Below are 57,671 nucleotides of genomic sequence, written 5' to 3'. Positions count from 1 at the left end.
CCTTGCGGGGCAGGTGAATGGCGCGCACGTTCGGCAGCTCGGCGGCGAGCGCGGCGGCGATGTCCCGCGTGCCGTCGGTGCTCGCGTTGTCGGCGATCGTGACGCGGAACGGGTGCGGGAACGAGTCGGTCAGGTACCCGTGCAGCCGCCGCACGCAGGGCCCGAGGTCGACCTCCTCGTTGTGCACCGGAACCACGACATCGAGCGCCACCGTGCGCTGATCGGTCCACTGTGGACTGTCAGCGCGGGTGTCCGGAGGGTGTGTCCCAGTCATGTGACCAGGTTTGTGATCTCCGCTTTGTGCTCCGTGTGTCCGACCTGTGCCCCGCCTGTGAGCGCGAGTCCCGCGCCCTGCATCAGCGAGTCCCGCGCTCAGACTGCACGAGCGCGGGACTCACCGTGTCTGAACGCGGGACTCGCGGAAGGTGGACGGTGAACTCCGTGCGGCCGGGCGCGCTGGACACCGCGACCCGCCCCCGGTGCGCCGCGACCACGGCGGAGACGATGGCCAGCCCCAGACCGGTGCCACCGGCCGCGCGTGATCGCGAGGAGTCGCCGCGCGCGAACCGCACGAACACCTCGGGCAGCAGCGCACCGGGGATGCCCGGACCGTCGTCGCACACCGACAGCGCCACCCTTCCGTCCACAGTGGACAGTCGGGTGCGCACGGTGGTGCCGGCCGGCGTGTGCGCGCGGGCGTTGCCGAGCAGATTCGCCAGCACCTGGTGCAGCCGTGCCTCGTCGCCGGGCACGGTCACCGGCTCGGCGGGCAGCTCGATCCGCCACTCGTGGTCCGACCCGGCCACCCGCGCGTCGCTGACCACGTCCACCACCAGCCGCGACAGGTCCACCGGCCGCGACTCCAGCGGCCGCCCGGCGTCCAGCCGGGCCAGCAGCAGCAGGTCCTCCACCATCGTCGTCATCCGCCGCGCCTCGGACTCCACCCGCTCCAGCGCGTGCCGCGTGTCCGGCGACACCTGATCGCCGCGCCGCCGCATCAGCTCGGTGTACCCGCGGATCGCGGCCAGCGGCGTGCGCAGCTCGTGGCTCGCGTCCGCGACGAACTGGCGCACCCGTGTCTCGCTGGCGTGCCTGGCCGACAGCGCGCTCTCCACGTGCCCGAGCAGCCGGTTCAGCGCGAGCCCGACCTTGCCGACCTCGGTGCGCGGATCGGTGTCCTGCTCCGGCACCCGCTCGACCAGCGCCACGTCACCCTGGTGCAGCGGCCGCTCGGTGACCCGCGTGGCGGTGGCCGCGACCCGGTCCAGCGGACGCAACGTCCGCCGCACCACCGTCGCGCCGACCACGCCCGCGGCGATCAGCCCGGCCAGTGACACGCCGCCCAGGATCAGCCCGACCGTCCACAACGTACTGTCCACATCGGACAGTGGCAGCCCGGTGACGACCACGGCGCCGCTCGGTGTGCGCACCGCCATCATCCGGTGCTCGCCGAGCGCGTCGAGCGACCGCTCGTAGGGCTTGCCGTCGACCGGAACGCTCAGCAGCACATCACGCAGGCTCGGCAGCTCCTGGACATCACCGGAGTTGGCCAGCCGGGTGACCATGATCCGACCGCCGTCGATCATCGCGCTGATCGTGCCCGCACCCTGACCGGGTGGAGCGATCGGCTCCGCCGGGCGCACGTCCTGCGGAAACGGTGGTGGTGGTTGGCGATCGACGAACGCGATGGCCCGGTTGCTCGCGTCGGTGAGTTGCCGGTCGAGCTGGTCGACCAGGAACGCGTTCAGCGCGATCTCGGTGACCACCACGATCGCCACACACACCAGCGCCAGCAGTGCGACCTGCTCGGTGATCAGCCGGGTGCGTAGGGCGGCCGGGCGCCGTTCACGCCGCCGGTCGGAGGACATAGCCGGCGCCCCGCATCGTGTGGATCATCGGCGCGCGGCCCGCGTCGATCTTCTTGCGCAGGTAGGAGATGTACAGCTCGACGATGTTCGCGGCACCGCCGAAGTCGTAGTTCCACACCCGGTCCAGGATCTGTGCCTTGCTCAGTACCCGCCTCGGGTTGCGCATCAGGAACCGCAGCAGTTCGAACTCCGTGGCGGTCAGCTCGATCAGCGTGCCGGCGCGGTGCACCTCGCGGGACTCCTCGTCCATGGTCAGATCGCCGACCGCCAGCGTGGCCCCGGCGTTCGCGTCGGTGACACCGGTGCGCCGCATCAGGGCGCGCAGCCGCAACACGACCTCCTCCAGAGAGAACGGCTTGGTCACGTAGTCGTCGCCGCCCGCGGTGAGCCCGGCGATCCGGTCCTCCACCGCGTCCTTCGCGGTCAGGAACACCACCGGCAGCCTCGGCGTGTCGGCACGCATCCGCCGCAGCACCTCGAGGCCGTCCAGGTCGGGCAGCATCACGTCGAGCACCACCGCGTCCGGGCGGAACTCGCGCGCCGTGCGGACCGCGTCGGTGCCGTCCAGCGCGCTGCGCACCTCCCACCCCTCCAGACGCAGCGCCATCGACACCAGCTCGGCGAGCGTCGGCTCGTCGTCGACGACGAGCACGCGCACCGCCGAGCCGTCCGCGCGCCGCAGTTCGGCCGTCTTCCCTGCCATGGCGGCGATTCTGAGCCGTACACGTGTGGTGAACCTGTGGCCTTGCTGTGTGGGACCTGTGGATTTGACTTCGACCTATGTCGAGGTTGCACAGTCGTGATCAGTACCTTTCAGCGATCAAACGGGAGTATCGATGACCGTCCTTGTCACAGGAGCGACCGGCAACGTCGGCAGCCAGCTCGTGCGCGAACTGCTCGACCGCGACACACCCGTGCGCGCGCTCACCCGCGACCCGGCGAAGGCCGATCTGCCCGAGGGTGTCGAGGTGGTGGCCGGCGACCTCACCGACCCGACCACGCTGACCGGCGCGTTGCGCGGAGCCGAGGCGCTGCACCTGATCAACGCCGCCGGCGCCGACTACGCGCCGCTCGCGCACGGCCCCGAGATCGTGCGGCTAGCAACCGAGGCCGGGGTGCGCAGGGTGACGTTCGTGGCCGGCGGCGACGACGAACCGGCCGAGTTGGCCGTGCGCGCCAGCGATCTCGAATGGACGGTGCTGCGGCCGACCGAGTTCATGTCCAACAGCCTGGAGTGGACCGACACGATCCGCGCCGAGGGCGTGGTGCGGGCCGGATTCGCCGGCGAGAAGACCACCGTGATCGACCCGGCGGACATCGCCGCCGTCGCCGCGGTCGTGCTCACCGGCGGCGGGCACGCCAGCGAGACGCTCGCACTCACCGGACGGGAGGCGCTCACCCCACCGGACCGGGCGCGGATCATCGGCGAGGTCATCGGCCGGCCGATCGAGTTCGTCGCGCTGTCCAACGCCGAGGTGCGCCAGCAGATGCGGGATCAGGGCATCGACGACGACGTGGCCGACTTCGTGATCGCCTGGCACAGCGACCCGCCGGCCGAGGGCTCGGCGATCGACCCGACCGTCGAGCGGATCACCGGCCGGGCGCCGAGCACGTTCGCCGAATGGGTCACCGCGAACAAGGAGGTGTTCGGCGGGTAGCCCGACCTGGCAGCGAACGGGTCGAGCCCGCTGAACCCGTTAGCCAGCCGAACGGGTCGAGCCCGCTGAACCCGTTAGCGCGGCGAAACGACATCACGGGGCGGATCTGTGCGCTAGCTCGACGAGAGCCACCAGGCGACCGCACCGCCGCCGGCCAGCAGGGCGCCGAGCGCCAGCAGCGTGGCGAGGAACTTCGCGCTCTTGTACGTGGTGTACACGCCACCGATCAGGAATCCCGCGACCGCGAGCAGGATGATGATCGTGGCTTCCCTCGACAAACCGAGCACAGCGAGCCCTTCTCCCGACGACCCGGGCACCCTACTGGGTAGGTCGTGTCTGACGAATCAATGGTCGCGGTCTCCGAGATCCATCAGACACGACCTACAGCACACCCTTGGTCGAGGGGATGCCGCCGATGCGGGAGTCGGGCTCGACGGCGGCGCGCAGCGCACGGGCCACCGCCTTGTACTGCGCCTCGGTGATGTGGTGCGGGTCGCGGCCGTACAGCACGCGCACGTGCAGCGCGATCCTGGCGTGGAAGGCCAGCGACTCGAACACGTGCCGGTTGAGCACGGTCGGGTAGTTGCCGCCGACCGTGAACCCGACGAGCGTGTCCGGCTCGCCCGTCTGCACGCAGTACGGGCGGCCGGACACGTCGATCGCCGCGTGCGCCAGCGTCTCGTCCATCGGGATCCACGCGTCGCCGAAGCGGCGGATGCCCGCCTTGTCCCCCAGCGCCTTCCCGATCGCCTCGCCCAGCACGATCGCCACGTCCTCGACGGTGTGGTGCGCGTCCACCTCGATGTCGCCGGTCGCGCTGACCGTGAGGTCGAACGCGCCGTGCACGCCGAACGAGGTCAGCATGTGGTCGTAGAACGGCACGCCGGTGGACACGTCGGTCCGGCCGGTGCCGTCCAGGTCGATCTCCACGGAGACCTTGGACTCCTTGGTCGCACGTTCGACCTTGGCGATCCTGCTCACGGGGCAAGCTCCTTCGATGCGGCGAGAAACGCGTCGTTCTCCTCCGGCGTGCCGACGGTGACACGGAGGTGGTGCGCGATCCCGACGTCCCTGATCAGCACACCATTGTCCACATAGGACTGCCAGGCGGCGTGCGCGTCGGTGAAGTGTCCGAACAGGACGAAGTTCGCATCACTCGGCACGACCCGGAAACCCATGCCGGACAACGCGTCCACGACCCGGTCGCGCTCCTTGGCGAGCGTGGCCACCGACGCGAGCGTCTGATCGGCGTGCGCCAGCGCAGCCCGCGCGGCGGCCTGGGTGAGCGAGGACAGGTGGTACGGCAGCCGCACGAGCTGCAGTGCGTCCACGATCGCGGGTGCCGCGGCCAGGTAGCCGAGCCGCCCGCCGGCGAACGCGAACGCCTTGCTCATGGTCCGGCTGACCACCAGCGTGGACGGGAACTCCTCCAGCAGACACAGTGCACTCTGCCGGGAGGAGAACTCCGCGTACGCCTCGTCGACCACCACGATCCCTTGTGCCGCACGGAGAATCTCGCGCACGTCGTCCAGTGGCACGGACTGGCCGGTCGGGTTGTTCGGACTGGTCACGAACACCACGTCCGGCTGCCGATCCGCGACAATCTCCGCGGCCGCCCGGGTGTCCAGCGAGAAGTCGTCCCGCCTCGGCGCGGGCAGCCACTCGGTGCGGGTGCCGGCCGCGATGATCGGGTGCATCGAGTAGCTGGGCTCGAACCCGATCGCGGTGCGGCCCGGCCCGCCGAACGCCTGCAGGAGCTGCTGCAGGATCTCGTTGGAACCGTTAGCCGCCCACACGTTCCCGAGCTCGACCCGCACGCCGGTCGAGGTCGTCAGGTACGCGGCGAGATCGGTGCGCAGCGCCACGGCGTCCCGGTCCGGGTACCGGTGCAGGCCCTTCGCGATCTCGGCCGCCGCGGTGGTCACGTCGTCGGCCAGCTCACGCGGCGGCGGATACGGGTTCTCGTTGGTGTTGAGCCGAACCGGCACGTCCAGTTGCGGCGCGCCGTACGGCGAGCGCCCGCGCAGGTCCTCGCGCAGCGGCAGGTCGTCCAGCCGCACCTCGCCGCCGATCATCGGTCGCCCCGGAAGCGCGCGGTGACCGCCTGCCCGTGCGCCGGCAGGTCCTCGGCGTCGGCGAGCGCCACCACGTGGCCGGCCACCTCGCGCAGCGCCTCCTCGGTGTAGTCCACGACGTGGATGCCGCGCAGGAACGTCTGCACCGACAGGCCGGACGAGTGCCGCGCGCACCCGCCGGTGGGCAGCACGTGGTTGGACCCGGCGCAGTAGTCGCCGAGCGACACCGGCGCGTACGGCCCGACGAAGATCGCCCCGGCACTGCGCACCCGGGCGGCGACCTCGCGCGCGTTCGCGGTCTGGATCTCCAGGTGCTCAGCGGCGTAGGCGTCCACAACGGACAGTCCATCGTCCACAGAGGACACCAGCACGCAGCCGGACTGCTTGCCGCGCAAGGCTTCGGTGATCCGGTCGGTGTGCTTGGTGGCCGTGACCTGGCGGGCCAGCTCGGCGTCCACCGCGTCGGCCAGCTCGGGCGAGTCGGTCACCAGCACGCTCGCGGCGAGCGTGTCGTGCTCGGCCTGGCTGATCAGGTCGGCGGCCACGTGCACCGGATCGGCGCCCGCGTCGGCCAGGATCGCGATCTCCGTCGGGCCGGCCTCGGAGTCGATCCCGATCAGCCCGCGCAGCATGCGCTTGGCCGCGGTCAGGTAGATGTTGCCCGGACCGGTGACCATGTCCACCGCCTCGAGCGGCTCGCCGGTGGTGTCCGTACCGCCGTAGGCGAGCAGCGCCACGGCCTGCGCACCGCCGACCGCCCACACCTCGGTCACGCCCAGCAGCGCTGCGGCGGCCAGCACGGTCGGGTGCGGCAGCCCGTCGAACTCGGCTTGCGGCGGCGAGCACACCACCAGCGACTCGACGCCCGCGACCTGTGCCGGCACCACGTTCATCACCACGCTGGACGGGTAGACCGCGAGCCCGCCCGGCGCGTACAGGCCCACCCGGCGAACCGGCACCCAGCGCTCGGTGACCGTCCCGCCCGGCACCACCTGCGTGGTCACGTCGGTGCGGCGCTGATCGGTGTGCACCCGCCGAGCCCGCGCGATCGACTCCCGCAGCGCGTCGCGCACCACCGGGTCCAGTTCGTCCAGCGCGCGTTTCAGCTCCTCGGCCGGCACCCGGACGCCGGCCGGGCGCACCTTGTCGAACCGCTCGGTGAACTCGAGCACCGCGTCCACACCACGGTCGCGCACCGCCTCCACCACCGGCCGCACCTGATGCAGCACGGCGTCCACGTCGACCCCGGCGCGCGGCAGAGTCGCGCGAAGCTCGGTGGGTGCCGGCACGGAAGTGCGCAGGTCGATGCGGGTGAGCATGGTGTCCTTTCAGCAAGGCGTCGCTACTACAAAGGGTAAGCCGCGAGCGATTCTTGCCGACGATCGGAGGGTTGTGCCCCGTCACACATGTTCACGAGCCTCTTCATGAGTGCTACAGCCAGTGAACGACTGGAGGCAAGATGTCGAGGAAACGTCGAGCATTCGGCGTCGTCGCGGCGGCAGCGGCCGGCGCCGCGCTGCTGATCGCACAGCCAGCCCTGAGTGCCAGCGCGCAGCCGAACCCGGACTCCGGGCAGGCCGCGCCGGCTCGCGGTCTGTACAAGGTCCTCGGTGCGACCAACACCGAGCAGTACCGGCAGGTCGGCCAGTCCGGTGTCGACGTGCTCAATCACAGCCATCTCGGGCGCAAGGCCAGCGGCCCCGGCGTGGAGTTCGACATCGTGGCCACGCCGGAGCAGGCGGCGACGCTGCGGTCCCAGGGGTACACGGTCAACCTGACCGGTGACTGGGCCGCGATGCTCAAGGAGCGCAGCAAGGGCGACGGCGGGCAGCGCTTGGCCGGCGACTTCCCACCCGGCGACGAGAAGTACCACACGTACCAGGAGATGGTCGACGAGATCAACAAGGCGCAGAGCGACCACCCGGACATCGCCAAGGTGTCCAGCATCGGCAAGTCGCACGAGGGCCGCGACATCCCGGTCATCAAGATCAGCGACAACGTCGCGCAGGACGAGAACGAGCCGGAAGTCCTGTTCACCTGCAACATGCACGCCCGGGAACACCTGACCGGGGAGATGTGCATCCGCATCTTCAACCGGTTCACCGACGGCTACGCGAATGACCCGGCGATCAAGGACATGGTCGACAATCGCGAGATCTACATCGTGCCGATGCAGAACCCGGACGGCATCGAATTCGATGTGGCCAGCGGCGAATATCAGGGCTGGCGCAAGAACCGTCAGGACCAGGGCACGGACACGAACCGCAACTTCGACTTCAAGTGGGGCTGCTGCGGCGGTTCCAGCGGTAATCCGGGCGCAGAGGACTACCGCGGACCGTCAGCGGCATCGGCACCGGAAGTGCAGGCGATTCAGAAGTTCGCGGAATCGCGGGTGGTCGACGGAAAGCAGCAGATCAAGGCGCACGTCGACTTCCACACGTTCTCCGAATTGGTGATGTGGCCGTTCGGCTGGACCGATAACGACGTCGCCGAGGGCATGACCCAGGAGGAGGCCACGCGCTTCCAGACCATCGGCAAGCAGATGGCCGACACCAACGGGTACACGCCGCAGCAACTCAGCGACCTCTACCCCACCGACGGGACGATCTGCGACTACCTGTGGGGCAAGCAGAGGATCTGGAGCTTCGCGTTCGAGATGTACCCGTCCGGCGGAGGCATCGACGGCTTCTACCCGCCCGACGAGAAGATCGAGCCGGAAACCGCACGAAATGACAAAGCCGTCGACATTCTGGTGAAGGCGGCGGGCGAGGTGCCCTGAGCGAATCGTCCGAATGAACCAGCGTGAACGGGCCGGGAGCAGGTGTTTTCCGGCCCGTTCACATCACCCTGCGTTGTTGTGATGCGCCCCCGACGATCGGCGGGTTGTGGCTCACGACACACGCTGGCCACCCTCATGACATCACGGCCTGTGAATACACGGAGGCGAGATGTCAACGAAACGTCGGGCTGTCGGGGTGGTGGCAGCGGTCGCGATCGGCGCCGCTGTCCTCATCGTGCAGCCCACGCTGAACGCGAGTGCCCAATCCACCGCGAACGGCGAGCAGGCAGCGCCGGCGCGAGGTGTCTACAAGATCCTCGGTGCCACGACGAAGCAGCAGTACCAGCAGATCAACGACACGGTCGACGACGTGCTGAGCCACCACGGCAGGCGGACGACCTCGGCGCCCGGCGTCGAGTTCGACGTCGTCGCCACACCGCAGCAGGCGAGCGCGCTGCGCTCGCAGGGTCTCACCCTCAACCTGACCGGTGACTGGGACGCGATGCTCGCCGAGCGCAGCAAGGGCAAGAAGGCCGGCGACTTCCCGCCCGACGACGCCAAGTACCACAACTACAAGGAGATGACCGACGAGATCAACAAGGCCCAGAGCGACCACGCCGACATCGCCAAGGTGTCCAGCATCGGCAAGTCGCACGAGGGCCGCGACATCCCGGTCATCAAGATCAGCGACAACGTGGCGCAGGACGAGGACGAGCCAGAGGTCGTCTTCGGCTGCAACATCCACGCCCGCGAGCACCTGACCGCGGAGATGTGCCTGCGTATCGCCGCCCGCTACACCGACGGCTACGCCAGCGACGCCACGATCAAAGACATGGTCGACAACCGGGAGATCTACATCATTCCGATGCAGAACCCGGACGGCATCGAGTACGACATCGCCAGCGGCCAGTACCGCGGTTGGCGGAAGAACCGCGAGGGCCAGGGCACCGACTTGAACCGCAACTTCAACTTCAAGTGGGGTTGCTGCGGCGGTTCCAGTGGCAGCCCGAGCTCGGAGACCTACCGGGGCCCGTCCGCCGCGTCGGCGCCGGAGACCAAGGCCATCCAGGGCTTCGTCGACTCCCGTGTGGTCAACGGCAAGCAGCAGATCAAGACGCACATCGATTTCCACACGTACTCGGAACTGGTGCTGTGGCCGTTCGGCTGGACCTACGACGACGTCACCGAGGGCATGACCGCGGAAGAGGCCAAGCGCTTCCAGGACTTCGGTCGGCAGATGGCCCAGACCAACGGATACACCCCTGAGCAGTCGAGCGACCTGTACATCACCGATGGCACGACCGACGACTACTACTGGGGCGTGCACAAGGTCTTCAGCTTCACGTTCGAGATGTATCCGTCCGGCGGCGGAGGCATCGACGGGTTCTACCCGCCCGACGAGAGGATCGAGCCGGAGACCGCGCGCAACGACAAGGCGGTCGACATGATCGTCGCGGAGGCCGGCAAGTAGTCGCCGACCGAGATCAGTCACCGACGGGGCCGCGGGACATCGTCCTGCGGCCCCGTCGCTTCCATGGCAACGTTTCCCGACGATCGATGGTTGTGATGGTCATTCGCCGTTGACGAGGCTCGACAGGTCACAGCTTGTGGAACTACCGGAGGCGAAATGTCAACCACACGACGGGCCGTCGGGGTGATCGCCGCGGCTGTCACCGGTGCCGCCCTGCTGATCGCTCAGCCGGCCCTGAGCGCCAGCGCGCAGCCAAACCCGGACTCGGACTCGGGGGCAGCGCCGGCTCGCGGTCTGTACAAGGTCCTCGGCGCCACCACCAAGCAGCAGTACACACAGATCACCGACTCCGGCGTCGACGTGCTCACGCACCACGGCAAGCGCAAGGCGTCCGCGCCGGGCGTCGAGTTCGAGGTCGTCGCCAACCCGGAGCAGGCGCAGAAGCTGCGCTCGCAGGGCTACAAGGTCGACCTGAACGGCGACTGGGACGCGATGCTCAAGGAGCGCAGCAGGGGCAAGAAGGCGGGCGACTTCCCGCCGGACGACGAGAAGTACCACAACTACAAGGAGATGACCGACGAGATCAACAAGGCCCAGAGCGACCACGCGGACATCGCGAAGGTGTCCAGCGTCGGCAAGTCGCACGAGGGCCGCGACATTCCGGTCATCAAGATCAGCGACAACGTCGGGCAGGACGAGGACGAGCCCGAGGTGCTGTTCACCTGCAACATGCACGCTCGCGAGCACATCACCGCGGAGATGTGCCTGCGCATCGTGAGCCGGTTCACCGACGGCTATGCCGGTGACGCGGCGATCAAGGACATGGTCGACAACCGCGAGATCTACATCGTGCCGATGCAGAACCCGGACGGCATCGAGTACGACATCTCCGGCGGCGACTACAAGGGCTGGCGCAAGAACCGCGAGGGCCAGGGCACCGACCTGAACCGCAACTACTCGTTCAAGTGGGGCTGCTGCGACGGCTCCAGCACCGACCCGGGCGCCGAGGACTACCGCGGACCGTCCGCCGCGTCGGCACCCGAGACGCAGGCCATGGAGAAGTTCGCGGCATCACGCGTGGTCAACGGCAAGCAGCAGATCAAGTCGCACATCGACTTCCACAGCTTCTCCGAGCTGGTGCTCTGGCCGTTCGGCTGGACCCAGGACGACGTCGCCGAGGGCATGACCGAGGCGGAGGCCAAGCGCTTCCAGGACCTCGGCAAGCAGATGGCGCAGACCAATGGGTACACCCCGGAGCAGTCCAGCGACCTCTACGTCACCGACGGCGCCATCGACGATCACATGTGGGGCACCCACAAGATCCTCAGCTACACCTTCGAGATGTACCCGTCCGGCGGCGGCATCGACGGCTTCTACCCGCCCGACGAGAAGATCGAGCCGGAGACCGCCCGCAACGACAAGGCGGTCGACATGATCATCAAGGCGGCCGGCGAACAGCCGTAGTCCGTTGTCCGAGGTCCGAGAACGCCGGAGGGGCAGCCCCTCCGGCGTTCTCGCGTTTCAGGCCAACCGCATCCGGACGATCAGGTCGTGCAGATCCGCCTTCGGTGAGCGCTCGGTGGGCTCGGTGGGCGGAGCCACCGGCAGGTGCGATCCGTCCCGGGCCTGCTCCAGCTCCGCGCGCAGCCGTTCGACGTCCGCTTCGAGTCCACTGTGGACAGGCGCGTCGGGCACCGAGCCGAGCGTGCGGTGCTCCCCGGTGCGCTTGGCGTCGATCAGCCCGGCGAGGTAGGCCGGTGCGCCGAGGTTCTCCGCGAGTGTCGGCAGGTGTGCCACCGTCTCCCCCGTGCGCATCAGGTGGATACCGGTCAGCAGGGCGCGGAAGGTGTACAGCAGCGGCTTGAGCTCGCCGTTGCCGACGAACAGCCGCCACTGCGTGCCGGCGAAGCCAAGGTAGTGGTGCGCGTGTGAGCTGGTGACGCAGCGCGGTGCGATGTCGATCATCGCCCGGTGCTCCTCGCTGGTGTGCACGACGAGCGGGGACAGCAGCTGTTCGAGTACATAACCGTTGCGCCGCAACAGAAGCGTGGCGAACTTCGCGATGTCGTGGGTGACCAGGTCGATCTCGGTGCCGGCGCGGTCCCAGGTGCGGTCGACGGTGTCCGGACCGTGCACGAGACCGACCACCTCCTCCGCCGGCAGCACGTGCGCACCGCGCAGGTCGACGTCGGAGTCCTGCGACGGGAACCCGTACAGGTGCGCGCCGGACACCGTGGCGAACGCCAGCCGGCGCGGCTCGGCGGCGATCACGTCGGACAGGTCGGGCACGGTCATCGTCATGGGAACTCCCCTGGTGACTCAGGACTGCAGGTCGCGCCGCCGCACCGAAGCCAGCCAGTATTCGACCGCGGCGGTGTCCGGCTCCTCGGGCAGCGGGCTGGTGGAGGCGACGGTATCGATCTCCACACGCAGCCGGTCGACCCAGGCCATCGCGTCCGGCCAGTCGGTGCCACCGGAACGCACCGCGAGCAGAGCCTCCCGGTGGCCGGCCATGTCGACCTCGAGCTTTCCGTCGCGCAGCAGTGACTCCGCCATGATCAGCATACGGATCGAGTGCATCAGCTGTTTGCGCCGCCGCTCGCCGCGTGACTCCGACGTGGCCCGGCCCAACTGTCGAGCCGTCGCGCGTTCGAAGGTCACCGCCGCCCGCCGGGACAGGAACGCCGGCGCGAGGGTGCGCAGTTCCGCACCCACGTCCGTGCACACCTCGATCAGCGGTGAGACGAGGACCTCGAGCACGGTCGGGTTCGCCTTCAGCGCGAGCCCACAGAAGTGCTCCACCTCCCAGCTGAGCCGCTCCGGCTCCGGTCCCTCCACACTGGACGGTGGTTTCTCGAAGCGCCAGAACGACTCGGTCGGCGCGACGTACACCCCTCGTCTGTCCACATCGGACTCAGAGGTGGCGAGTCCGTATGCCCGCGAGCCGACCACCACGGACAGCACGGTCCGGTGGGCCACCAGGTCGTTCAATTCAGCGTGTCGCCGTGATCGCGAGCTTGGCGAAGTTGTCCGCCGGGTTCTCCGTGGGATCGCGGTAGAACCCGTTCATCCGGAACTCCAGTTCGGCGGTCAGCGCCTTGTTCGCCGTCACCGTCACCTCCACCGGCATGGACACCGCGCCCGGCACGAGCACCGACTCCGTGTTGCAGATCAGCGCCGGGAAGTCGTCGATGTGGCACTTCCAGTCGGGTGCCGGCTTCGGCGTGAGTGTGACGCCGTCGGGGATCTCCACGCTCAGCGAGTCGCCGATCTTCGGCACGGTCCCCGGGTTGGTGTAGACGATCTTGGTAACGGCGGAGCCGCCCTGCGCGGGGAAGTTCACCGACGTGGGGTCCGCGGCGATCGCGATGTCCGCCCGCCGCTCGGTCAGGCCCGCGTCCGACTCGCCGTCGCAGGCGGTCTCCGTGCAATGCCGGATCGGGCTCAGCCCGGTCACCCAGTCGATGTCGGAGTCCACGGTGGGATCACCGCCGACGTCCGGGCGGGTCAGCGTGAGCTTGTCGGTGCCGTACACCTTCACCTTGTAGTCGGCCGTCGGCACCGGCGGCGCGAACGAGTAGCGGCCCTCCGCGTCGGTCTTCGCGTCGGCGTACGTGCCGCCCTTGAGGTCCTTGAGCTGCACGGCGATGCCCGCCACTCCGGTCTCCCCCGCACCGCGCACACCGTCGCCGTTGGTGTCGCCGAACACGACGCCCGCGACCGCCGGTGCCGCGCCGCCGTCCGCCCAGCTCATGGTCGCGCCGACCGTCACACCCGCGGCCGCGATCACGACCGCGACCAGAATCCGTGCCCTCATACGTTCCTCCCGACGAATTGCCTGCACAACGTGTACGCCCCACCCGAGCACCGCGTTGCCTTCTTCGATCAGGATCGAAGAGCGGCCACCTCGGCGACACACGCGTCGAGCTGCTCGTCGTCCACGAAGTAGTGCGGCGACGCGCGCACCACCTCGTGCAGCCCGCGCCGGGTCATGTCGAGCACCGTGGAGCCTCGCCTGCTCACCGTGACCGTGATCCCCTTGCTCACCAGCGTGTCCCGGACGTGCTCGGCGTCCACCCCGTCCACGGTGAACGTCACGATCCCGCACCGCCGCTCGCCGAGGTCCCGCACGGTCACTCCGTCCACGCCGGACAGCCCGGCGCGCAGCCGGTCGGCACGGTCGGTCACCGCCGAGGCGATCGCGTCCACGCCGAGCCGCAGCGCGTACCGGGCCGCGGCGATCAGGCCAAGGCGCTCGGCCACGCCGGTCTCCCACAGCTCGAACACCCGCGCGTCGTCCCGCAAGCTGATCTTGTCCGGCGCGTGCCAGGTGCCCGCGTCCACCATTCTCGGGTGCAGCCGCTCCAGCGCGGCCCGCCGCACCACGAGCATCCCGGTGCCGCGCGGTCCGCGCAGCCACTTGCGACCGGTGCCGCTGATGATGTCGACACCCAGCTCGTCGGCGCGCACGGGCAACTGGCCGATCGACTGGCACGCGTCGAGCAGCACCAGCGCGCCGACCTCGTGCGCCGCCGCCGCGACCTCAAGCACCGGGTTCACCAGCCCGCCGTTGGTCGGCACGTGCACCAGCGACACCAGCTTCACCCGCTCGTCGAGCATCTCGCGCAGAGCCTGGACGTCAAGCGCCCCAACGGAATCCGACGGCACCGGCTCGACGGTGGCACCCGTATCGGCGGCCCGGCGGAGCAGTGCGATGGCGTTGCTGTGGTACTCCGCCTCGGTCACCAGAACGCGGTCGCCCTCGGCCAGCGGCACCGCGTCGAACGCGGACAGCCAGGACCGGGTCGCGCTGTCGGTGAACGCCACCTCGTCCGGCTCGCAGCCGAGCAGCTCGGCGAACACGCCGTAGCCGGCCTCCAGGTCGTCGAGCCGCTCGTTCGCCGCGCGGTACCCGCCGATCTCGGCCTCCCGGTGCAGGTGCCCGATCACCTCATCGAGCACACCGACGGGCGGCAGAGACGAGCCGGCGCTGTCCAGGAACACCTGCCGGTAGCAGGCCGGAGTGTCGCGGCGAACCGCGTGCAGATCGATCACACAGTCAACTTAGCGCGGCTGCCACCGGTGCAGGTTCCACCACGGGCCCCAAGTCAGATCCTGCGTGGACGCGTCGACCACGGGCTGGTAGCCGGTCCAGTTCTGGCGCAGCACGTAGGAGTGCCTCGGCGCCACCAGTGTGACCATGCTCGGCGTGTTCACGTACGCCCGCTGCAGCTTGCGGTACGCGGCCGCGCGCTGCGCCGGATCGTTGGCCGCGCGGGCGACCTGCAGCGAGGTGTCCACGGTCGAATCGGCGGATCGGCCGTGCAGCAAGGGGAACAGCCACGGGTCGAGGTCGAACGGGTCGCCGGTCGCGATCACGGTGGCGTCCGCGTCGGCGCGCGCGGCGAACTGGGTGGCGCTGACCGGGCGCACGGTCACCCGAACGCCGATGGTGGCGGCGTCGGCGGCGAACGCCGTGGCCAACTCCGCGGCGAGCACGTCGCCGGTGGCGTGCGCCAGGGTGAACGCGGCGGTGACACCGTCGCGGACCCGGATTCCGCTCTCGCCGAGCCGCCAGCCCACGTCGTCGAGCTTGCGGCGCGCGGAGGTCAGGTCGCGGGTGAAGGTCGCGGACGGCTCCACGAACTCGGCGAGCACCTCGGGCACCGGGGTGTGCGCCTCGCCGCCCTGGCCGTTCAGCGGGCCGGTCACCAGCGCCTTGCGGTCCACCGCCAGGTTCAGCGCGAGCCTGATCGCCGGGTCGGCGGTGACCGGGTTGGCCGACGGCATCGCGATCGAGCGCACCTCGCCGCTGCGCTGCGCCACCGACTCGAACCCGGTCGTGTCGCCGTAGGAGCGGGCGAGCGAGGGCGGCAGCGCGACGCCGTCCACCTTCCCGTCGCGCAGGCGCTGGGCGCGCATCTGGTCGTCGCGGACGAACTCCACGGTGACCTTCTTGATCGGCGGCGGACCGTCCACATAGGACGGATTGGCGTCGAGGACGAGGCGCTCGCCACGCTGCCACTCGGCCACCTTGAACGGGCCGGTGCCGACCGGCGGCGGCATCGAGGCGACCGGCGTCCGCTCGGCCAGCGCCTCACTGGGCAGCACGCCGACCACGAGCAGTCCGGGGAACGGCGCGTACGGCGTGTTCAGGTCGAACCGCACGGTGCTGGCGTCGACCGCGCGCACGCCGGCGAGCATGGCGAACCGGGGCCGCAGCGGTGAGGCGTACGCCGGATCGAGCAGCGCGTTGTAGGTCGCCACCACGTCGTTGGCGTCGAAGGCCGATCCGTTGGAGAAGCTCACGCCCTTGCGCAGGGCCACCGTCCAGGAGCGCCCGTCGGCCGACGGGCGGGGCATGTCGGCGGCGAGCTGCGGCCGCAGGGCCAGGTCGGCGCGGTGTTCCAGCAGTGCGTCGTAGATCTTGCCGGCGCCGTGCGGGGCGTACCCGGCCAGCGGGTTCAGGCTCGCCGGCTCCTCGGCCACCGCGATCACGATCGTGCTGCCGTCGGTGTCACCGGAGGCCGTCGGCGTCGGCGCGCCGGTGCACGCGGCGAGCGCCAGCACGAGGGCAGCCGGCACCCCGGCACGAATTCCCCTCGGCTTTCCGATCACAACGGCGACACTAGAGGAGTCCATACTGCGAAGTAGACCTATTTCGACAAAGTCGTGGGAGGTACGCCGGTGCGCGCGGCCCTGTGCCAGATCACGTCGACCCCGTCGCCGAGGGACAACCTGGAGCTGATCACCGACGGTGTCCGGTCGGCCGCGGCGGCCGGTGCGCGACTGGTGGTGTTCCCGGAGGCGACCATGGCCTGCTTCGGCACCGCGCTGGCGCCGCTCGCCGAGCCGCTGGACGGCCCGTGGGCGACCGCGGTGCGCGGCATCGCCGAGGAGCACGGCGTGCTGGTGGTGGCCGGCATGTTCACGCCGTCGCCGGACGGGCGGGTGCGCAACACGCTGTTGATCACTGGGCCGGGCACGCACACCGGCTACGACAAGATCCACCTGTTCGACGCGTTCGGGTTCGCCGAGTCTCGCACGGTCGCGCCCGGCGATGAGTTGGTGACCGTGCCGGTCGATGACACCGTGGTCGGCGTGGCCACCTGTTACGACGTGCGCTTTCCCGAGCTGTTCACGCGGCTGGCCGACCGGGGCGCCTCGGTGATCGTGCTGCCCGCGTCCTGGGGCACCGGGCCGGGCAAGCGCGAGCAGTGGGAGCTGCTGGTGCGCGCCCGCGCGCTGGACTCGACCTGCTGGGTGCTCGCGTGCGGGCAGGCCGAACCGGCCGAGACGCCCAACTCGAAGGCACCGACCGGGATCGGCCACAGCGCCGTGGTCGACCCGTACGGCACCGTACGGTCGGCCGCCGGCAGCGCACCGGAACTGCTTGTGGTGGACCTGGACGCGGACGTCGTGGAGCAGGCGCGCCAAGCGATTCCGGTACTGGCGAACCGCCGCCTTTAGCGTGGAGTCAGGATCACCCTGGCGCCGCGCGTGGGCACCATCGTGATGTTGCGCATCTTGCCGGGCTCCGGGCGCTCGCGATCCGGCCGCACGTCGTACCGGCTGAGTACCGCCTGGAGCACGGCCGCCGCCTCCTGCACCGAGAAGCTCGCGCCGATGCACCGGCGCACGCCGCCGCCGAACGGGATCCAGGTGCCGGCCTCAGGGCCGTGGCCGATGAACCGTTCCGGCTGGAAGTCGCCGGGTGCGGGGTGCAGCGTGTCGTCGGCGTGCACCAGCGCGATGCTCGGCGAGATCACCGTGCCGCTGGGCAGCCGCATCCCGGCGACCGTGGTGTCCTCGGTCAGCTTGCGCCCCACCGCGAGCACCACCGGCCGCAGCCGCATCGCCTCCTTGGCCACCGCGGACAGGTACTCCTCGTCGCCGGTGTCGGCCGCCTGCTGAGCGCGGCGCAACACGTCCGGATTGCGCGCCAGCTCGTGGAACGACCAGGCCAGCGCGGTCGCCGTGGTCTCGTGCCCGGCCAGCAGCAGCGTCATCATGTGATCGCGCAGCTCGATGTCGGCCATGTCCGGATCGGCGACCAACAGGCGGGACAGCACGTCGGTGCGCTCGGCCAGGTCATCGACCGTGCGACGAGCCGCGATCTCCTTGTATATCAAGGCATCCGCGGCGTTCAGGTCGCCCTGGTTGCGCTTCCACGGCCAGTACCGGCGCAGCCGCGGGGACGCCCAGCCGAAGACCGCCACCGGGCCGATGTTCACCAGGCGGCGGATCGTCGGTCGCAGCTCGGCCAGCCGGTGCTCGTCGGTCATGCCGAACACCACCCGCAGAATGATCTCCAGCGTCACGTCGTTCATCTGCCGGTGCATCTCGAACGGGCGGCCGACCGGCAGCACGTCGGCGCACTTCTCGGCGAGCGTGGTCATCATCTCGCCGTACCCGCGCAGCGCCGCGCCGTTGAACGCCGGCATCAGCCGCTTGCGACTGCGCTTGTGGTCCTCGCCGTCCTGGATCAACACCGAGTGCTCCCCCATCACCGGGGCGAGTACGCGATTGCTCTCGCCGGCGTGGAAGCCCTCCGGCGCGCCGGCGAACACCTCGCGAATGTGCTCCGGCCTGCTGATGATCACCACGTTCCGCCCGCCGCCGAAGGACAGCCTGATGGTGAACGCCTCGCCGTAGCGCTGCCGCCAGCGCGGCACGAACTTGTGCCGCGCCGTCATGAACAGCAAGGTCTGCACGGCCTTCGGCAGCTTCGGACCGTCCGGCAGACTCGGACTGGTACCAGTGCGCTCGACATCGATCGTGGCCATGCCGTCCACTATGGCCCAGTCGAGCGCGATCAGCGAAGATCCAGCCCCAGATCCAGTGCGGGCGAGGAGTGGGTGAGCCCGCCGACGGCGAGATAGGCGACGCCGGTCTCGGCATAGGCGCGCGCCACGTCCAGGGTCAGCCCGCCGGACGCCTCCAGCCTTGTGGACGCCCCTCGTGCCGCGACCCGCCGCACCGCCTCGCGGCACCACTCGACGGTGAAGTTGTCCAGCAGCACCAGCTCGGCCCGCTCGTCCAGCGCCTCGTCGAGCTGGTCGAGATTGTCCACCTCGACCTCGCACGGCAGGTCTGGCGCGTGCGCGCGGGCGGCGGCGAGTGCCTTGCGCACCGAGCCGGCCGCGGCCACGTGGTTGTCCTTGATCAGCACCGCGTCGCCCAGCCCGAGCCGGTGGTTCACCCCGCCGCCACAACGCACCGCGTACTTCTGCAGCAGTCGCAGCCCGGGCAGTGTCTTGCGGGAATCCCTTACCGCGCAACGGGTTCCATCGATCGCACGCACCCAGGCGGCGGTCGTGGTGGCCACCCCGGACAGGTGACACAGCAGGTTCAGCGCCGTCCGCTCGGCGGTCAGCAGCCCGCGCACCGGCCCGCGCAGCTTGATCGCCGGCTCGCCGGGTTCGAGCGTGGAGCCGTCCGCCGCGCGTTCGATGATCTCGTAGCCGCCCTGGCCGATCACCGAGTCGAATACGGCCAGCGCCACGGGAACGCCGGCCAGCGTGCCGGCCGCGCGCGGCGTGATGTCCGCGAACGCGATCGCGTGTTCCGGCACGGTGGCCGCCGTCGTGGCGTCCGGCCCGTAGCGCAGGTCCTCCTCGAGTGCCGCGGTGACCACGCGCCGCACGTCGCCCAGGTCGATGCCGGCGGAATCCAGCGCGCCGACGGTCGCGGCGGAGAGGGTCACGCGGCACCTCGCAGTTCCAGTGGTGCTGCGAGCACCGGCTGGCCGGACGGGTTCAGCCGCACCACCAGACTGTGTCGCCACTGCTCGTCCCGCTCCGGGAAGTCGGTGCGCACCTGGCAGCCGCGCGACTCCGTGCGCCGGGCGGCCGAGGCGATCACCGCTCGCGCGGCCAGCGTCAGCGCGGCGTCCTCCACCGCCTGCCGCGAGTCCAGCGGACGGTCCACAGTGGACACATCGAGGACGGAGCCGACCACGGCCAGCCCCTCGGCGTCCCGCCCGATCGCGGCGTAGCGGCTCATCACCCGCTGCAGCGTGTCCCGGTCGGCGATCGGGGCGACCGGGATCGCCGGGCCGGGCGCCGTGCACGGCGTGGCCAGCAGGCCGGCGGCGAGATCAGCCGCGACCGCGTCCGCCGCCCGCGCGCCTACCACCAGGCCTTCGAGCAGGCTGTTGGAGGCGAGGCGGTTCGCGCCGTGCAGCCCGGTGCGGGCCACCTCGCCGGCCGCGTACAGGCCGGTCACACCGGTTCGACCGTCCACAGTGGACACGACGCCGCCGCAGTGAAAATGCGCGGCCGGCGCGACCGGGATCGGGTCGACCAGCGGGTCCACCCCCACCTCGGCACACGCGGCGTACACCGTCGGGAAGCGCCGCTTGAAGTCCACAGTGGACAGTCGAGTCGCGTCCAGGTACACGTGGTCGTCCACGCCGCCCGGCGCCTGCGTCATCCGTGCGGTGATCGCCGCGGACACCACGTCCCGGGGCGCCAGGTCCTCCAGCGGGTGCACCCCCGCCATCACCCGCGCGCCGGTCGCGTCCAGCAGGATCGCGCCCTCGCCGCGCACCGCCTCGGTGACCAGCGGGCACCGGCCGCGCGCACCCGCGCCGGTGTACAGCACGGTCGGGTGGAACTGCACGAACTCCACGTCCGCGGCGGTCGCGCCGGCCCGCAGCGCGACCGACAGCCCGTCCGCCGTGGCCACGTCCGGGTTGGTCGTGGCCTGGTAGAGCTGGCCCGATCCGCCGGTCGCCAGCAGCACGGCCGGCGCGTGCACCACACCGGGAATCCCGTTGTGGTCCAACAGAAGCAGGCCGACCACCGCGCCGGACGCGGTGCGCGCGGTGTCCACCGCGACGTGGTGCTCCAGCATCGGGATCGCGCCGTCGCGGGCCGAGGCCAGCAGCGCGCGCTCCACCTCGGCGCCGGTCGCGTCACCGCCGGCGTGGATCACCCGGAACGCGGTGTGCCCGCCTTCCCGGGTGCGGGCCAGCCGGCCGTCCTCGGCGGCGTCGAATCGCGCGCCCAACCCGCGCAACGCGGTGATCGCCGCCGGCCCGCCCGCGATGATCTCCTCGACCGCGGCCTCGTCGCACAGGCCGGCGCCCGCGGTCACCGTGTCCGCCGCGTGCGCGGCCACCGAGTCAGCGGAGTCGCGCGCAGCGTCCTCACTGGGCAGCACGACGGCCACGCCGCCCTGCGCCCACCGGGTGTTGCCGTCGTTGGCCGCGCCCTTGGTCACCACCAGCGTGCGCAGTCCCAACTCGCGTGCCCGCAACGCGGCCGACAGCCCGGCCACACCGGTGCCGACCACCACGAGGTCGGCACCGGCGGCCCAGCGGGCGGTCACTCCCCACCGCCCGGCTTGCCGATCTCGATCATCCGCCGCACCGCGCCGCGCGCCCGGGCCGCGATCTCCGGGTCCACGTGCACCTCGTCGCGCCCCTCGCGCAGCGACCGCAGCAGCGCCGCCGGAGTGATCATCTTCATGTAGCGGCAGGACGCGCGATCGTTCACCGCCTTGAACTCGATCTCCGGAGCGGCCCGGCGCAACTGGTGCAGCATGCCGATCTCGGTGGCCACCAGCACCGACCGCGCCTTGGTCGAGCGCGCCTGGGTCACCATGTCCCCGGTGGACAGGATCTTCACCTTGTCCGCCGGCACCGTGCCCTCGCCCGCCAGGTACAGCGCCGACGTCGCGCAGCCGCACTCCGGGTGGATGAACAGGTCCGCGTCCGGATTGGCCGCCGCCCGCTCGGCGAGCTCCGGGCCGTTGATACCGGCGTGCACGTGGCACTCGCCGGCCCAGATGTACAGGTTCTCCCGTCCGGTCTCGCGCTTCACGTGCGCGCCGAGGAACTGGTCCGGCGCGAACAGCACGTCCTGGTCGGCGGGGATCGAGCGGACCACGTCGACCGCGTTGGACGAGGTGCAGCAGATGTCGGTCTCCGCCTTCACCTCGGCGGTGGTGTTCACGTAGGAGACCACCACCGCGCCGGGGTGCTCGGCCTTCCACGCGCGCAGGTCCGCGCCGGTGATCGAGTCGGCCAGCGAGCACCCGGCCCGCACGTCCGGGATCAGCACGGTCTTCTCCGGACCGAGGATCTTGGCCGTCTCGGCCATGAAGTGCACGCCGCAGAACACGATCGTCGAGGCGTCGCTCTCGGCCGCGATCCGGGACAGGGCAAGGGAATCGCCGGTGTGGTCGGCGATGTCCTGGATCTCCGGAAGCTGATAGTTGTGCGCGAGCAGAACGGCGTCGCGCTCCTTGGCCAGCGCGCGAATCTCCTCGGCCCACGACGCGTCCGGATCGACGCCGCTGTACGGGGTGAGGTCCACTGTCGCCGTCATCGCACTCCTCCTCGGGTGTCCGATTTCCAATTCCGAGGTTTTCGCCTTAGAATCGAAAACATGCCAAATCGTAGCACCGCACACCCCCAACTGGCACACGAAGTCCTGGCCGCGGTGCTGCAAGTGCGAGCGGGATCACTGCGGGTCCTGCTCTGGGAACGCGGCATGGAACCGCACGCGCACCGATGGTCACTGCCCGGCGGCCGGCTCGGCGGCGACGAGTCGGTCGAGGACTCGATCCGCCGCCAACTCGCCGAGAAGGTCGACGTCCGGCAGCTCGCGCACGTCGAACAACTGGCCGTGTTCAGCGCGCCGGACCGGGTGCCGGGCCCGCGCACGATCGCCACCGCGTTCCTCGGGCTGGTGCCGTCCGACAACGACCCCGCGCTGCCGTCGGACACCGCGTGGCACCCGGTCGACACGCTGCCGGAGACCGCGTTCGACCATCACGCGATCGTGCTGCGCGCGCGGGACCGGCTGCGCGCCAAGCTGTCGTACACCAACATCGGATTCGCGCTCGCGCCGCCGGAGTTCACCGTGTCGGCGCTGCGCGGCATCTACTCCGCCACACTCGGCTATCGCGTGTCGGCGACCAACCTGCAACGGGTGCTCTCCCGGCGCGGCCTGCTCGAGGCGACCGGCGAGACATCGCGCCCGGGACGCGCCGGCGGGCGGCCGGCCGCGCTGTACCGGTTCACGTGCCGCGGCATGCAGGTGACCGACCCGTTCGCGGTCTTCCGTCCCCCATCTCGGTGAGCGACACGGCCCGCGAGGCCGTAGCGTTGACCGGGTGACCGAGTGGCTGCCGCTGTTTCCCTTGCACAGCGTGCTGCTGCCCAGTGCACACCTTCCGCTGCACGTGTTCGAGCCGCGCTACCGCGAGCTGACCGTGGACCTGATCACCGAGAAGGTGCCCGACCGGCGGTTCGGCGTGATCGCGCTGCGGCCCTCGCCCACCGTCGAGGTCACCGAACTCGGACAGCTCTACGAGATCGGGTGCGCCACCCTGTTACGGCAGGCCAAGCGGCTGCCTGACGGGCGCTACGACATCGTGACCACCGGCGAGCGGCGGTTCCGGCTGCGCGCGCTGCACACGACGCGTGCGCCCTATCTGGTCGGCGAGATCGACTGGGTGCCGGACGCGCCGATGCCGACGGTCTCGCCCGACACGGTGACGCTGCTGGCCGACTCGGCCCGCGCGGCGCACCGCCGGTATTGCACGGCCGCCTGGGAGCCACAGGACTGGACCACGCCGGCCGAGGACACGTCGCTTTCCGATCTCGGACATCTGATCGCCGCGGACGCGCTGCTGACCGTGGACGATCGGCAGGCACTGCTCGAGGAGACACGTCCGCTGCACCGGCTGCGGATGGCCAGTCGGGTGCTCAACCGCGAGGCGCGCATCATCTCCACGCTGCGCGCCGTCCCCGCGCCGCCGGCCGAGTTCCGCACCCAGCTCAGCCCGAACTGACCTTCACGGCACCTCGGTTACGTAGATTCGGGCGCTGCGACGGGCGAGGACCGACTCGAGCTGGTCGATGCCCTCGAACTCGTTGCACAGGAGGAAAAGGTGTCGGCCCTCCGGCCCGCCGAGTGCGCACGAGAAGCAGGGCAGGTCGGTCTCGACACGATGGGTGATCTCACCGCCGTCGAGCACCCGGACCACTGCTCCGGCGGGACCGCTCCCGGTGTGCGCGTGCGTGTCAGCGGTCTGGCACCAGATGCCGCCGTCGGGGTCGATACAGATGCCGTCCGGCCCCAGCCCCTCCGCCCACGTGCGACGGCCCGACAACGAGCCGTCGGCGGCGATGTCGAAGGCCGACAACCGGCCGGCGAAGGACTCCGCGACGACCAGCGTCGAGCCGTCGGGAGTGACCACCATCCCGTTGGGGAAATCGATGTCGCCGGCAACGTCCCGAGCGGTGCCGTCCGGTTCGATCAGGCGAATCCACCCGGGTTCGGGTGCACCGCCGCCGAGGAAATCGAAGTCGGCGCCGTTGACGTAGACGTGGCCGGCCGGGTCGACGACGAGCTCGTTACCGCCCTGCGGGCTGTGCCGCACCGCTGAGCCGTCCGGCTCCACCCGGGTCAGCTCCTCGCCGGAGACCAGCAACCGGCCGTCGGGCAGCCAGGCGATCGACCAGCCCATCGTGTCGCGGCCCGGCCCGGCCCGACCACCTCACTCCGGCCCTCCATGTCGACCGCGATCACCTCACCGCTGGCCCAATGGGCGAACCACAGCCGGCCCTCGTGCCAGCGTCCGGACTCGACCATGGTCAGGCCGTCGGTGAGCAGCCGTGGCGAAGGCAGCAGAGCGGGCATGGTCGACTCCTGACGCGACTGGACTGGACGGTCTAGTTCTATCGGCACGAGTGAAGGTACCTTTGGCCTCGTGCTCGATCAACACCCCGTCGCCACCGGGCCGGATCGCCCGGCCCGGAAGCAGGCCGCGATTCTCGAGGCGGCCACAAAAGTGTTCCTGGACAACGGCTTCCTCGGGACGAGCATGGACGCGATCGCGCGTGCCGCGGAGGTCTCCAAGCAAACCGTCTATCAGCACTTCGGTGACAAGGAGCGCCTCTTCGTCGCCATGGTCCGTGCGGCCGTCGACACGGTCGCCGACCCGGTTTCCGCCGAGATCGAACAGCTCGGCTCCGAGGGTGACCTGGCCGCGGATCTGAACGAACTCGCCGTGCGGCAGCTCACTGCCGTACTCCAGCCCCGGGTACTGGCGCTGCGCCGGTTGGTCATCGCCGAAGCGTTCCGGTTCCCCGAGCTCGGGCAGGCCTTCTTCGACCAGGGCCCGGGTCGCACGATGAACGGACTCGCGGCCAGGTTCGCCGAACTCGCCCGAGAGGGCCGGTTGCACCTGGACGACCCGCCGGCCGCGGCTTCGGAATTCAACTGGCTGGTCATGGCCGCACCGATCAACGAGGCGATGCTGCTCGGCCGGACCACCTTTCCGGCCGCGGACCTCGCCGTCATCGCCGACCGAGCCGTGGCGACGTTCATGCGTGCCTACGGCCGAAGCCGCCACACCGATCGCTGAGCTACGACAAGCCCGCGATCACCCGAGGCGGCGGCCCAGGTCGTCGCGGCCGTTCCACGCGGCGAGGAGCCCGTAGGCGAGCGCGGTGGTCATCGGCCACGCGACGATCGGCCAGTAGGACTCGATCCGCGGCGCCTGCGTCACGATGTCGCCGATCTTCGGCGGCGCGTCGACGGCGAAGCGGCCCTCGGCGAACGACACGCCCGTGGTCACCGCCAGCCACGCGGCCACCGCTCCGCCGAGCACCGCCGCGATCATGATCACCGGGCCGCGGCGCTCCCGCATGAACCACACGGCCACACCGGTCACCACACCGGCGGCCAGTGCGAACAGGGTCAGCAGCACGAGATCGTCGAACCGGTGGTAGCTCTCCGCCTGCAGCGGAACCAGCAGCCCGTCCTCGCGCACCCGCAGCCGCACGCCGGGCGCCAGCCGCGACCACAGCCACCCGATCGCCATCCCCAGCAGCGCGACGAAGGACAGCACGCTCACCGCGGGGATCAGATCGCGCTTGACCACGACCTTGGCGCGGGGCGGCTCCCACAGGTGATAGAGCCGCTCGTACGGCGCCTCCGCCGGATACGGCGCCTGCTCCTGGCCTGATGTCGCGGACACTCGGAGCAGCCTAGTCCGCCGCGGCCACCGTGTCCGAGGAGGTCTGCTCGCCGTGCCGGCTGCACCGCGCGGTCCACCCGGTCGGCGTCACCTGCACGACCATCCGGCGCGCGCACACCGCGCAGTACCGAGGGGGATCCAGCGCCGCGCGCGGACTGGCGCACGCCGGGTGCGCTACGTCCGCCGGTTGTCCACAGTGGACGCAGAAGGTCGTGGTCACGGTCTCCTACAAGGTGTCCGAGAGCGCCTTGATCGGCATCTTGAGTTCGTCCAGCATGTCCAGGTCGGCGCTGGGCGCGCGGCCGAGATTGGTCAGGTAGTTGCCGACGATGATCGCGTTGATCCCGCCGAGCATGCCCTGCCGGGTGCCCAGGTCGCCGAAGGTCAACTCGCGCCCGCCGGAGAACCGCACGATCGCGGTCGGCAGGGCCAGCCGGAACGCCGCGATCGTGCGCAGCGCGTCCTTGCCCTCCACGATCTCGTAGTTCTCGTACGGCGTGCCGGGCTGCGGGATGAGGAAGTTCATCGTGCACTCGTCCGGGCCGAGATCGGCGAGCTGGGCGGCGAACTCGGCGCGCTGCTCGACGCTCTCCCCCATGCCGATGATCCCGCCGCAGCACACCTCCATGCCGGCCTCGCCCACCATGCGCAGGGTCTCCCAGCGCTCCTCCCAGGTGTGCGTGGTGACCACGTTGGAGAAGTGCGATTTCGCGGTCTCCAGGTTGTGGTTGTAGCGGTGCACGCCCATCGCGACCAGCTCGTCCACCTGCTCCTGGGTGAGCATGCCGAGCGAGCAGGCGATGTTGATGTCGTTGCCGTCTTCGCGGATGGCCTTGATCCCGTCCCGCACCTGGGACAGCAGCCGCGTGTCCGGGCCACGCACCGCGGCCACGATGCAGAACTCGGTCGCGCCGGTCTCGGCCGTCTCCCGCGCGGAACGCACCAGGCCGGGGATGTCCAGCCACGCCGAGCGCACCGGTGTCGGGAACCGTCCGGACTGCGAACAGAAGTGACAGTCCTCGGGACAGCCGCCGGTCTTCAGGCTGATGATGCCCTCGACCTCGACCTCCGGCCCGCACCACTTCATGCGCACCTCGTGCGCCAGCGACAGCAGCTCCTCGAGCCGGTCGTCGTGGAGCCGCAGCACGGCGAGGATCTGCTCCTCGGACAGGCCGGCTCCTCGTTCGAGCACCTGCCGCCTGGCCACGGCGAGGATGTCCTCACCGGTCTCGGGGCTCGACTCGATCTCGGCGGCTGCCGTCACGGTGGTCCTCCTATCCGACGACTATCCGGGTCAGTTTGCACGAATCATGCCGCGATTCGGGCGCGACGTGCGTCACGCTCCAGCGCTCCTCGAGAACTCCGCCGGGTCGAACGTGCCGCCGAATCCCGGGGCGAGCCCGCGCCGGGCCGCGTCGAGGAATTCGGCCGCGTCCAGCTTGCCGGCGTCCTCGGGCAGCGCGCCCGCCAATGGTGCGCCCGCCACCGTCGGCAGGTCGGCCAGGTTGCACCTGCTGGCGAGGTCCGGCTCCCTCGGCCACGACCCGACCACCACACCGGCACAGCTGATCCCCCTGTGCCGCAACGACTCCGTGGTCAATGCGGTGGCGTTCAGGGTGCCGAGGCCGGCCTGCGCCACGACCAGCACGGGTGCGCCGAGCGACCACGCGACGTCGGCCAGCGTGCCGCCCGCGTCGTCGAACCGGACCAGCAGCCCGCCGGCGCCCTCGATCAGCACCAGGTCGTGGTCGGAGGACAGCTCACCGGCCGCGGCGGCCACGTCGGCCGGCCGCACCGGCGGCAGGCCCGCGCGGCGAGCGGCCGTGTCGGGGGCCAGCGGCTCCGGATAGCGGCGCAGCTCGCGGGTGGTGACGCCGTCCGCGAGCCGCCGCACGACGTCGAGGTCACCCTCCTCGCCGGGCGCCACGCCGGTCTGCGCGGGCTTGAGCACGGCGACCCGCCGCCCACCCGCCCGGGTCAGCGCCGCGAGCGCCGCGGTCACGATCGTCTTGCCGACACCGGTATTCGTTCCGGTGATCACGATTACGGCCACGGGTGGTCAGGTTAGACGGTGCTGGTCGACCCGCCGTCCAGAACGGCTCGCTCCCGCTCGTTGAGCGCCGCGCGAAGGTCGGACGGGCACTCCGGCAGGGCGAGTCCGCGCTGACGGCACAGGCTGGTGCGCCAACTCCGGTCGTCGTCGTCACTGGCCATCAGCATCGCCACCCCAGCGCCGATGAGACAGACCGGCGCGATCGCGGCCAGCGCGACCGCGTCGATCGTCGCCTTGAGGCTGATCACGTCATAGAGCGGCACCAGCAGCGGCGCGCCGGAGATCATCAGCAGCGCGGCCACGATCGCCCGACCGCCGGGCCGGGGCGCGCGGGCCCGTTCGCGCGCCGCGTCCAGCGCGTCGACCAGGTCGGGACCGTGCTCGATGATGCGCGCGGCGTCCTTGCGCCTGTGGCCGGTCTTGACGAACGCGGTCAGCACGATCAGCGCGCCGACGACGTCCATGGTCACGCTCACGCCGACCATGGTCTGCTGCGACTTGGCCAGCGTCAGCGTGGCGAGACCGCCGGCCACGAGCAGCCCGCCGGCGAACCACAGCCGGCGCAGCTCGCCGGTGATCACCCAGGACGGCGCGGCACTGGGCGCGGCCGGGTCCAGCTTCTCCCTGCGCCGCTTGAGCTTGTACTCGCGGTCCCACGCCTTCTTCTCGCCGGGATCTGTCTCCTCGCGATCCGGTTCCTCCTCGGCGTCGGAGGCGGAGTCGGTTTCCGCGCGCCGCATCAGGGTTTCCGCGCTGAGCACGGACTTGCGCCTGCTCCGGTTGCGCCACCCCGCGCCGAGTGCGGGGAACATCAGCACCAACGGCATGGTGGTCAGAAGGAACAGGGCGACCAGTCCGAGGACGATCGTCGCGGGCAGGCCGACCAGTGCCCACGCGTGGCCGTCGTCGCGCACGACCGAGGAGCCGCCGAGCGCGCCGCGCTCCTCCACCACCGCGACCGGGCGGCGCAGGTCCGAATAGCTCAACTCGCCGGGTGCGGCGGTGACCCGCTCGATTTTGCCGCCGTCCCAACGCACCTGGCCGACACAGCTGTCCTGGCCGCCGATGCCCCGCCAGCCGAACGGCGCGGGGTCGTCGCACTGCTCGACGGTCAGCACACCGTGCCGCTGTTGCACCGCGCCGAGGCTGCTCACCTCGGCGGACTGGAACACGGTCAGCGTGAGCACCAGACTGGCCGCGCCGACGCCCAGCATGAACAGCACGCCGTCACGGCCGATGCCGCCGCCGATCTCGCCCGGGGTGCGGTCGCGCACCACGCCGAAGACGCACACGGCGATGGCCAGCACGACCGGCGCGAGCACGATCGCGCCGAGCAACGGGTGGTCGGCGAACCCCGCGATGCCTTGGGACGCCGCGAAAAGCAACAGGAACGCGCCGCAGCCCGTGATCCACTTGTCGTTCCCGTCCTCTGCTTCCACAGCGCCGGAGGCTACCGGTATCGCCCCGACACCGGGTGTCTTCGGGCAGGATGCGGCCATGGGGATCTTCCGAAAGCGCGGTCACGAGCCCGTACCGGTGATCGCGACCGGGGATCCGCTGGACATGTTCTGGGCGTGGTGGACGCAGGTGGGGGCGGCCGAGACGGCGGCGGCGATCCAACGGGGCAAGCCGCAGCCGATCGTGCAGTCGCTCGGCCCGAGGGTGGCCGCCATCTCGCCGGAGCTCGACTGGGAGCTGACACCCGGTGTCGGCGGCGCCCAGCACGCGCTGGTGGTCACCGCCGCCGGCCGGCCCCAGGCGCGGGCGATCGCGCGGCGGTGGCGGCGCCGCGCCCCCGCCGCCGACGCCATCTGGGAGTACCTGGACGCCCGGCCACCCGCGCGCGACGTCGGCGAGACGGTGATCGCCCTGGAGCACGGGCCTCGGGTCGCGGCCGCCGAGGTGCTCGTCGCGGCCGAGCCGGACAACCCGCGCGCGTGCCTGCATCTGGCGCTGCACCACCCGGCGTTCGCCGCCATGACAGACCGGCAGCGGATGACCGCGGTGTTCCTGCTGCTGGACGCGGCGATCGGCGAGCAGGCGGTGGAGACCTGGATCGGGCGGGTCGACCCGCTGCCGAACGCGCCCGCCGGTGCCGTCCCGCTGCCGTCACTGCCGGAGCTGGTGCGCCGGTTCGTCGCGGGCAAGACCGACGCGAAGGGCGACGGCTACTGGACGGTCCTCGAAGGGCGCACGCCGCAGGGTGATCCGGTGCTGGCCATGGCCGAGCTGCCGCTGCGACCGATGCGGCTGCCACACCTGGACGCGCACGTGCTGGTGACCCTGCCGTTCACCGACGTCGACTCGAGCGGCCTGCCGGGGCCCGGGTCGCGGTCGAACCTGCGGTCGCTGGAGGAGCACGTCACCGGCCTGCTCGGCGAATCCGGCCGGATGCTGGCGCACGAGACGGCGGGGGGCGTGCGCCGGCTGCACGTGTACGTGGACTCGTGGACGCCGGCCGCGGAGCAGTTGCGCGCCGCGTGCGCCGGCTGGGACCAGGGCGAGGTGACCGTCGAGGTGACACCCGATCCCGGGTGGGACCGGGTGCGTCACCTCGCCGGCTGACTCAACTATCCAGCCACGGCCCGGCCCAGCGGGTCGATCGTCGTCCCGGCGGCCCGGAACTCGCCGGTCGCCGGGTCGTACAGGTGCACCTCGGCCGCCCCGACGTCGAAGTACGTGCCGACCAGCTCCAGCTCGCCGAGCGCCTCGGCCCGTTCGACGGCCGGGTAGCCGCGCAGCCGGTCGAGCTGTTGCAGCACGTTGTGCAGCGCGAGCCGGTCCGCCTCCGACTCCGGCGGCGTGCCGTCGATGCCGACCGGCGGGTGTGTCCTGGCCCGCTCCAGGCTGGGCTCGGCGTGCCGCAGCCACGACCGCAGCGCCGGCGAGTCGTCCGGCACACCGGACAGCAGCGCCTTCATCGCGCCGCACGACGAGTGCCCGCACACCACCACCTGGCGCACCTTCAGCACACCGACGGCGAACTCCACCGCGGCGCCGATCGACGCGTCCTCGACCGCGGCGTGCTCCGGCACCAGGTTGCCGATGTTGCGCACGGTGAACAGGTCGCCCGGCCCGCTGGTGGTGATGATGTTCGGCACGATCCGCGCGTCGCCGCAGGTGATGAACAGCGCCTGCGGTGCCTGCGAATCGGCCAGCCGGCTCAGTGTCGGCTTCACCAGGTGGGAGGTCCGCCGCTGGAACTCGATCATGCCGAGGTGGATCGGCGGCTGACCGGACCGTGGCGCGGGCAACGCGAGCCCATCGCCGGGACCGTCGGGCCCGTCGGGCTCGTGCGCCTGCTGCCACTCCGACCACGGGGCGAACCAGCGCGGCAGCACCCGCTGCGCGTCGGACTTGCGGACGATGGGCTCGCCGGCCTTGCCGCGCTCGAACCACGGGTGGCCGATCTCGTCCACGATCACCGTGCCGCCGGTCCGCTCGTGCGCGTGCTGCCAGGCCGAGAGCTTGTCGAACGCCGCGTGGTCGAGATAGTCCACGACCAGCTCCAGCGTCACGGTCGCGCCGGCCGGGATTCCGCCGAGCACCCGGGTCAGCCGCGGGATGGACAGTGAGGCGAGCGCGCCCTCGATCACCACCCGCCACTGGTCGCCGTCCCGCTCGGCGTGGATGCCCGACCACAGCAGCCGCCGCAGGATCAGCACGGCGGCCGCGCCGATCCCGATCAGCACGCCGGTGAGCAGGTCGATCGCGATCACCCCGACCAGCGTGATCAGGTAGATGGCCAGGTCGCCGTGCCGCACGACCTCCTTGATGTGGCCGATGTCCACCAGCTTCGCGCCGACGTGCACGAGCAGACCGGCGAGTGCGGCGAGCGGAATGTTGTGCAGCACCCCGGCGAGCACCGCCACGAACAGGAAGATCCACAGCCCGTGCAGGATCGCCGACGCCCTGGTGCGCGCGCCGGACTGGACGTTGGTCGAGCTGCGCACGATCACGCCGGTGACCGGAAGACCGCCGAGACTGCCGGAGGCCATGTTCGCCACGCCCTGGCCGATCAGCTCCCGGTCCAGGTTGGCCCGCTTGCCCGTGTGCATCTTGTCCACGGCGATCGCGGACAGCAGGCTCTCCACGCTGGCGACGAGCCCGATGGTCAGCACGGCCATGCCGAAGCCGACCCAGTCCTGGTCCGGGAAGACCGGCACGAACGTGATGTCCAACAGGTTGGCCGACACCTCGACCCTGTCCAGGGTTATCCCGGTGGCCATGGCGAGCAGGGTGACCGCGAGCACCGCGACGAGCGGGCCGGGCACCTTGCGCACCACGGCCGGCAGCTTGGGCCACAGCAGCAGGATCGCGATCGTGATCAGCCCGATCAGCGTGGCCGGCCCGTGGTGGTCGACGATCTGGCCGGGCAGGTCCTTGATGTTGGCGATCGGTGAGCTCTGCGCGCTGCCGCCGAGCACGATGTGCAGCTGGGCCAGCACGATCGTGATCCCGATGCCGGCGAGCATGCCGTGCACGATGGCCGGCGAGATGGCCAGTGCCGCGCGGGCGATCCGGCTGAGGCCCAGCACCACCTGCAGCGCGCCGGCGCACAGGGTGATCGCGCAGGTGGTCGCCCAGCCGAAGTGGTTGATCGTCTCGGCCATGATCACGGTCAGGCCCGCGGCCGGTCCGCTGACCTGCATCGGCGAGCCGCCGAGCGCTCCGGCGACCACTCCCCCGACGACGGCGGCGATCAGACCGGCGACGATCGGTGCGCCGGAGGCGAGCGCGATCCCCAGCGACAGTGGCACCGCGACCAGGAACACCACTAACGAGGCGGGTAGGTCGTAGCGGAGGTTCTCCCCCGCCTTCTTGATGGCCGCCTGCCACCGGCTCCTCTCGCCGGGTGGGACTCGGTACTCCTTAGCGGGTGACGGTGTCATTCGCGCCTCCGTGAACTCATTGCGTTACGCGGGGGTGGAACGGATTCGAAGCCGGCGACGCCGGCGGCCGTTGACACCAGGAAACCGGAAAAGGGCGCGGAGGGTCGGCGAGTAACGAGACCCTGATTCACTCTTCACAGAGCGTCGCCACCGTTAACCTGTTGATACATGATCTTGGCCGCCGGAGTGTGAGTCGAATCTCACCCGATCGCGTCGGCCGAGGTGCGCTCGTCACCGCGTGCGACGTCAGCGGTGACAGTGGCCGCGATCACACCAATTCGGGTGAACTTCGGCACTCGTACCCGGATCAGGCGATCGCGGCCGCCGAAACCATGGCCGCGGCGATCGCGGCGACATCGGCATCGGTGCACACGTAGGGCGGCATCGCGTAGACCATGTCGCGGAACGGGCGCAGCCACACGCCGGCGTCGATCGCCGCGCGGGAGGCGGCCGCCATGTCCACTTCGTGGTCGAGCTGGATCACGCCGATCGCACCGAGCACCCGCACGTCGCGCACGCCGGGCAGGTCGCGGGCGGGGGCCAGCCCGTCGCCGAGCCCGGTCTCGATCCGCCGCACGTCGGCCTGCCAGTCGCCGCGCAGCAGCAGATCGATCGACGCGCGCGCCACGCTCGCGGCGAGCGGGTTGCCCATGAACGTCGGACCGTGCGCGAGCACCGGCAGCTCGCCGCGCGAGATCCCGTCGGCCACCGTCGAGGTGCACAGTGTGGCGGCCATGGACAGGTACCCGCCGGTGAGCGCCTTGCCGAGGCACATCACGTCCGGCACCACGTTGGCGTGCTCGGCGGCGAACAGCGCGCCGCTGCGCCCGAACCCGGTGGCGATCTCGTCGAAGATCAGCAGCACGTCGTTGGCGTAACACAGTTCGCGCAACACGTGCAGGTACCGCGGATCGTGGAAGCGCATGCCGCCGGCGCCCTGCACCACCGGCTCGACGATCACCGCTGCCAACTCGTCGGCGTTCTCCTCGATCAGCCGCGCCAGAGTGTCCACATAGGACGGTTCGACGCCGGCGCCGAACCCGGCCGGCGGCTCGGGCGCGAAGATCTGGTCCGGCAGCACGCCCCTCCAGAGACTGTGCATCCCGCCGTCCGGGTCACACACGCTCATCGGGTGGAAGGTGTCACCGTGGTAGCCGCCGCGCCAGGTGAGCAGGCGCCGCTTCGCCCCGCGCCCCAGCGACTTCCAGTACTGCAGGCACATCTTCACGGCGACCTCCACGGCCACCGAGCCGCTGTCGGACAGGAACACGTGCTCCAGGCCGGCCGGCGTGATGTCCACCAGCCGGGTGGCCAGCGCGACGGCCGGCTCGTGAGTGAGCCCGCCGAACATCACGTGGCTCATCCGGCCGGCCTGCTCGACCAGCGCCGCGTCGAGCACCGGGTGCCGGTAGCCGTGGATCGCCGCCCACCACGAGGACATGCCGTCCACCAGCTCGCGCCCGTCGGCCAGCCGCAGCCGCACCCCGGAGGCGGATTCGACCACCAGCGGGTCGGCCGTGCCCGGCATCGGGCCGTACGGGTGCCACACGTGCGCGCGGTCCAGCTTGATCAGCTCGTCGTGGTCCACCGCAGTATGTTAACGACCGTTCATCGCAAACGGACCGGAAGCGCCTCAAGACCGTGCATCAGCGAGCTGGCGCGCCGGCGCAACTCGTCCGGCTCGGCGGCCAGCGTGATCTTCGGGAACCGCTCCAGCAACGCCCCGATCGCGATCTCGCCCTCCATCCTGGCCAGCGGCGCGCCGACGCAGTGGTGGATGCCGTGGCCGAAGGCGAGGTGCCCGGCGGCGGCGCGGGTCACGTCCAGCCGGTCGGCCTCGGCGAAGCGATCGGCGTCCCGGTTCGCCGAGGTGAGCGCGACGACAACCAGATCGTCGGCCGGAATCCGTTGGCCCTCGAGGGTGATCGGCTCGGTGGTGTACCGCAGCGTGGTCAGGTTCACCGGGCTGTCGTAGCGCAGCAGCTCCTCGACCGCGCCCGGCAGCAGCGACGGATCGGCACGCAGCGCGGCGAACTGATCGGGGTGGCGCAGCAGCGCGAGCACGCCGTTGCCGATCAGGTTCACCGTCGTCTCGTGGCCGGCGACGAGCAGCAGGAACATCATCGACACCAGCTCGCCCTCGCTGAGCCGGTCACCGTCCTCGCTGACCCGCACCAGCCCGCTGAGCAGCGCGTCGTCCGGGTTGGCCCGCTTGTGCGCGATCAGCTCGGTGAAGTAGCCCGCCATGGCGACCGCCGCCTCCTGCACCTGCGCCGGCGGGACGGACGAGACCAGCGTGGTGGACCATTCGCGGAACGTCTCGCGATCGCTCAGCGGCACCCCGAGCAGCTCGCAGATCACGGTGATCGGCAGCGGGAAGGCGAACGCGGGCAGCAGGTCGACCTCGTCGTGCCGGTCCATGTCGTCCAGCAGCTCGCCGGTGATCTCCCGAACCCGCTCGCGAAGACCCTCCATCCGGCGCGTGGTGAACTCCTTGCCGACCAGCTTGCGCAGCCGGGTGTGGTCGGGCGGATCGGCGTTGAGCATGTGCGCCGACAGCGGTGTGCGGGCCTGTGCCGTCGACTCGCCGTCCGTCTGGTGACGCTGGACCAGCTCGATCGTGCGGTCCCGGTCCTTGCTCAGCCGCCCGTCGGCCAGCACCGCCCGCGCCAACTCGTAGCCGGTGACGATCCACGACCGCAGCCCGTTGGGCAGGACCACCTCGTGCACGCCACCGTCGGCCCGCAGCGCGCGGTGTGCCTCGTGTGTGTCGTGCACGAGCTCCGGTCCGAGCCGCTTCATGGTCGCTCTCCCAGGTCGTGTCTGATGAACCTCGGTCGATGGGCTTCGTGATCGAGGCGGTTCCTGACAAGGCGGAGGGCAAGGCTCGTACTGGACCGTACTTGCCTTGTCCGACAACGCAGTCAGGGACCGCCTCGGCGCGAAGACCGCGACCATGGGTTCGTCAGACGCGGCCTAGACGCACTGGCAAGGTTTCCAACGCTCGCACGATCGTGCCAGGCCGGTATCGCAGCGTCGTGAGGTCGGCGGCGAGCGTGATCTTCGGGAACCGCTCCAGCAGCGCCCCGATCGCGATCTCGCCCTCCAGCCTGGCCAGCGGCGCGCCGACGCAGTAGTGGATGCCGTGGCCGAAGGTCAGGTGTCCGGCCGGCGTGCGGGTCACGTCCAGGCGGTCCGGCTCGGCGAACCGCTCGCCGTCCCTGTTCGCCGACGCGTGCGCCACGAGCACCACCGAGTCGGCCGGGATCTCGTGCGCCCCAACGGTTACCGGCTCGGTGGTGAACCGCAGCGTGACGTTGGTCGGGCCGTCGTAGCGCAGCAGTTCCTCGACCGCGCCCGGCAGCAGCGACGGATCGGCGCGCAGCGCGGCGAGCTGCTCGGGATGGTGCAGCAGCGCGAGCACGCCGTTGCCGATCAGCCCGATCGTGGTCTCGTAGCCGGCCACCAGCAGTAGCGCGGCCATCGAGATCAGCTCCAGCTCGTTGAGCCGGTCGCCGTCCTCCTCCGCCTTGATCAACGCGGTCAGCAGGTCGTCGGCCGGCTCAACGCGTTTGCGCTCGATCACCTCGTACAGGTACATGCCGAGCCGCGGGCCGGCGCTGGCAACCTTGTCGGTGGAGCCGGTGACCAGGTCCTCCGACCAGGAGTGGATCTTCGCGGCGTCCTCCCCCGGAATGCCGAGCAGCTCGCTGATCACCTTGATCGGCAACGGAAACGCGAGCGCCGCCACCAGGTCGACCTCGTCGTCCGGCTCGATCGCGTCCAGCAGTTCGGCGGTGATCTCGGCGACCCTGGGCCGCAGCCGCTCGATGTCACGGGCGGCGAACGCCTTGTTCACCAGGCGCCGCAGCCGGGTGTGGTCGGGCGGCTCGGTGTTGAGCATGTGCGCCGCCATGGGAGTGGAGATCTGCGCCGCCTCGGGAGTGTCCGGGCCGTGCACGCCGAGCACCCGCCGGCCGTGCTCGGCGTCCTTGGTCAGCCGGGGGTCCGACAGCAGCGCGCGCACGTCGTCGTAGCGGGTCACCAGCCACGCGTGCAGACCGGTCGGCGTGATCACCTCGCGGACCGGTTCGTCCTCGCGCAGCGGGACGTAGAGGGAGTACGGGTGGTCGCGGAACTCGTCGGCGGGTAATCGAAACGGCTCGCCCTCGTGCGGCATGACGCCCCTCTCGTTCGTGCCGGAACACCACGACTATCACGGCGGTGAGCGCCGCGTCAGCCGCCGGTCGGCGGCCGTCGGCGCATGGCGACGCGCGCGCCGAGCTCGAACAGGCCGGCGTCGCGCTCGTGCTCCAGGATCAGCGCGACCCCGGACGCGGGCGCCGGTTGGTACACCTCGAAGCCTTCGCGCACGTACCAGGGGGCGTTCCACGGGACGTCGCGGAACGTGGTGAGCGTGACGCCGTCGGAGGCCTTCGCGACGACCGCGCGCAGCAGGGCGGATCCGTGACCGCGGCGACCGTGCGCGGGGTGCACGGCGAGCTGGTACAGGTGCGTCCCGCCGTCGACCGGGCCGAGTGCGGCGAACCCGACCGGCGGGTCGCCGTCCGCCAGCACACTGTCCACTGTGGACCCGAAGTCGAGGAAGTTGCCCGGCGGGAACGTGATCCCGTGCTCGGCGAACATCCCGTCGGCCGCCTCCTCGATCGGGACCAGCTCGGCCCAGCGCTGTCTCGGCGGCGACCAGATCAACACGAGGCCGAGGCTAGCGACCCGGCCCGCCGGCACGCCACCGCTTAACCCCGCGCGGAGAGTTGATCTTCACCACTTCGCGGACTGTCCACTGTGGACGATCCGGTCCGGACGTATCCTTCTCGAGTCGGTCCGCGTCTTACAGGACAGAAGTGGATTCGACTACAGGAGCTGCCTGATGACGACGACCGACCCGGACACCTTGCCCTCGCCCATGCTCGACGGAGTGCGAGCCGCGCACGCCGAGTTCCTGACGACGCTGGACCCGCATCGCCCCACGCTCTACCGGTACTGCCGCCATCTGACCGGGAACGCCTGGGACGCCGAGGACCTGGTGCAGGAGACCCTGACCAGGGCGTTCAGCTATGCGGCACAGTCGCACCAAGCGGTGCGGCGGCCGTGGGCCTGGCTGGCCAGGATCGCGACCAACGCGCACATCGACGGGTTGCGGCGGCCGGCGCCGACACCGGTCGAGGTGCCGGACTCGGCCGCGCCGACGACGACCGACCCCACCGACGTGCGCGACGCCCTGACCGAGGCGACCGTGCTCCTACCACCCCAGGAGCGCGCGGCCCTGGTGCTCAAGGACGTGTTCGACCTGCCGCTGAAGGAGATCGCCGCGATGCTGCGCACGTCGCTCGGCGCGGTGAAGGCCGCGCTGCACCGGGCGCGCGGACGGCTCGCGAACGCCGACCGCGCCGCCGCCAAGGCCACGCGGACCGCACCCGACCGCGCCGTGGTCGACGCCCTCGCCACGGCGTTCTCCGCCTACGACATCGACGCGCTGACCGACCTGTTCCTGACCGACGCCACCAGCGAGGTCGTGGGGCTGGTGCACGAGGTCGGCAGGGAACGCATCCGGTCCGGGTCGCTGCACCACACGCTGGTCGTGGAGTCCGACGTGCGCTACCGCGCCGAGGTCCGCGAGCTGGACGGCGAGCCCGTGATCCTGATGTGGGCGAGGCCGGCCACCGCCTCGGAGCCCGAGGCGGTCGAGGACGTGCTGCGGGTGGACACCGCCGACGGCGGGGTCGCCCGGCTGCGGTGGTACTACTTCTGCCCGGAAACGCTCATCGAGGTCACCGACCAGCTCGGCGTGCCGTGCCGAGACCACGGTTACCGGTTCAGCCAGGAGTGACCCACCGGCGCAGCGCGTCGATCGTCGTCTCCGGTGAGGAGTTGAAGCAGAACCGGATGCCCGGCGCCGCTTCGACGAGCACGTTCACCAGTCGCTCGAACAGCAGTGTGTGCTCGGGGAACATCCGCACTCCCCCGCCGATCATGGCCAGCTCGAACGGGCCACCGGCGGCGAGCCGCTCACGGACCGCGGCTTCCGCCTCGTCCGGCGACGTGCCGATCAGGCAGTTCACCGCGTCGAAGCCGGCATCGACCACCGCGCCGAAGCCCGCCTCGATGCGCGCGGTCATGCTCGCCTCGTCCAGGCCGGGCAGCTTCGAGTAGTCCAGGGCATCGGCCCGCAGGCCGATCAGCAGCGCCGTCATGTGTCTCCTCAGCTCAGGCAGCTCGGGCCGAGCAGCGCCTTCAAGTCACCCATCAGCGAGGGCGACGGGTTCACCCGCAGACCGTCGTCCAGCCGCAGCATCGTGGCGCGCTCACCGTTCACCAGTTTGAGGTGCACCTCGGTGGTACCGGGGTGCGCGCCGAGCACGTCCTTGAGCTGGGCCACCAGCGGCGGCGTGCACCGGGCCGCCGCCATCGACACCCGCATCGGCGCGTTGTCCACTCTGGACAGATCGGGTACCGCCAAGTCGTTGGCGATCAAGGAGGTCCGGTCCTCCCGCTTGGCCACGCGCGCCCGCACGAGCACGATCGCGTCCTCGGCCACGCTCATGCCGACCGCGGTGAACGTCTTCGGGAAGAACAGCACCTCGATCCCGCCGGCGAGATCCTCCAACTGCGCGACCGCCCACGGCTCGCCGTTCTTGTTCACCCGCCGGGTGACGCTGGCCAGAATGCCGCCGAGGGTCACCTGCTGCCCGTCGGCGACGCTGCCCTCCAGGATCGCCGCGATCGTGGTGTCGGACTGCGCGGTCAGCACGTGTTCGACGCCGTTGAGCGGATGGCCGGACACGTACAGCCCGAGCATCTCCCGCTCGAGGGCGAGCTGGTGCTTGCTCTCCCAGAACTCGTCCGGCACCGGGATGTCGAACACCCCGCCGACATCCTCGCCGTCCCCGGAATCGCCGCCACCGAACAGATCGAACTGGCCGATCGCCTCGGCGCGCTTGGTGTCCATCACCGCGTCGATCGCGTCGGTGTGGATCAGGAACAGGCCCTTGCGCGGGTGCTTGAGCGAGTCGAAGGCGCCCGACTTGATCAGCGATTCCACGACCTTCTTGTTGCACGCCACCGTATCGACCTTGCGCAGGTAGTCGGAGAAGTCGACGAACTCCCCCTTTTCCTTGCGCGCACCGATGATCGAGTCCACGGCGTTGGCGCCGACATTGCGGATACCGCCGAGCCCGAATCGGATGTCGTCGCCGACCGGGGCGAACTCGCGCTCGGACTCGTTGACGTCCGGCGGGAGCACGGTGATGCCCATCTTGCGGCATTCGGCGAGGTAGACGGCCGCCTTGTCCTTGTCGTCCTTGACCGAGGTGAGCAGTGCGGCCATGTACTCGGCCGGATAGTTGGCCTTGAGGTAGGCCGTCCAGTAGGACACGAGACCGTACGCGGCCGAATGGGCCTTGTTGAACGCGTAGTCGGAGAACGGCAGCAGAATGTCCCACAGCGTCTTGACCGCCGCAGGCGGATAGTTCTTGTCCAGCATGCCTTTCTCGAAGTTCGCGAACTCCGCGTCCAGCACTTCCTTCTTCTTCTTGCCCATCGCTCGGCGGAGCAGATCCGCTTGTCCGAGCGAGTACCCGGCCAGCTTCTGCGCGATCTCCATGACCTGCTCCTGATAGACGATCAGGCCGTAGGTCGTGCCGAGGATGTCCTTGAGGTCGTCCTCCAGTGCCGGGTGAATCGGCGTGATCTCCTGCTGGTTGTTCTTGCGCAGCGCGTAGTTCGTGTGCGACTTGGCGCCCATCGGACCGGGGCGGTACAGCGCGCCGACCGCGGAGATGTCCTCGAAGTTGTCCGGCTTCATCAGCCGCAGCAGGTCGCGCATGGGCCCGCCGTCGAGCTGGAACACGCCGAGCGTGTCGCCCCGGGACAACAGCTCGTAGGCCTTCTTGTCGTCCAGCCCCAGGGTTTCCAGGTCCGGCACCGACTTGCCGTTGGTCTCGATGTTGCCCAGCGCGTCGTCGATGACGGTGAGGTTGCGCAGCCCGAGGAAGTCCATCTTGAGCAGGCCGAGCGACTCGCAGGTCGGATAGTCGAACTGCGTGATGATCGACCCGTCCTGCGGGCGCTTCCACAGCGGGATCGTGTCCATCAGCGGTTCGGCGGACAGGATCACCGCGCAGGCGTGCACGCCGGCGTTGCGGATCAGCCCCTCGAGCCCTCGGCCGGTGTCGATGATCGACTTCACCTGCGGGTCGGCGTTGTAGAGGTCGCGGACCTCGGTGGCTTCGTTGTACCGCTTGTGCTTCTCGTTGAACAGGTCGTTGAGCGGGATGTCCTTGGCCATCACCGCCGGCGGGTACACCTTGGAGATCCGGTCGGCCACCGAGTAGCCCGGCTGCCCGAACAGCACGCGGGCGGAGTCCTTGATCGCCGCCTTCGCCTTGATCGTGCCGAACGTGATCACCTGGGCGACCTTGTCCTCGCCCCACTTCTCGGTGGTGTACCGGATCACGTCGCCGCGCCGGCGCTCGTCGAAGTCGATGTCGATGTCCGGCGGGGACATGCGCTCCGGATTGATGAACCGCTCGAAGATCAGACCGTGTGGCAGCGGATCGAGATCGGTGATGCCGAGCGCGTAGGCGACCAGCGCACCCGCGGCGGACCCTCGGCCGGGGCCGACCCGGATGCCGTTGCTCTTCGCCCAGCCGATCAGGTCCGCGACGACCAGGAAGTACTCGCAGTACCCCTTCTGCGCGATCACGTCCATCTCGAACTCGACCTGCTTGCGGTGCTCCTCGTCCACGCCGTCCGGGAAGCGCCGCCGCATGCCGGCCCACACCTGCTCGCGGAAGAACTCGACCTCGGTCTGTCCGCCGGGGATCGGGAACTTCGGCATCAGGTTCTGGGACTCGAACATGCCGGCCGGGTCGACCCGCTCGGCGATCAGCAGCGTGTTGCGGCAGCCCTGCAGCCACGCTTCGGACGAGTCGATCGCGCGCATCTCGTCCGGCGACTTGAGGTAGTAGCCGTCGCCGCCGAACTTGAAGCGCGTCGGGTCCTGCAGGGTCTTGCCGGTCTGCACGCACAGCAGCGCGTCGTGGCTGTCCCGATCGTCGGCGTAGGTGTAGTGCGAGTCGTTGGTGACCACGAACGGCAGGTCGAGCTTGCGGGCGATCTCCAGCAGCCCGTCGCGCACCCGACGCTCGATGTCGAGCCCGTGGTCCATCAACTCGACGAAGAAGTTCTCCTTGCCGTAGATGTCGCGCCATTTGGCGGCGGCCTCGAGCGCCTCGGCGTCCTGGCCGAGGCGGAGCCGGGTCTGCACATCGCTGGAGGGGCAGCCGGTGGTGGCCATCAGACCGTCGGCGTGCTCGGAGATCAACTCCGCGTCCATCCTCGGCCACTTGCCAAGCTGCCCCTCGAACGACGCGCGGGTGGACAGCCGCATCAGGTTGCGCAGGCCGGCGGCGTTGCGCGCCCAGATGGTCTGGTGCGTGTAGGCGCCGGAGCCGGAGACGTCGTCCTGCTTCTGTCCCGGATCACCCCAGCGCACCCGATCCTTGGAGAACCGGGACGCGGGCGCGAGGTAGGCCTCGACGCCGAGGATCGGCTTGATCCCCGCGGCGGTCGCCTGCTTGTAGAAGTCGTAGATCCCGTTCGTGTGGCCGTGGTCGGTGATCGCGACGGCGGACATGCCCAGGCGCTCGCACTCGGCGAACATGTCCTTGAGCTTCGCCGCTCCGTCGAGCATCGAGTACTCGGTGTGCACGTGAAGATGAGCGAAAGAGTCGGCCACGGATGGGAACCTTAGTTGTGCGTGATGATCGAGTGGGCGTTCGACTCGCGGTTGGGTCACGGCGGCATACGTGATTCATACCGCCCCCCACCGACAAGACGCGGACAGTGACCCAGACGGGACGCGGAAGTACCCACCGTGCCGGCGATGATCTCATCGACCGGGTAGCGTTCGGGCCGTGGTAGCGCCTGATCCCGTGGACGCCCGCCTGCTCGCCACCGTGGCGGAGGTGGGCCGAGCCGCCGTGCACGAGATCGCCGCCAAGCTGGGCATGGATCCGCGTGATGTGGCGTCCCGGCTCGTGGCGCTGTCCGGCACCGGGCTGCCACTGCTGGTCGGCGTGGAGTGTGATCCGAACGGGATCCGCAACGCGCTGCGCGCGCCGACGCCGTACTCCTCCGGGGCGAGCGGGCCACACTCCGTGCACGGCACGCCATCGGGTGTGTACCAGCCGAACCCGCCGAGCGGGCCGTACCAGGTGCACGGGACGCCGTCCGGGGTGTATCCGCCCAGCGGCGCGTACCCCGGTCCGCCGTCCGGCCCGTACCGCGCACCCGGCCCGCACCAAGGTCAACCACAGGGTCCGCCGCCGCAGCAGCAGCATCCGAGTCCGCCGAGCGGGCCGTTCCCCGCGCAGAGCGGGCGCTACCCGGGCGTTCCGCAGAGCCAGCCGCACAGTGGGGCGTTCACGGTGGGCCCGCCGTCCGCGCCCACCCAGGTGCAGCAGCCGCCCGCGCCGCCGCCCCCGAACGAGCCGGTCCGCACGTGGGGTCCGCCGCAGACCGCGGCATGGGCGCGCAGCGACGAGCAGACCACCGAGACGGGGTCGAACTCCACCCAGCCGACCGTGCGCACTAACCGTCCGCAGGACACCGGTCCGCGCGAGGGCAACATCGGCACCGTGCTGGAAACCCTTGGCCTGGAAGGGGAACGGCTCTCGATCAAACTGATCGAGGTGGTCGATCCGGCCGACTACCTGTTCACCGCGGCGGGCTACAAGCTGGCCGAGGGCGAGCGGTCGGTGGTGGTGCACACCGAGGTGATGAACCGGGGCAACGTGCCGTACTCGTCGCTGCCCGATCAGTACCTCGTTCTGGTGACACCGGAGGGCGAACCGGTGGCGAAGGCGCCCGTGTCGCTGTCCTCCCGGCCGGCGCACCGGATCGGGGTCGCGCCGGGCGAGACGGCCGGCGGTCACACCGTGTACGTGCTTCCGGAGACCACCGAGATCACCTCCGTGCGGTGGAGCGCCAGGCCCGACGACGAGAACCGCACGCTCACCTGGGTGGTCGAGGAGTGACGGTGTTCGAGTCACCGGCGCAGGTCGGCGAGCGGCTCGACGCGGTCGGCTATCTCGCCGATTCCTCCATCACCACAACGGTTTTCCTGGCCGCCACGCTCGGCAAGCCGCTGCTGGTCGAGGGGCCGGCCGGCGTCGGCAAGACCGAGTTGGCCAAGGCTGTCGCCGCCGCGACGGACGCCGGGCTGATCCGGCTGCAGTGCTACGAGGGCCTGGACGAGGCGCGGGCGCTGTACGAGTGGAACTACTCCAAGCAGTTGCTGCGCATCCAGGCCGCGGGCGACAGTGCGACCTGGGAGCGCACTCACGACGACATCTTCACCGACGAGTTCCTGCTGGAGCGCCCGCTACTGGCGGCGATCCGGCGGAATGAGCCGACCGTCCTGCTGATCGACGAGACGGACAAGGCGGACGTGGAGATCGAGGGCCTGCTGCTGGAGGTGTTGTCGGACTTCCAGGTGACCATCCCCGAGATGGGCACGATCGCGGCGACGCGGCGGCCGTTCGTGGTGCTCACGTCGAACGCCACGCGCGAGTTGTCCGAGGCGCTCAAGCGGCGGTGTCTGTACCTGCACCTTGACTACCCCACCCCGGCGCGCGAGCGGGACATCGTGCTGGCCACGGTGCCCGGGATCGACGCGGCGCTGGCGGAGAAGCTGGTCGGGGTGGTCGCGAGCCTGCGCGGGATGGATTTGAAGAAGTCGCCGTCGATCGCGGAGACGGTGGACTGGGCCCGCACCCTGATCGCCCTCGGACTGTCCACAGTGGACGAAAACGCGGTGTCCAGCACGCTCGGCGTGCTGTTGAAGCACGCGTCGGACCACGAGCGGGCGATCAAGGAACTGCGGTTGCTCGCCGGAGGCTGATCGTATGTCCATTGTGGACAGACATGTGGCGTTCCTCGGAGCGCTGCGGTCGGCCGGCCTGCCGGTGTCACTCGCCGAAGGGTTGGACGCCGCCCGGGCGGCCACCGCCGTGGACCTCGGCGACCGGGACGCGGTGCGCACCGCCTACGCGGCCACAGTCGTGAAGCGGCAGGCACATCGGCCCGTGTTCGACACCCTGTTCGACCTGTGGTTCCCGTCGACCCTCGGAGAAGGATCGGCGACAACCGGAGGCGAGCGCCCGAACGTCGAGGTCACCGGCGGGCGAGGCAGCACGCCCGAGGTGGCCGCACTGCGCGCCGAACTGGCCCAGGCACTGTTGGACGGTGATCCGGCCGCGCTGCGGCGGCTCGCGCGCGCCGCGATGAACGGACTCGGCCGGCTGCCCGGCGGTGGAGGCGGCGCGGTGTGGTCGCCGAGGACCGCGCTGGACACGCTCAACGCGAGCACCCTCACCGCGGGGATCATCCGCACGGCCGCACCCGAGGACGCGCTCGCCGAGCAGGTGCTTCGCCGGAGCGTGCGCGACCGGATCTCGGCCTTCGAGCGGCTGGTGCACGACGACGCGCGCCGCCGGGTGGCCGAGGAACGTGGGCCGGAGGACGCGGCGCGGCACACCGTGCGCCCGCCCGTTGATCAGGTGGACTTCCTGTCGGCGAGCACGGCTGATCTGTCCGCTCTGCGCCGCGAGGTGTACCCGCTGTCGCGAAGGCTGGCGACCAGGATGAGCCGCCGCCGTGGCCGGCGCGGTGCGCTGGACTTCCGCCGCACGATTCGTGCGTCGCTGTCCACCGGCGGGGTGCCGGTGGACACCCGGCATCGCCCGCGCCGCCCGCACAAGCCGGAGCTGGTGGTGTTGTGCGACATCAGCTCGTCGGTGTCCTCGTTCGCCAGGTTCACACTGCTGTTGGTGTACGCGCTGGCGTCACAGTTCGCGAAGGTGCGCACGTTCGCGTTCGTGGACCGGCCGATCGAGGTCACGGACTACTTCGCCAGGGCGGGCGACGTGCGGGACGCGTTCACCGCGATGGAGGCCGACGGCGTGCGGTTCGCCGGCGGTGGCACCAACTACGGCCGAGTGTTCACGGAGTTGTTGGACCACCATTCGGACGCGATCACCTCCAACACCGCGCTGCTGGTGCTCGGCGACGCGCGGGTCAACTACCTGAGCCCGGAACGGGAGGCACTGACCCGCCTCGCCGAGAAAGCGCGGCACGCCTACTGGCTCAACCCCGAGCCGACCGACCGCTGGGGCTCGGGCGACTCGGCTGCGCATTTCTACGCCGAGATCGTGGACATGTTCGAATGCCGCAACCTGGTGCAACTGTCACGATTCGTCGAACAACTCGCCTGAGGCTTAAGCCTCTGCCCGCAAAAGGTCGAGCGCCCCCACAAGATCACTGGGATACGGACTAGTGAATTCCACGATCCGCCCATCCCCAGGATGCGCAAAAGAAAGCCGCCGCGCGTGCAGCCACTGCCGCGTCACCCCCAACCGCTTTGCCAGCACCGGATCAGCCCCATACGCCAAATCCCCCACACACGGATGCCGCAAGCTGGAGAAGTGCACGCGAATCTGATGCGTGCGCCCCGTCTCCAGCCGCACATCCACCAGCGACGCCGCCCGAAAAGCCTCCATCACCTCGTAATGAGTGACACTCGGCCGTCCACCCGCCACCACGGCGAACCGGTAGTCGTGCTTGGGATGCCGGTCGATCGGCGCGTCGATCGTGCCCACGCTCGGATCGGGATGCCCCTGCACCAGCGCGTGATAGCCCTTGTCCACGGTGCGCTCCTTGAACGCCCGCTTGAGCACCGTGTACGCGTGCTCCGACTTGGCCACCACCATCACGCCGGTCGTGCCCACGTCCAGCCGGTGCACCACGCCCTGCCGCTCGGCCGAGCCCGAGGTGGAGACCCGCACGCCGGCCGCCGCCAGCCCACCGATCACCGTCGGACCTGTCCAGCCAGGGCTCGGATGCGCCGCCACCCCGACCGGCTTGTCCACCACCACGATGTCGTCGTCCTCGTGCAGCACGACCAGACCGTCCACCGGAATCGCCTGCAGCACAACGGGTTTCTCCGGCTCCGGCAGCGTCACCTCGAGCATCGCGCCGGCGATCAGCCGGTCGGACTTGCCGGCGGGCGCGCCGTCCAGCAGCACGTCACCGGACTCCGCGATGCCGGCGACGATGGTGCGGGACAGGCCGAGCAGCTTGGACAAGCCGGCGTCCACGCGCATGCCGTCGAGCCCGTCCGGAACGGGAAGACTCCTCGACGTCACTTCGACTCCTCCACCGTGGGCTCACTGTCCACTGTGGACTTCTTGTCGCGGGACGAGGTGCCGTCGTAGTCGCGGCCGAGCAGCGCCATCAGCACGATCAGCGCGCCACCGACGACGATGCCGGAGTCGGCCACGTTGAACACCGGCCAGGCGTCGCCGTTCGGCGCGAACACGGAGATGAAGTCGATGACGTGACCGCGCAGCGGGCCGGGCGCGCGGAAGAACCGGTCGACCAGATTGCCCATCGCGCCGGCGAGCACCAGCCCGAGGCCGATCGCCCAGCCGGTGGAGCGCAGCTTCGGCACGATCCACACGATCGCCACCACGACGCCGACCGCGATCAGAGTGAGCACCCAGGTCATGCCGGTAGCCATGGAGAACGCGGCACCCGGGTTGCGGACGAGCTGCAGGTACACCGCTCCGCCGAGGATCCGGACCGGCTCGCGGCCCTCCAGCGAGGACACCGCGACGATCTTGGTAACCAGGTCGAGCGCGAACACCACCAGCACGACGGCGGCCAACAGCAGGCCCCGGCGTTTCGGTCTGGTCACGGCGTCGGTGGTGTCTTCGGTGCTCACCGCCCCATTGTCCACGGTCCGGGACGTGCTCAGCGCACCGCGTCGGGCTGCCGGCGCTGGGCCATCAGCAGCGCGGCGAACGCGGCAAGCAGCAGTGCGGCCGCCGGTATCACCACGCCGGTCGGACCGGGACGCAGAAACCACGTGGTGGCAAGGAAAACGAGCCCGGCGAGCACCGGGAGCACGGTCCGTTCGAGGTAGCCGAGGACGGTGAGCCCGGTCAGCACGAGCAATCCTTCGACGATCGCGGGCGCGAGCGCGACCACCATGCCGAACGCGGCGGCGGCGAGACACACGCTGCCGACGATCTTGGCCTGCTGCGCGCCAGGGCCCAGCCCAAGGTAGGACCACGCCGCAGCCGCCGCGCCCAACACTGCCAACGGCCCCAGCCACACGGTGACCAGGTCGCTGGTCGACACCTCGAGCCCGGCGATGACATAGCAGTACACGCCGACGATCGCCCCACCACCGATGATCAAGCCGAGCGTGATCATGGGGATCGGCGTGCCGGCATCGCGCGCCCGAACCGCACAGAACACCACCGTCGCCAGGAACACGATCGCGAGCACAGTCGGCATGTACCACGGGTTCACGAACCCGAGGCTGGACGGCTCGGGCAACGCCTGCTGCCTGTGGAACTCCTCCATCGTCAGGAATTCGAAGCGCGGACGCCAGAAATCCGTGCTGTCCGCGAGCACCAGCACGCCGAGCACGAGGAACCCCAGGAGTGCGAGGGGAAACCAATCGTGGCGGTGGGTGGGTAACTGGCCAGTCACGCGGGGCAGAGTAGCGAGCGGGTCAAGCAACGAACGGCGGGAGTGGCCTCGGGTCGTTCTCCGGGACCCAGCGACCGTCCTGCTGCACGTAGTTCCACGCCTTCTCACCCGCGACGATCGCGCGCAGCCCGGCGATCAACCGATCCACGTGCTCGTCCGTGGTCCCGAGCCCGACGCTCACCCGCAGCGCACGCTGCCCGTCCGCGCCGGCCACACCGAGCAGCCGCCGGGTGGCGATGTGCGCGCAGAACGCGCCGTCGCGCACGCCGATGCCGTACTCGGCGGACAGGATCGCCGCGACGAGCCCCGGGTCGTGACCCTCCAGCGCGAAGCTGACCACGCCGAGCCGGTCCCGATCACCGTCGAACAGCGACAGCTCGGCGAGCCCGTCGATCGACGCGAGCCCGGCACGCAGCCGCTCCCGCAACGCACGCTCGTGCGTCTCGATCGCCGCCCACCCGTTGCGGGTGATCGTCTCGCAGGCCACCGCGAACGCGTGCACGCCGACCACGTTGGGCGAGCCGGCCTCGTGCCGCTCGGGCACCTTCGACCAGGAGATGCCGAGGTGATCGCCCCAGTCCACGACCTGCTTGGTCGCTCCCCCGCCGGCCAGGTACGGCTCGGCGGCCGACAGCCAGTCCGCGCGGCCGATCAGCGCGCCGGTGCCGAACGGGGCGTACAGCTTGTGCCCGGACAGCGCGACGTAGTCCACGTCCAACGCGCGGATGTCGATCTCCCGGTGCGGGCCCAGCTGTGCCGCGTCCAACGCGATCCGCGCGCCGTGCCGGCGGGCCACCTCGGCGAGCGCGGCCACCGGCCACACCTCACCGGTGACGTTGGACGCGCCGGAGAGCACAACGAGTCGCGGTCCCACCGCGCACTTGGCGAGCGCCGTGTCCAGCGCGACGAGTGCGTCGCCCGGCGAGCGCGGAGTCGCGATCCGGTGCACCCTCGGCCCGCGCCACGGCAGCAGCGCGGCGTGGTGCTCGGTGTCGAACAGCACGACCGACGTGCCGCGCGGCACCGCACCGGCGAGCAGGTTCAGCGCGTCGGTGGTGTTGCGGGTGAACACGACGGTGTCGGTGGACGCGGCGCCGACGAACCGGCGGAGCACGTCCCGCGACTGCTCGTACACGCGGGTGGACACCTGCGAGGCGAACCCGGCGCCCCGGTGCACGCTGGCGTACCAGGGCAGCAGCTCGTCCACGGCGTCGCGCACCGCCTCCAGACAGGGAGCGGACGCGGCGTGATCGAGGTTGGCGTACTGGACGCGCTCCCCGGTCACCAGCGGAACGGTCAGCCGCGCACCCACGACCGGCGGGATCGCTTGTGCGGCAACGGTTTCCTGCTCGGTGCTACAGCGGGCAGGCGGTACGGCGAGCGTCATCTGGACCTCCGGGTCCTCCGGGACCCGCCTCAGATGGGTCCGCGCTTGCCCGTCCGCACCTCGCGGAGGGCCTGGTCTTCACCCGGGGCACCCCACCGCGGTAGGAGGGTTGCCGGCCAGCAAGCCGGGGCTTGACGCTGGCGCTCATGACCTTCACCCGGACCATAGCCGACCGCGTTGACACACTGCAACGGTGACCCAGACCACAGCGACCGACTTCGACATGCTGGTGCTCGGCTGCTCAAGCTCCTCGTGTCCACAGAGGACAGATCGCTGCACGGGGTGCACATGTTCGGCACCGGCGCGACCGAGCTGGTGCACATCGGGCAGGCGGTGATGGGCTGCGGCGGCACGGTCGACTACCTGGTGGACACGGTGTTCAACTACCCGACGCTGGCCGAGTCGTACAAGGTCGCCGCGCTGGACGCGACGAACAAGATCCGCGCGATCGCGATGATCAGCGAGTGACCGAGGACTGGCGACGTTACGAACGCCCGTGGCGGGAGTTCGATCACGAGGCGATCACCGAACTCGCCCGGATTCCGTTGCGGGACAACGAAGAGCGACCCTGTCCGGCGTGCGGCGAGGTCTCCGTGCGGCACTTCACCCACGACTACGACGAGCGGGTCGCGTTCTCCTACACGTGGTGCCGGGCGTGCCGCCGGTACGCGTCGTCACGCGGCCCGGCCGGCACCGCACCGCGTGACGACGACCCGAAGCTGGCCGAGCTGTTCGGCCGCAGCCCGAACCGGCTGCTCCCCTACCTCGACAAGCTGTGGCGCTCGGGTCCGGCACACCCGCGTAGTCGGGCAGCTCGACGCCGTTGATCGCACGCTCGATCAGCTCCATGTCCCACTCTTCGGGCGCGAGGCTCGGCTCGGTGTCCGGCCCGGGAACGTCGCGGCTGCGCGCGTTCAACCGGCCGATCTCCTGGTTGGCCTCGACGAACGAGCGCATCCGCCGCTCGTAGCCGGCGAACCCGGCCTCCGGGTCCCACCCGGCGGCGGCCAGCTCTCCGGCCAGCAGGTAGGCGCCGACCAGAGCCAACCCGGTGCCCTGCCCGGACAGCGGCGACGAGCTGAACGCCGCGTCTCCGAGCAGCCCGACCCGTCCGCTCGACCAGCGGTCCATCACCACCTGGGCGACCTGGTCGAGGTAGAAGTCCGGGGTGTCGTCCAGGTGCGCGAGGATGCGCGGGGTCAACCAGCCGAGGCCGGCCATCCGCTCGCGCAGCAGGCGCTTCTGGGCCTCGACGTCGCGGTAGTCCACGTCGAAGTCGGCCGAGGGGAAGGAGAACATGGCCATCCCCCGGGCGGCGTGCTGGATGGGCCGCAGGAGGGCGGAGCGCCCGGACTCGGACTCCTGGTACTCGAACAGCCAGCGGTCCAGCCCGAACTCGTTGGGCACGCTGTAGAAGGCCAGCACGTGCCCGAGGTGGCGGACGAACCGCTCGTGCGGCCCGAACACCATCGCTCGCAGCGCCGAGTGCAGCCCGTCCGCCCCGACCACCAGGTCGAAGCGCCGCCGGTCGCCGCCAGCGAAGACCACGTCGACCCCGTCCGCGTCCTGAGTGAGCTCGGCGATCCGGTCGCCGAAGAGGTACTCGACACCGTCCCGGGTATCGCGGTGGAGCACTCGGGACAGGTCCCCGCGCAGGATCTCGATGTCCGCGATGTAGCCGTCGCCACCGTCGTCGTCCGCGCGGAAGGTCTCCAGCACGTTCCCATCCACGTCCACCGTGTACGCGCCAGCGGTCTCGGTGCGGGCCGCGCGGACCGCCGCGTCCAGCCCCATCCGCCGGATGACCTCCTTGGCGACCCCGCGCGCGTCCACCGCCTGCCCACCGGGACGCAGCTCCGGAGCCCGCTCCACCACGGTCACCTCGGCCCCCCGCCGGCGCAACCAGTGGGCCAGCGCGGGCCCCGCGATGCTCGCCCCCGCCACCAACACCCTGGTGCTGCTCACAGCGCCCCCCGCTCAACCTTGAACATCATGTCCTCCTGTCATCGGAGGGGTAGACGTTCTCGGCGCAGAAAACTCATCGGCAGATGGCGAAGACGTCGCCTGGCTTAGGACGGCAGCCGGGACGCCGCGGCCTCCAGGCCCTTCTTGGCCGCGCCGCAGGCCTTCGCCTCGTCCTTGGGAGCCGGAGGTGAGTTGGAGATGCTGACCTGGAGCTCCAGCGTCTCGCTCGAGTTCACTTCGAGCAGGATCTTGCACACTCCGCCGACGGCCTGGGCCGCGCGCCTGCCCGCGATCTCGAATTCATTCTTGTAGAGGTAGTTCGACGACTTGAGCTTGTCGAACGACTTGCTCTCGATCCGCAGCGTGTAGTCGTAGGCGATGCACGCGGGCGCCTTCATGACCTCGCCCTTGCGCGGCTTGTATTCCTGGTACAGGTCGGCCGCGTCGGCGGGCTTGACCAGGGTGCACGGGTCGACGCCCAGGATCGACGGGCCGTTCTTGCCGGCCTTTCCGGCACCGGTCGAATCGCTGCCCAGATCGCCGCCCTTGGTGGTCTCGGACGCGCTCCCGCCGGGGGTGCTTCCCTTGTCGGAGTCGCCGCACCCCGAGACGTTCGCCGCCACTGTCAACGCCAAGGCCGCCAGCACGGCGGCACGCATGGTGGAACCCATGTCTCCCTCTCGAAGGCTTTGGCGCGCAAGCGAAGCACAGCGCACTCACAACTCGCTAAGCGAGCGGAGCTTAACCGGCGCGCCCCAGCTCAGCGCGTCGAGACGGTCGAGGGTGTGGTGGTCGGCGGCGCTGTGGTGGTCGGGGACGTCGGGCTCTCGTAGTCGAACCTGCCGGGCAGGCTGACCGACTCGTTGTCCCGCACGCGGGTCGCGGTGCCGGAGTACTGCTGGGCGGCCTCGTTGAACCGCCAGCCGCCGAACACCTTGCCGTCCACCGCCACGCCGGTCTCGTCGGCGACCTCACCGGCGAGCCGCTCGTAGGACACGTCGTTCCAGTTGCCGGCGGCGACGGGCCGCGACGAGCGCTCGGCCGCGCTCGCGGTCAGCCGCCACAGGGTGAAGTGCACGTGCGCGCCGCTGCTGCTGCCGCCGCAGGGCAGCGCGTTGCCGACGTTGCCCAGTTCGGCGCCCTGCTCGACCTGCTGGCCTTCGGTGACCTTGACGTCTTCCATGTGGTAGTAGCCGGTGCGCCAGCCGTCGGCGTGGTCGATGGTGACCCAGTCCCCGCCGCTGCAGTGCTGGATCCGGACGGTGCCGGCCAGCGGCGCGCGCACGGTGTCGTCGGCGGGGTTCATGTCGATCGCGTTCTTCACGCCGCTGGTGCCGTTGTCGGAGTGAATGCCGGCGGACCGGACCGCTTGACCTGGCGCGAGCGGGAGGCCGAACGCCGGGAACTCGTCGGCCGCCTCGGCTCCGGGCGCCGCGATGAGCAGCCCTCCGCCGAGCAGCGCCACGGCCAGCGCACCGCCGATTCGAGCACGCGACCAAAACCGACCGGACGTGTGTTTTTGCACGACAATCGTCACTTGTCGAGATCCTTCCGCACCTAAAGATTAACCCGAGTGGGCGATCTTAGAGACACGATCGGCTGAACAGTACAGACGAAAGTCGCTACTTGTTACCTAGAGTTGGACCGGGAGCGTGTCCAGCCGGCGGCCGAGGAGGATCACCGGCCGCCAGTCCGGTTCCTGGTACGCGGGCCGGATGTCCGGGAAGCGGGACAGCAGGATGCGGAAGCATTCGTCCGCTTCCATTCTCGCCAGCGCCGCGCCGAGGCAATAGAACACGCCGGTGCCGAACGCGGTGTGCTTCTTCGACTGCCGGGTGATGTCGAACCGGTCGGGGTCCGCGAACACGTCCGGATCCCGGTTCCCGGCGTTCATCGCGAGAAAGAACTGCCGGCCGGCGGGAAAGGTGTGGCCGGCCACCTCGACGGTCTCCGTACTCACTCGGGAGATCACCGATGCCGGCCCGGTGATGCGCAGCATTTCCTCGATCGCGCCCGGCATCAGGTCCGGATCCGATTTCAACAGATCGAGCTGGTCCGGATTCTCGAACAATTGGACCATCCCGTTCGAGATGAGGCCGCCGGTCGTCTCGTGTCCGGCGAACAGGAGGAGAACGCAATTGGATACGATTTCCTCCTCGTCGACCAACCCGTCCTTCTCGGCGGCGACGAACATGCTGATGAGATCCTCACGCGGTAAGCGCCGGCGCTCGTCCACCAGTTCGCGCATGTAATCCTGCATTTCGAGAACACTGCGCTGACATTGCCGTAGCTGGTCGAAACCGGTGATCTGGAAGATCGCGGTGATGTCCTTCGACCAGGCCTGTAACTGCTCGCGGCGGCTGGTCGGCATGCCGAGCATCTCGGCGATCACCAGAGCGGGCAGCGGATAGGCCAACTCTGCCACGAGATCCAGCCGGCCGTGCGGCTCCACCGCGTCGAGCAGTTCGTCGGTGAACTCACGAACCCGCGGCCGGAGCCGGTCGATCACCGCGGGCGTGAAGTAACCCCGCAAGAGCTTCTGGAACCGCAGGTGATCGGAATGGGTGGTGTGCCCCATCCAGCGCTCGACGGACGTCCGCAGCGGCAGCAGTTCGTCCAGCTCGGCCGGGCTGAGGCGGCGGAGCCCCTGGGTCAGATTGGCGGTGGCCATCCTGCGATCCCGCAGCACGGCGACGATATCCGCGTGCCGGGTCAGAAGCCCGGCATCGAGCTGCGAAATCCAGGCGATCGGCGTCTCAGCGCGAATCCGATGCAGCAATGGCATCGGATTGTTCATGGCCTCCGGCGTGAACAGATCATATTCCGGAAACGCCGAATCGGTGACAGTCATCCACAACGCTCCCCTGTCGCACACCCGTGACAAGAGCATTCTTGTCGAACATTTGTGGGGTGTCGATCGGCCGAACGAGTATCAGTCCTTGCCGGTCTCGCCCTTCCAGCGGGCGAACCGGCCGGCCCGGTCGACCGCCCTGATCCGCGCCTCGGCCGCGTCCCGCACCGACGCCGTGGCGACCACGAGCAGCTGATCACCCTCCTGCAGCCGGGTCGTCGGCTGTGGCGTGAACCCCTTGCCGTCCCTCGCGATCAGGCTGATCGTCGCGCCGCGCGGCAGCCGCAGCTCGGACAGGTACACGCCGTGCAGCCGCGACTTCTCCGGGATGCGCACCTGCAGCAGCTCGGCGTCCAGCTCGTCCAGCGGCGCGGAGTCCACTTCCACCTCGACCGACTCCGCTCCCCTCGTCAACCCCAACCACCGCGCGACCAGCGACAGCGTGCTGCCCTGCACCAGGGTCAACACGATCACCAGGACGAACACGCCGTCCACGAGTTGCTGCGCGCCGGCGACACCTTCGGACAGCGGGATCATCGCCAGCACGATCGGCACCGCGCCGCGCAGGCCGGCCCACGATAAGAAGACCTGTTCCCGCCACGGCATTCGGAACGGAGTCGCGGACGCCAGCACGGACAGCGGGCGGGCCAGCACGGTCACCACCGCGCCGGCGACGAGCCCCGGCACCACGGCGTCGAGCAGTCGCGACGGCGAGGCGAACAGTCCCAACAGGACGAACAGCCCGATCTGGGCGAGCCACCCCAGGCCTTCGGCGAACGACAGCGTGTCCGACCGGTGCGGCAGCCTCGCGTTGCCCAGCACGAGCGCCGCCACGTAGGTGGCCAGCAGGCCGGACGCGTGCGCGGCCTGGCCGCCGGAGAAGGCGAGTACGCACACCGCGACGGTGGCCAGCGGGTACAGGCCGGTGGCCGGCAGGGCGGCACGGCGCAGCGCCCACGCCCCGAGCCAGCCGAACACGAACCCGATCACGCCGCCGGCGAGCAGCTCGTAGACGACCACCAGCGGCAGGGTCCAGTCCACCGTGCTGGCCGTACTGAGCAGCACCACCGCGATGTAGGCGGGCGCGTCGTTGAGGCCGGACTCCAGTTCGAGCGAGCCGATCAGGCGGCGGCTCACCGCGATTCGGCGCAGCACGCTGAACACCGCGGCGGCGTCGGTCGGCGCGAGCACGGCGCCCCACAGCAGGGCCAGCCGCCAGTCCAGGCCGAGGATGTAGTGCAACGCGCCACCGGTGACCCCGATGCTGATCACGACGGCGATCGTGGACAGCGCGATCCCGATGCCGAGCGCGGGTTTCACGGCCGACCAGCGGGTGGTGAGCCCGCCTTCGGTGAGGATCATGACGAGCGCGGCGAGCCCGAGCGCCTGGGTGAGCTGCGCGTCGTCGAACTTGATGCCGAAGCCGGCCTCGCCGATCAGCACTCCCAGCGCCAGGTACACCAGCAGCGACGGGAAGCCGAGGCGAACCGTGATCCGCACCGCGACGACCGCGACCAGCAGCACCGCGGCGCCGATGCCGAGCGCGATCGTCAGGTCCTCCACGCCGCCTCCCGCCCGTCCGCCGTCGCCCCATTGTCCCAGGTGGACGCCTCAGCCACTGCGCATAGTGATCAATTCGGCCAGATATGCCGCTCTCGGCGATGCAGAACGCGGGACTCACCGGTGCAGGGCGCGGGACTCGCGCGGTTGGGATCAGCCGAGGAGGCGGGCCAGGATGTCGGCGGCGTCGGGAGGGGCGGGGTCCAGCTCGATCAGCTTGTCCCGCCCGCGATCACCGCGCACGATGTGGAAGTCCTTGGCGCGCAAGGTGAACGCGGCGGCCAGTGCGCGCAGCACGGCGTCGTTGGCCTTGCCCTCGACGGCCGGCGCCGCCACCGCGACGACCAGCGCCTCGCCGCCGGGCCCGGCCCAGCGCCCGCCGACGGCGTCCCGCTTGGCGCCGGGTTTGACCCGCACCGCGAACCGGAACGCGGTCACACCGGCGCGGCCAGCATCGTGGTCAGCACGTCGTCCAGGTGCGCCCGCCGCGCCGCCTTTCCCTGAGGCAGCACGCCGGGCGTGGCGCGCATGAGCTGCGCCTGCCCGAGGTAGACCGAGTACGCCAGCACGGCACGCCGGCGGGCCTGCGCGCGGGCGAACCCGAGCTGTCCGAGCAGTCGCGCCAGGTAGCCGATCCGCCGCTCGTTGACCCGGCTCACCGCGGCGGCCACCAGCGGATCGTCCGATGTGGACAGCAGAGCCAGCTCCACGTGCGGGCCGTGCGCCGGATCGAGTACCGCGCCGAACAGCCGGCGCAGCCGTGTAGCCGGATCGCCGCCCTCGGCCTCCACCATGTCGATCACGGCCTCGGTGTGGTCGCGCTCCCACCGCTCCAGCGTCGCGGTGACCAGCGCCTCCCGGTTCGGGAAGTGCCAGTACGCACTGCCCTTCGTCGCGCCGACCCGGGCGGCGAGCGGCTCGATGGCCACCGCGGCGAGCCCGCCGTCGGCCAGCGCCTCCAGCGCCGCCGCCGTCCAGTCGTCCCGCGTCCTGCGACGCACATCACCCGCGCTCTTCACGGTTCCGTACGGTACCGTACTGACAGCACCATACGGTGCCGTATGGAGGTGATCGACCATGATCAAGAACGTGCACGAGCGCACCTACCCGGTGCCGGCGTCGACCATGGCGCCCCTGCTCGACCGGATCGCCGAGCCAGGCAATCCCTTGTGGCCCACCGAAAAGTGGCCGCCACTGGTGCTGGACCGGCCGCTCGGCGCCGGTGCGGACGGTGGACACGGCCCGATCAGGTACACCTGTACCGCCTACGAGCCCGGCCGGCGTGTCGAGTTCACGTTCAAGCCGCCCACCGGACTGGACGGCACGCACACGTTCATCCTCACCGACAACGGCGACGGCACCTGCGCGCTGCGCCACGAGCTGATCGGCACCGCGCCGGGGCTGAACCGGATCATGTGGGCGATCGCGATCCGCTGGATGCACGACGCGCTCCTCGAGGGCCTGCTCGACAAGGCCGCGCACGCCGTCGACCACCCGCCCGCGCGCCCGTTCATCTGGCCGGTCTGGACGC

At 70.3% G+C, this 57,671-nt stretch carries 54 protein-coding genes, 1 pseudogene and 1 riboswitch (2 of these 56 only partly in view); of the genes and pseudogenes, 15 read left to right on the top strand and 40 right to left on the bottom strand.

Going from position 1 to position 57,671, the window contains the following annotated elements; all coding sequences use genetic code 11:
• The 3 genes from EV193_RS23185 to EV193_RS23175 form a co-directional block, all read right to left on the bottom strand.
• On the bottom strand, nt 1-274 hold the 5' portion of the coding sequence (locus tag EV193_RS23185) for a bifunctional glycosyltransferase family 2/GtrA family protein (RefSeq protein ID WP_130346323.1). The gene continues 947 nt to the left of window position 1, outside the view; the window shows 274 of its 1,221 coding nt (coding positions 1-274); its start codon is at nt 272-274; its stop codon lies off the left edge, out of view.
• Between the two features lie 82 nt (nt 275-356).
• Nucleotides 357-1,868 carry a sensor histidine kinase gene (locus tag EV193_RS23180; RefSeq protein WP_130346321.1) on the bottom strand — a complete coding sequence of 504 codons (1,512 nt, stop codon included), beginning with the start codon at nt 1,866-1,868 and terminating at the stop codon, nt 357-359.
• Nucleotides 1,846-2,571 (bottom strand): response regulator transcription factor, encoded by a 726-nt coding sequence (locus EV193_RS23175; RefSeq protein WP_130346319.1) that lies wholly within the window; start codon nt 2,569-2,571, stop codon nt 1,846-1,848. The genes EV193_RS23180 and EV193_RS23175 overlap by 23 nt, the downstream gene beginning before the upstream one ends.
• Before the next feature lie 133 nt (nt 2,572-2,704).
• Between EV193_RS23175 and EV193_RS23170 the strand changes: the two genes are divergently transcribed.
• On the top strand, nt 2,705-3,526 hold the full coding sequence (locus tag EV193_RS23170) for an NAD(P)H-binding protein (protein WP_130346317.1): 822 nt from the start codon (nt 2,705-2,707) through the stop codon (nt 3,524-3,526).
• Between the two features lie 113 nt (nt 3,527-3,639).
• On the opposite strand, the gene EV193_RS33475 is transcribed toward EV193_RS23170, so the two are convergent.
• The 4 genes from EV193_RS33475 to hisD form a co-directional block, all read right to left on the bottom strand.
• Nucleotides 3,640-3,813: a hypothetical protein gene (locus tag EV193_RS33475; protein ID WP_165401461.1), complete on the bottom strand. Its 174-nt coding sequence runs from the start codon at nt 3,811-3,813 to the stop codon at nt 3,640-3,642.
• Between the two features lie 94 nt (nt 3,814-3,907).
• Complete coding sequence (gene hisB / locus EV193_RS23165) at nt 3,908-4,507, bottom strand: imidazoleglycerol-phosphate dehydratase HisB (RefSeq protein WP_130346315.1); 600 nt, start codon at nt 4,505-4,507, stop codon at nt 3,908-3,910.
• Nucleotides 4,504-5,601 (bottom strand): histidinol-phosphate transaminase, encoded by a 1,098-nt coding sequence (locus EV193_RS23160; protein ID WP_130346313.1) that lies wholly within the window; start codon nt 5,599-5,601, stop codon nt 4,504-4,506. Before EV193_RS23160 ends, hisB begins: the two co-directional genes overlap by 4 nt.
• Nucleotides 5,598-6,920 (bottom strand): histidinol dehydrogenase, encoded by a 1,323-nt coding sequence (gene hisD, locus EV193_RS23155; RefSeq protein WP_130346312.1) that lies wholly within the window; start codon nt 6,918-6,920, stop codon nt 5,598-5,600. The genes EV193_RS23160 and hisD overlap by 4 nt, the downstream gene beginning before the upstream one ends.
• A 140-nt stretch (nt 6,921-7,060) precedes the next feature.
• On the opposite strand from hisD, the gene EV193_RS23150 reads away from it, so the two are divergent.
• The 3 genes from EV193_RS23150 (at nt 7,061) to EV193_RS23140 (ending at nt 11,315) form a co-directional block, all read left to right on the top strand.
• Nucleotides 7,061-8,380: a M14 family metallopeptidase gene (locus tag EV193_RS23150; protein WP_130346311.1), complete on the top strand. Its 1,320-nt coding sequence runs from the start codon at nt 7,061-7,063 to the stop codon at nt 8,378-8,380.
• A 169-nt stretch (nt 8,381-8,549) separates the two neighbouring features.
• Nucleotides 8,550-9,851: a M14 family metallopeptidase gene (locus EV193_RS23145; RefSeq protein ID WP_130346310.1), complete on the top strand. Its 1,302-nt coding sequence runs from the start codon at nt 8,550-8,552 to the stop codon at nt 9,849-9,851.
• A gap of 156 nt (nt 9,852-10,007) precedes the next feature.
• On the top strand, nt 10,008-11,315 hold the full coding sequence (locus EV193_RS23140) for a M14 family metallopeptidase (protein ID WP_130346309.1): 1,308 nt from the start codon (nt 10,008-10,010) through the stop codon (nt 11,313-11,315).
• Between the two features lie 57 nt (nt 11,316-11,372).
• Here the strand turns inward: EV193_RS23140 and EV193_RS23135 are convergent, their stop codons facing one another.
• From EV193_RS23135 to EV193_RS23115, 5 genes are all read right to left on the bottom strand, one after another.
• Entirely contained in the window at nt 11,373-12,152 is a 780-nt protein-coding gene (locus EV193_RS23135; RefSeq protein ID WP_130346308.1) for a nucleotidyltransferase domain-containing protein, read from the bottom strand.
• Between the two features lie 18 nt (nt 12,153-12,170).
• Nucleotides 12,171-12,842, bottom strand: a complete 672-nt coding sequence (locus EV193_RS23130) for a nucleotidyltransferase domain-containing protein (protein ID WP_130346307.1) — start codon at nt 12,840-12,842, stop codon at nt 12,171-12,173.
• 1 nt (nt 12,843) lies between these two features.
• A complete protein-coding gene (locus tag EV193_RS23125) occupies nt 12,844-13,668 on the bottom strand; it encodes an SdrD B-like domain-containing protein (protein WP_130346306.1) in 825 nt (274 codons plus the stop codon).
• A gap of 68 nt (nt 13,669-13,736) precedes the next feature.
• Nucleotides 13,737-14,906 carry an aminotransferase class V-fold PLP-dependent enzyme gene (locus EV193_RS23120; protein WP_130346305.1) on the bottom strand — a complete coding sequence of 390 codons (1,170 nt, stop codon included), beginning with the start codon at nt 14,904-14,906 and terminating at the stop codon, nt 13,737-13,739.
• Between the two features lie 9 nt (nt 14,907-14,915).
• Nucleotides 14,916-16,469: an ABC transporter substrate-binding protein gene (locus tag EV193_RS23115; protein ID WP_242613593.1), complete on the bottom strand. Its 1,554-nt coding sequence runs from the start codon at nt 16,467-16,469 to the stop codon at nt 14,916-14,918.
• 69 nt (nt 16,470-16,538) lie between these two features.
• Between EV193_RS23115 and EV193_RS23110 the strand changes: the two genes are divergently transcribed.
• Complete coding sequence (locus EV193_RS23110) at nt 16,539-17,321, top strand: carbon-nitrogen hydrolase family protein (protein WP_130346303.1); 783 nt, start codon at nt 16,539-16,541, stop codon at nt 17,319-17,321.
• Here the strand turns inward: EV193_RS23110 and EV193_RS23105 are convergent.
• The 4 genes from EV193_RS23105 to nadA are packed head-to-tail and all read right to left on the bottom strand — an operon-like array spanning nt 17,318 to nt 22,186.
• On the bottom strand, nt 17,318-18,637 hold the full coding sequence (locus EV193_RS23105; RefSeq protein ID WP_130346302.1) for a cytochrome P450: 1,320 nt from the start codon (nt 18,635-18,637) through the stop codon (nt 17,318-17,320). The genes EV193_RS23110 and EV193_RS23105 overlap by 4 nt on opposite strands.
• Nucleotides 18,638-18,666: 29 nt before the next feature.
• On the bottom strand, nt 18,667-19,557 hold the full coding sequence (gene nadC, locus EV193_RS23100) for a carboxylating nicotinate-nucleotide diphosphorylase (RefSeq protein ID WP_130346301.1): 891 nt from the start codon (nt 19,555-19,557) through the stop codon (nt 18,667-18,669).
• Nucleotides 19,554-21,185 (bottom strand): L-aspartate oxidase, encoded by a 1,632-nt coding sequence (locus EV193_RS23095; RefSeq protein ID WP_130346300.1) that lies wholly within the window; start codon nt 21,183-21,185, stop codon nt 19,554-19,556. Before EV193_RS23095 ends, nadC begins: the two co-directional genes overlap by 4 nt.
• Nucleotides 21,182-22,186, bottom strand: coding sequence for a quinolinate synthase NadA (gene nadA, locus EV193_RS23090; RefSeq protein ID WP_130346299.1), 1,005 nt, complete (start codon nt 22,184-22,186; stop codon nt 21,182-21,184). The genes EV193_RS23095 and nadA overlap by 4 nt, the downstream gene beginning before the upstream one ends.
• A gap of 60 nt (nt 22,187-22,246) precedes the next feature.
• On the opposite strand from nadA, the gene EV193_RS23085 reads away from it, so the two are divergent.
• Nucleotides 22,247-22,942, top strand: coding sequence for an NUDIX hydrolase (locus EV193_RS23085; protein ID WP_207222761.1), 696 nt, complete (start codon nt 22,247-22,249; stop codon nt 22,940-22,942).
• A 34-nt stretch (nt 22,943-22,976) separates the two neighbouring features.
• Nucleotides 22,977-23,657 (top strand): LON peptidase substrate-binding domain-containing protein, encoded by a 681-nt coding sequence (locus EV193_RS23080; protein WP_130346298.1) that lies wholly within the window; start codon nt 22,977-22,979, stop codon nt 23,655-23,657.
• Nucleotides 23,658-23,660: 3 nt separating this feature from the next.
• On the opposite strand, the gene EV193_RS23075 is transcribed toward EV193_RS23080, so the two are convergent.
• The gene (locus tag EV193_RS23075) at nt 23,661-24,335 is read right to left on the bottom strand and encodes an SMP-30/gluconolactonase/LRE family protein (RefSeq protein WP_242613592.1); all 675 of its coding nucleotides are present in this window, start codon (nt 24,333-24,335) and stop codon (nt 23,661-23,663) included.
• Between the two features lie 243 nt (nt 24,336-24,578).
• Between EV193_RS23075 and EV193_RS23070 the strand changes: the two genes are divergently transcribed.
• Nucleotides 24,579-25,235: a TetR/AcrR family transcriptional regulator gene (locus tag EV193_RS23070; RefSeq protein ID WP_207222760.1), complete on the top strand. Its 657-nt coding sequence runs from the start codon at nt 24,579-24,581 to the stop codon at nt 25,233-25,235.
• An 18-nt stretch (nt 25,236-25,253) separates the two neighbouring features.
• Here the strand turns inward: EV193_RS23070 and EV193_RS23065 are convergent, their stop codons facing one another.
• The 5 genes from EV193_RS23065 to EV193_RS23045 form a co-directional block, all read right to left on the bottom strand.
• Complete coding sequence (locus EV193_RS23065) at nt 25,254-25,850, bottom strand: DUF2567 domain-containing protein (protein WP_130346297.1); 597 nt, start codon at nt 25,848-25,850, stop codon at nt 25,254-25,256.
• Nucleotides 25,851-25,860: 10 nt separating this feature from the next.
• The gene (gene bsaP, locus EV193_RS23060; protein WP_130346296.1) at nt 25,861-26,070 is read right to left on the bottom strand and encodes a biotin synthase auxiliary protein BsaP; all 210 of its coding nucleotides are present in this window, start codon (nt 26,068-26,070) and stop codon (nt 25,861-25,863) included.
• Between the two features lie 6 nt (nt 26,071-26,076).
• Nucleotides 26,077-27,096 carry a biotin synthase BioB gene (bioB, locus tag EV193_RS23055; protein ID WP_130346483.1) on the bottom strand — a complete coding sequence of 340 codons (1,020 nt, stop codon included), beginning with the start codon at nt 27,094-27,096 and terminating at the stop codon, nt 26,077-26,079.
• Between the two features lie 90 nt (nt 27,097-27,186).
• Entirely contained in the window at nt 27,187-27,903 is a 717-nt protein-coding gene (gene bioD, locus EV193_RS23050) for a dethiobiotin synthase (RefSeq protein WP_130346295.1), read from the bottom strand.
• An 11-nt stretch (nt 27,904-27,914) separates the two neighbouring features.
• Nucleotides 27,915-29,342 (bottom strand): DUF6346 domain-containing protein, encoded by a 1,428-nt coding sequence (locus tag EV193_RS23045; protein ID WP_130346294.1) that lies wholly within the window; start codon nt 29,340-29,342, stop codon nt 27,915-27,917.
• Nucleotides 29,343-29,400: 58 nt separating this feature from the next.
• Here EV193_RS23045 and EV193_RS23040 point away from each other — a divergent pair, with 58 nt between their 5' ends.
• A complete protein-coding gene (locus EV193_RS23040) occupies nt 29,401-30,468 on the top strand; it encodes a DUF695 domain-containing protein (protein ID WP_130346293.1) in 1,068 nt (355 codons plus the stop codon).
• A 5-nt stretch (nt 30,469-30,473) separates the two neighbouring features.
• On the opposite strand, the gene EV193_RS23035 is transcribed toward EV193_RS23040, so the two are convergent.
• From EV193_RS23035 to EV193_RS23015, 5 genes are all read right to left on the bottom strand, one after another.
• Entirely contained in the window at nt 30,474-32,795 is a 2,322-nt protein-coding gene (locus EV193_RS23035; RefSeq protein WP_130346292.1) for a SulP family inorganic anion transporter, read from the bottom strand.
• Nucleotides 32,796-33,102: 307 nt separating this feature from the next.
• A complete protein-coding gene (locus tag EV193_RS23030) occupies nt 33,103-34,383 on the bottom strand; it encodes an adenosylmethionine--8-amino-7-oxononanoate transaminase (protein ID WP_130346291.1) in 1,281 nt (426 codons plus the stop codon).
• A 20-nt stretch (nt 34,384-34,403) separates the two neighbouring features.
• Nucleotides 34,404-35,597, bottom strand: a complete 1,194-nt coding sequence (locus EV193_RS23025) for a cytochrome P450 family protein (protein ID WP_130346290.1) — start codon at nt 35,595-35,597, stop codon at nt 34,404-34,406.
• Between the two features lie 163 nt (nt 35,598-35,760).
• Nucleotides 35,761-36,975 (bottom strand): cytochrome P450 family protein, encoded by a 1,215-nt coding sequence (locus tag EV193_RS23020; protein ID WP_130346289.1) that lies wholly within the window; start codon nt 36,973-36,975, stop codon nt 35,761-35,763.
• A 56-nt stretch (nt 36,976-37,031) separates the two neighbouring features.
• Entirely contained in the window at nt 37,032-37,511 is a 480-nt protein-coding gene (locus tag EV193_RS23015; RefSeq protein ID WP_242613591.1) for a GNAT family N-acetyltransferase, read from the bottom strand.
• A 175-nt stretch (nt 37,512-37,686) separates the two neighbouring features.
• Here EV193_RS23015 and EV193_RS23010 point away from each other — a divergent pair, with 175 nt between their 5' ends.
• A complete protein-coding gene (locus tag EV193_RS23010) occupies nt 37,687-38,646 on the top strand; it encodes an RNA polymerase sigma factor (RefSeq protein ID WP_130346288.1) in 960 nt (319 codons plus the stop codon).
• Here the strand turns inward: EV193_RS23010 and EV193_RS23005 are convergent.
• Both EV193_RS23005 and dnaE read right to left on the bottom strand, forming a co-directional pair.
• Complete coding sequence (locus tag EV193_RS23005) at nt 38,633-39,010, bottom strand: hypothetical protein (RefSeq protein ID WP_130346287.1); 378 nt, start codon at nt 39,008-39,010, stop codon at nt 38,633-38,635. The genes EV193_RS23010 and EV193_RS23005 overlap by 14 nt on opposite strands.
• 8 nt (nt 39,011-39,018) lie before the next feature.
• Nucleotides 39,019-42,555 carry a DNA polymerase III subunit alpha gene (gene dnaE / locus EV193_RS23000; RefSeq protein WP_130346286.1) on the bottom strand — a complete coding sequence of 1,179 codons (3,537 nt, stop codon included), beginning with the start codon at nt 42,553-42,555 and terminating at the stop codon, nt 39,019-39,021.
• A gap of 178 nt (nt 42,556-42,733) precedes the next feature.
• Here dnaE and EV193_RS22995 point away from each other — a divergent pair, with 178 nt between their 5' ends.
• Genes EV193_RS22995 through EV193_RS22985 form a run of 3 tightly spaced genes read left to right on the top strand, consistent with a single transcriptional unit; the run spans nt 42,734 to nt 46,093 of the window.
• A complete protein-coding gene (locus EV193_RS22995; protein WP_130346285.1) occupies nt 42,734-43,855 on the top strand; it encodes an AsnC family protein in 1,122 nt (373 codons plus the stop codon).
• Between the two features lie 2 nt (nt 43,856-43,857).
• Nucleotides 43,858-44,721, top strand: coding sequence for an AAA family ATPase (locus EV193_RS22990; protein ID WP_130346284.1), 864 nt, complete (start codon nt 43,858-43,860; stop codon nt 44,719-44,721).
• A 4-nt stretch (nt 44,722-44,725) separates the two neighbouring features.
• The gene (locus tag EV193_RS22985; protein WP_130346283.1) at nt 44,726-46,093 is read left to right on the top strand and encodes a vWA domain-containing protein; all 1,368 of its coding nucleotides are present in this window, start codon (nt 44,726-44,728) and stop codon (nt 46,091-46,093) included.
• 3 nt (nt 46,094-46,096) lie between these two features.
• On the opposite strand, the gene EV193_RS22980 is transcribed toward EV193_RS22985, so the two are convergent.
• The 4 genes from EV193_RS22980 to EV193_RS22965 are packed head-to-tail and all read right to left on the bottom strand — an operon-like array spanning nt 46,097 to nt 49,764.
• On the bottom strand, nt 46,097-46,981 hold the full coding sequence (locus tag EV193_RS22980; RefSeq protein WP_165401477.1) for an RluA family pseudouridine synthase: 885 nt from the start codon (nt 46,979-46,981) through the stop codon (nt 46,097-46,099).
• A 38-nt stretch (nt 46,982-47,019) separates the two neighbouring features.
• The gene (gene lspA, locus EV193_RS22975) at nt 47,020-47,601 is read right to left on the bottom strand and encodes a signal peptidase II (protein WP_242613590.1); all 582 of its coding nucleotides are present in this window, start codon (nt 47,599-47,601) and stop codon (nt 47,020-47,022) included.
• Between the two features lie 29 nt (nt 47,602-47,630).
• Nucleotides 47,631-48,377: a hypothetical protein gene (locus EV193_RS22970; RefSeq protein WP_130346281.1), complete on the bottom strand. Its 747-nt coding sequence runs from the start codon at nt 48,375-48,377 to the stop codon at nt 47,631-47,633.
• A 22-nt stretch (nt 48,378-48,399) separates the two neighbouring features.
• Nucleotides 48,400-49,764, bottom strand: a complete 1,365-nt coding sequence (locus tag EV193_RS22965; RefSeq protein WP_130346280.1) for an aminotransferase class V-fold PLP-dependent enzyme — start codon at nt 49,762-49,764, stop codon at nt 48,400-48,402.
• Nucleotides 49,765-49,800: 36 nt separating this feature from the next.
• A riboswitch (SAM riboswitch) is annotated at nt 49,801-49,916 on the bottom strand.
• An 85-nt stretch (nt 49,917-50,001) separates the two neighbouring features.
• Here EV193_RS22965 and EV193_RS22960 point away from each other — a divergent pair.
• A pseudogene (locus EV193_RS22960) lies at nt 50,002-50,232 on the top strand (Si-specific NAD(P)(+) transhydrogenase); the annotation flags it as partial.
• 135 nt (nt 50,233-50,367) lie between these two features.
• Here the strand turns inward: EV193_RS22960 and EV193_RS22955 are convergent.
• The 7 genes from EV193_RS22955 to EV193_RS22925 all read right to left on the bottom strand — a co-directional run bounded on the left by EV193_RS22955 (nt 50,368) and on the right by EV193_RS22925 (nt 57,159).
• Nucleotides 50,368-51,729, bottom strand: coding sequence for an FAD-dependent monooxygenase (locus tag EV193_RS22955; RefSeq protein ID WP_207222757.1), 1,362 nt, complete (start codon nt 51,727-51,729; stop codon nt 50,368-50,370).
• A 104-nt stretch (nt 51,730-51,833) separates the two neighbouring features.
• The gene (locus EV193_RS22950) at nt 51,834-52,400 is read right to left on the bottom strand and encodes a DUF3558 family protein (protein WP_130346279.1); all 567 of its coding nucleotides are present in this window, start codon (nt 52,398-52,400) and stop codon (nt 51,834-51,836) included.
• An 89-nt stretch (nt 52,401-52,489) separates the two neighbouring features.
• The gene (locus tag EV193_RS22945) at nt 52,490-53,194 is read right to left on the bottom strand and encodes a M23 family metallopeptidase (RefSeq protein ID WP_242613589.1); all 705 of its coding nucleotides are present in this window, start codon (nt 53,192-53,194) and stop codon (nt 52,490-52,492) included.
• Nucleotides 53,195-53,362: 168 nt separating this feature from the next.
• Nucleotides 53,363-54,580 (bottom strand): cytochrome P450, encoded by a 1,218-nt coding sequence (locus EV193_RS22940; RefSeq protein WP_130346278.1) that lies wholly within the window; start codon nt 54,578-54,580, stop codon nt 53,363-53,365.
• A gap of 81 nt (nt 54,581-54,661) precedes the next feature.
• A complete protein-coding gene (locus EV193_RS22935) occupies nt 54,662-56,143 on the bottom strand; it encodes a potassium/proton antiporter (protein WP_130346277.1) in 1,482 nt (493 codons plus the stop codon).
• A 150-nt stretch (nt 56,144-56,293) separates the two neighbouring features.
• Nucleotides 56,294-56,578, bottom strand: a complete 285-nt coding sequence (locus tag EV193_RS22930; RefSeq protein WP_242613588.1) for a DUF167 domain-containing protein — start codon at nt 56,576-56,578, stop codon at nt 56,294-56,296.
• On the bottom strand, nt 56,575-57,159 hold the full coding sequence (locus EV193_RS22925; RefSeq protein WP_242613587.1) for a TetR/AcrR family transcriptional regulator: 585 nt from the start codon (nt 57,157-57,159) through the stop codon (nt 56,575-56,577). Before EV193_RS22925 ends, EV193_RS22930 begins: the two co-directional genes overlap by 4 nt.
• A gap of 58 nt (nt 57,160-57,217) precedes the next feature.
• Between EV193_RS22925 and EV193_RS22920 the strand changes: the two genes are divergently transcribed.
• Nucleotides 57,218-57,671, top strand: the 5' portion of a protein-coding gene (locus EV193_RS22920; protein ID WP_130346275.1) for an SRPBCC family protein. 53 nt of this gene lie beyond the right edge of the window; only the first 454 of its 507 coding nucleotides appear in the window; the start codon lies at nt 57,218-57,220; the stop codon falls past the right edge of the window.

It is taken from the genome of Herbihabitans rhizosphaerae (assembly GCF_004216555.1).
GTDB classification, from domain to species: Bacteria; Actinomycetota; Actinomycetes; order Mycobacteriales; family Pseudonocardiaceae; genus Herbihabitans; species Herbihabitans rhizosphaerae.
The sequence above is the reverse complement of the archived record's forward strand: the minus strand, read 5'-3'. Positions and strand labels throughout refer to the sequence as shown.

Excerpts from the sequence above, each read along its gene's own strand:
- EV193_RS23180 (WP_130346321.1), bottom strand. The coding sequence starts at position 1,868 with ATGTCCTCCGACCGGCGGCGTGAACGGCGCCCGGCCGCCCTACGCACC.
- EV193_RS23175 (WP_130346319.1), bottom strand. The coding sequence starts at position 2,571 with ATGGCAGGGAAGACGGCCGAACTGCGGCGCGCGGACGGCTCGGCGGTG.
- EV193_RS23170 (WP_130346317.1), top strand. The coding sequence starts at position 2,705 with ATGACCGTCCTTGTCACAGGAGCGACCGGCAACGTCGGCAGCCAGCTC.
- EV193_RS23160 (WP_130346313.1), bottom strand. The coding sequence starts at position 5,601 with ATGATCGGCGGCGAGGTGCGGCTGGACGACCTGCCGCTGCGCGAGGAC.
- hisD (WP_130346312.1), bottom strand. The coding sequence starts at position 6,920 with ATGCTCACCCGCATCGACCTGCGCACTTCCGTGCCGGCACCCACCGAG.
- EV193_RS23150 (WP_130346311.1), top strand. The coding sequence starts at position 7,061 with ATGTCGAGGAAACGTCGAGCATTCGGCGTCGTCGCGGCGGCAGCGGCC.
- EV193_RS23145 (WP_130346310.1), top strand. The coding sequence starts at position 8,550 with ATGTCAACGAAACGTCGGGCTGTCGGGGTGGTGGCAGCGGTCGCGATC.
- EV193_RS23140 (WP_130346309.1), top strand. The coding sequence starts at position 10,008 with ATGTCAACCACACGACGGGCCGTCGGGGTGATCGCCGCGGCTGTCACC.
- EV193_RS23135 (WP_130346308.1), bottom strand. The coding sequence starts at position 12,152 with ATGACGATGACCGTGCCCGACCTGTCCGACGTGATCGCCGCCGAGCCG.
- EV193_RS23125 (WP_130346306.1), bottom strand. The coding sequence starts at position 13,668 with ATGAGGGCACGGATTCTGGTCGCGGTCGTGATCGCGGCCGCGGGTGTG.
- EV193_RS23105 (WP_130346302.1), bottom strand. The coding sequence starts at position 18,637 with ATGGCCACGATCGATGTCGAGCGCACTGGTACCAGTCCGAGTCTGCCG.
- nadA (WP_130346299.1), bottom strand. The coding sequence starts at position 22,186 with ATGACGGCGACAGTGGACCTCACCCCGTACAGCGGCGTCGATCCGGAC.
- EV193_RS23085 (WP_207222761.1), top strand. The coding sequence starts at position 22,247 with ATGCCAAATCGTAGCACCGCACACCCCCAACTGGCACACGAAGTCCTG.
- EV193_RS23075 (WP_242613592.1), bottom strand. The coding sequence starts at position 24,335 with ATGGGCTGGTCGATCGCCTGGCTGCCCGACGGCCGGTTGCTGGTCTCC.
- EV193_RS23040 (WP_130346293.1), top strand. The coding sequence starts at position 29,401 with ATGGGGATCTTCCGAAAGCGCGGTCACGAGCCCGTACCGGTGATCGCG.
- EV193_RS23035 (WP_130346292.1), bottom strand. The coding sequence starts at position 32,795 with ATGACACCGTCACCCGCTAAGGAGTACCGAGTCCCACCCGGCGAGAGG.
- EV193_RS23025 (WP_130346290.1), bottom strand. The coding sequence starts at position 35,597 with ATGAAGCGGCTCGGACCGGAGCTCGTGCACGACACACACGAGGCACAC.
- EV193_RS23020 (WP_130346289.1), bottom strand. The coding sequence starts at position 36,975 with ATGCCGCACGAGGGCGAGCCGTTTCGATTACCCGCCGACGAGTTCCGC.
- EV193_RS23010 (WP_130346288.1), top strand. The coding sequence starts at position 37,687 with ATGACGACGACCGACCCGGACACCTTGCCCTCGCCCATGCTCGACGGA.
- EV193_RS23005 (WP_130346287.1), bottom strand. The coding sequence starts at position 39,010 with ATGACGGCGCTGCTGATCGGCCTGCGGGCCGATGCCCTGGACTACTCG.
- EV193_RS22985 (WP_130346283.1), top strand. The coding sequence starts at position 44,726 with ATGTCCATTGTGGACAGACATGTGGCGTTCCTCGGAGCGCTGCGGTCG.
- EV193_RS22980 (WP_165401477.1), bottom strand. The coding sequence starts at position 46,981 with ATGCGCGTGGACGCCGGCTTGTCCAAGCTGCTCGGCCTGTCCCGCACC.
- EV193_RS22965 (WP_130346280.1), bottom strand. The coding sequence starts at position 49,764 with ATGACGCTCGCCGTACCGCCTGCCCGCTGTAGCACCGAGCAGGAAACC.
- EV193_RS22950 (WP_130346279.1), bottom strand. The coding sequence starts at position 52,400 with ATGGGTTCCACCATGCGTGCCGCCGTGCTGGCGGCCTTGGCGTTGACA.
- EV193_RS22940 (WP_130346278.1), bottom strand. The coding sequence starts at position 54,580 with ATGACTGTCACCGATTCGGCGTTTCCGGAATATGATCTGTTCACGCCG.